General features: G+C 44.1%; 61 protein-coding genes, 4 pseudogenes and 1 other annotated feature. Of the genes and pseudogenes, 34 read left to right on the forward strand and 31 right to left on the reverse strand.

Annotated elements, in window-relative coordinates; translation table 11 throughout:
• Positions 1-226, forward strand: a pseudogene (locus N0824_RS21350) (RNA-guided endonuclease TnpB family protein); the annotation flags it as partial.
• Positions 227-272: 46 nt separating this feature from the next.
• Positions 273-566, forward strand: coding sequence for a ferredoxin (locus N0824_RS11565; RefSeq protein WP_108936868.1), 294 nt, complete (start codon positions 273-275; stop codon positions 564-566).
• A gap of 244 nt (positions 567-810) precedes the next feature.
• On the opposite strand, the gene N0824_RS11570 is transcribed toward N0824_RS11565, so the two are convergent.
• The 4 genes from N0824_RS11570 to N0824_RS11585 all read right to left on the reverse strand — a co-directional run bounded on the left by N0824_RS11570 (position 811) and on the right by N0824_RS11585 (position 5,721).
• On the reverse strand, positions 811-2,226 hold the full coding sequence (locus tag N0824_RS11570) for a cation:proton antiporter (protein ID WP_108936869.1): 1,416 nt from the start codon (positions 2,224-2,226) through the stop codon (positions 811-813).
• Between the two features lie 126 nt (positions 2,227-2,352).
• Positions 2,353-2,691: a P-II family nitrogen regulator gene (locus tag N0824_RS11575; RefSeq protein ID WP_002778928.1), complete on the reverse strand. Its 339-nt coding sequence runs from the start codon at positions 2,689-2,691 to the stop codon at positions 2,353-2,355.
• 85 nt (positions 2,692-2,776) lie between these two features.
• Complete coding sequence (locus N0824_RS11580) at positions 2,777-3,898, reverse strand: sodium-dependent bicarbonate transport family permease (protein ID WP_002797325.1); 1,122 nt, start codon at positions 3,896-3,898, stop codon at positions 2,777-2,779.
• A 122-nt stretch (positions 3,899-4,020) separates the two neighbouring features.
• On the reverse strand, positions 4,021-5,721 hold the full coding sequence (locus N0824_RS11585; RefSeq protein ID WP_108936870.1) for a SulP family inorganic anion transporter: 1,701 nt from the start codon (positions 5,719-5,721) through the stop codon (positions 4,021-4,023).
• 302 nt (positions 5,722-6,023) lie between these two features.
• On the opposite strand from N0824_RS11585, the gene N0824_RS11590 reads away from it, so the two are divergent.
• Positions 6,024-6,920: a LysR family transcriptional regulator gene (locus tag N0824_RS11590; protein WP_108936871.1), complete on the forward strand. Its 897-nt coding sequence runs from the start codon at positions 6,024-6,026 to the stop codon at positions 6,918-6,920.
• A 157-nt stretch (positions 6,921-7,077) separates the two neighbouring features.
• Here the strand turns inward: N0824_RS11590 and N0824_RS11595 are convergent, their stop codons facing one another.
• The 3 genes from N0824_RS11595 to trxA form a co-directional block, all read right to left on the reverse strand.
• Positions 7,078-7,695 (reverse strand): CP12 domain-containing protein, encoded by a 618-nt coding sequence (locus tag N0824_RS11595; protein ID WP_046660612.1) that lies wholly within the window; start codon positions 7,693-7,695, stop codon positions 7,078-7,080.
• A 53-nt stretch (positions 7,696-7,748) separates the two neighbouring features.
• Positions 7,749-8,075: a hypothetical protein gene (locus N0824_RS11600; RefSeq protein ID WP_108936872.1), complete on the reverse strand. Its 327-nt coding sequence runs from the start codon at positions 8,073-8,075 to the stop codon at positions 7,749-7,751.
• A gap of 81 nt (positions 8,076-8,156) precedes the next feature.
• Positions 8,157-8,480, reverse strand: coding sequence for a thioredoxin (trxA, locus tag N0824_RS11605; RefSeq protein ID WP_002778933.1), 324 nt, complete (start codon positions 8,478-8,480; stop codon positions 8,157-8,159).
• Between the two features lie 274 nt (positions 8,481-8,754).
• Here trxA and N0824_RS11615 point away from each other — a divergent pair, with 274 nt between their 5' ends.
• From N0824_RS11615 to N0824_RS11635, 5 genes are all read left to right on the forward strand, one after another.
• Positions 8,755-9,195: a recombinase family protein gene (locus tag N0824_RS11615; RefSeq protein ID WP_002779907.1), complete on the forward strand. Its 441-nt coding sequence runs from the start codon at positions 8,755-8,757 to the stop codon at positions 9,193-9,195.
• Between the two features lie 238 nt (positions 9,196-9,433).
• Positions 9,434-10,606 carry a CBS domain-containing protein gene (locus tag N0824_RS11620; protein ID WP_108936874.1) on the forward strand — a complete coding sequence of 391 codons (1,173 nt, stop codon included), beginning with the start codon at positions 9,434-9,436 and terminating at the stop codon, positions 10,604-10,606.
• 416 nt (positions 10,607-11,022) lie between these two features.
• Positions 11,023-12,387: a protein kinase gene (locus N0824_RS20720; protein ID WP_233256423.1), complete on the forward strand. Its 1,365-nt coding sequence runs from the start codon at positions 11,023-11,025 to the stop codon at positions 12,385-12,387.
• Positions 12,388-12,772: 385 nt separating this feature from the next.
• Entirely contained in the window at positions 12,773-13,066 is a 294-nt protein-coding gene (locus N0824_RS11630; RefSeq protein ID WP_002738918.1) for a nucleotidyltransferase family protein, read from the forward strand.
• A complete protein-coding gene (locus N0824_RS11635) occupies positions 13,063-13,398 on the forward strand; it encodes a DUF86 domain-containing protein (protein ID WP_108936875.1) in 336 nt (111 codons plus the stop codon). Before N0824_RS11630 ends, N0824_RS11635 begins: the two co-directional genes overlap by 4 nt.
• A gap of 139 nt (positions 13,399-13,537) precedes the next feature.
• Here N0824_RS11635 and N0824_RS11640 read toward each other — a convergent pair.
• Positions 13,538-14,101: pseudogene (locus N0824_RS11640) on the reverse strand (Rpn family recombination-promoting nuclease/putative transposase); the annotation flags it as partial.
• A gap of 42 nt (positions 14,102-14,143) precedes the next feature.
• Here N0824_RS11640 and N0824_RS11645 point away from each other — a divergent pair.
• Both N0824_RS11645 and N0824_RS11650 read left to right on the forward strand, forming a co-directional pair.
• Positions 14,144-14,341: a DNA-binding protein gene (locus N0824_RS11645; RefSeq protein ID WP_108936876.1), complete on the forward strand. Its 198-nt coding sequence runs from the start codon at positions 14,144-14,146 to the stop codon at positions 14,339-14,341.
• Complete coding sequence (locus tag N0824_RS11650; protein WP_108936877.1) at positions 14,338-14,724, forward strand: type II toxin-antitoxin system death-on-curing family toxin; 387 nt, start codon at positions 14,338-14,340, stop codon at positions 14,722-14,724. Before N0824_RS11645 ends, N0824_RS11650 begins: the two co-directional genes overlap by 4 nt.
• Before the next feature lie 197 nt (positions 14,725-14,921).
• On the opposite strand, the gene gatA is transcribed toward N0824_RS11650, so the two are convergent.
• Positions 14,922-16,373, reverse strand: coding sequence for an Asp-tRNA(Asn)/Glu-tRNA(Gln) amidotransferase subunit GatA (gene gatA, locus N0824_RS11655; RefSeq protein ID WP_108936878.1), 1,452 nt, complete (start codon positions 16,371-16,373; stop codon positions 14,922-14,924).
• A gap of 396 nt (positions 16,374-16,769) precedes the next feature.
• On the opposite strand from gatA, the gene N0824_RS11660 reads away from it, so the two are divergent.
• Positions 16,770-17,132 (forward strand): helix-turn-helix transcriptional regulator, encoded by a 363-nt coding sequence (locus N0824_RS11660; protein ID WP_002738764.1) that lies wholly within the window; start codon positions 16,770-16,772, stop codon positions 17,130-17,132.
• Positions 17,133-17,170: 38 nt separating this feature from the next.
• A complete protein-coding gene (gene hetL, locus N0824_RS11665; protein WP_108936879.1) occupies positions 17,171-17,848 on the forward strand; it encodes a heterocyst differentiation pentapeptide repeat protein HetL in 678 nt (225 codons plus the stop codon).
• Positions 17,849-18,015: 167 nt separating this feature from the next.
• On the opposite strand, the gene N0824_RS11670 is transcribed toward hetL, so the two are convergent.
• The 7 genes from N0824_RS11670 to remA form a co-directional block, all read right to left on the reverse strand.
• Positions 18,016-18,153, reverse strand: coding sequence for a photosystem II reaction center protein K (locus N0824_RS11670; RefSeq protein WP_002739211.1), 138 nt, complete (start codon positions 18,151-18,153; stop codon positions 18,016-18,018).
• Between the two features lie 50 nt (positions 18,154-18,203).
• Positions 18,204-19,328 (reverse strand): tRNA guanosine(34) transglycosylase Tgt, encoded by a 1,125-nt coding sequence (gene tgt / locus N0824_RS11675; RefSeq protein WP_108936880.1) that lies wholly within the window; start codon positions 19,326-19,328, stop codon positions 18,204-18,206.
• Positions 19,329-19,429: 101 nt separating this feature from the next.
• The gene (locus tag N0824_RS11680; RefSeq protein ID WP_108936969.1) at positions 19,430-19,891 is read right to left on the reverse strand and encodes a hypothetical protein; all 462 of its coding nucleotides are present in this window, start codon (positions 19,889-19,891) and stop codon (positions 19,430-19,432) included.
• Between the two features lie 210 nt (positions 19,892-20,101).
• Positions 20,102-20,743 (reverse strand): ATP-dependent Clp endopeptidase proteolytic subunit ClpP, encoded by a 642-nt coding sequence (gene clpP / locus N0824_RS11685; RefSeq protein ID WP_223212985.1) that lies wholly within the window; start codon positions 20,741-20,743, stop codon positions 20,102-20,104.
• Positions 20,744-20,761: 18 nt separating this feature from the next.
• Positions 20,762-22,096 (reverse strand): RNA-guided endonuclease TnpB family protein, encoded by a 1,335-nt coding sequence (locus tag N0824_RS11690; protein WP_108936881.1) that lies wholly within the window; start codon positions 22,094-22,096, stop codon positions 20,762-20,764.
• A 316-nt stretch (positions 22,097-22,412) separates the two neighbouring features.
• Positions 22,413-22,967 carry a guanylate kinase gene (gmk, locus tag N0824_RS11695; protein ID WP_108936882.1) on the reverse strand — a complete coding sequence of 185 codons (555 nt, stop codon included), beginning with the start codon at positions 22,965-22,967 and terminating at the stop codon, positions 22,413-22,415.
• Positions 22,968-22,979: 12 nt separating this feature from the next.
• On the reverse strand, positions 22,980-23,249 hold the full coding sequence (remA, locus tag N0824_RS11700; RefSeq protein WP_002737924.1) for an extracellular matrix/biofilm regulator RemA: 270 nt from the start codon (positions 23,247-23,249) through the stop codon (positions 22,980-22,982).
• Between the two features lie 1,234 nt (positions 23,250-24,483).
• Between remA and N0824_RS11710 the strand changes: the two genes are divergently transcribed.
• Positions 24,484-24,690 carry a hypothetical protein gene (locus tag N0824_RS11710; protein ID WP_002735525.1) on the forward strand — a complete coding sequence of 69 codons (207 nt, stop codon included), beginning with the start codon at positions 24,484-24,486 and terminating at the stop codon, positions 24,688-24,690.
• A 128-nt stretch (positions 24,691-24,818) separates the two neighbouring features.
• A complete protein-coding gene (gene psbV / locus N0824_RS11715) occupies positions 24,819-25,304 on the forward strand; it encodes a photosystem II cytochrome c-550 (RefSeq protein ID WP_002785283.1) in 486 nt (161 codons plus the stop codon).
• A gap of 52 nt (positions 25,305-25,356) precedes the next feature.
• Here the strand turns inward: psbV and N0824_RS11720 are convergent, their stop codons facing one another.
• On the reverse strand, positions 25,357-26,058 hold the full coding sequence (locus N0824_RS11720; RefSeq protein WP_002754645.1) for a DUF3226 domain-containing protein: 702 nt from the start codon (positions 26,056-26,058) through the stop codon (positions 25,357-25,359).
• The gene (locus N0824_RS11725) at positions 26,051-27,142 is read right to left on the reverse strand and encodes an ATP/GTP-binding protein (protein WP_108936883.1); all 1,092 of its coding nucleotides are present in this window, start codon (positions 27,140-27,142) and stop codon (positions 26,051-26,053) included. Before N0824_RS11725 ends, N0824_RS11720 begins: the two co-directional genes overlap by 8 nt.
• A gap of 180 nt (positions 27,143-27,322) precedes the next feature.
• Here N0824_RS11725 and N0824_RS11730 point away from each other — a divergent pair, with 180 nt between their 5' ends.
• The 6 genes from N0824_RS11730 to N0824_RS11755 all read left to right on the forward strand — a co-directional run bounded on the left by N0824_RS11730 (position 27,323) and on the right by N0824_RS11755 (position 32,621).
• Entirely contained in the window at positions 27,323-28,828 is a 1,506-nt protein-coding gene (locus tag N0824_RS11730) for a UbiD family decarboxylase (protein WP_108936884.1), read from the forward strand.
• A 525-nt stretch (positions 28,829-29,353) separates the two neighbouring features.
• Positions 29,354-29,470, forward strand: a sequence feature (ribosomal protein L10 leader region).
• A gap of 98 nt (positions 29,471-29,568) precedes the next feature.
• Positions 29,569-30,117, forward strand: a complete 549-nt coding sequence (rplJ, locus tag N0824_RS11735; protein WP_108936885.1) for a 50S ribosomal protein L10 — start codon at positions 29,569-29,571, stop codon at positions 30,115-30,117.
• A gap of 43 nt (positions 30,118-30,160) precedes the next feature.
• Positions 30,161-30,553, forward strand: coding sequence for a 50S ribosomal protein L7/L12 (gene rplL / locus N0824_RS11740; RefSeq protein WP_002781111.1), 393 nt, complete (start codon positions 30,161-30,163; stop codon positions 30,551-30,553).
• Between the two features lie 104 nt (positions 30,554-30,657).
• Entirely contained in the window at positions 30,658-30,753 is a 96-nt protein-coding gene (locus N0824_RS11745) for a photosystem II reaction center protein T (RefSeq protein WP_012267019.1), read from the forward strand.
• Positions 30,754-30,880: 127 nt separating this feature from the next.
• Positions 30,881-31,396 carry a transcriptional regulator NrdR gene (nrdR, locus tag N0824_RS11750; RefSeq protein WP_108936886.1) on the forward strand — a complete coding sequence of 172 codons (516 nt, stop codon included), beginning with the start codon at positions 30,881-30,883 and terminating at the stop codon, positions 31,394-31,396.
• A 232-nt stretch (positions 31,397-31,628) separates the two neighbouring features.
• Positions 31,629-32,621 (forward strand): 30S ribosomal protein S1, encoded by a 993-nt coding sequence (locus N0824_RS11755; protein ID WP_002757124.1) that lies wholly within the window; start codon positions 31,629-31,631, stop codon positions 32,619-32,621.
• A 143-nt stretch (positions 32,622-32,764) separates the two neighbouring features.
• Here N0824_RS11755 and N0824_RS11760 read toward each other — a convergent pair whose 3' ends face one another.
• On the reverse strand, positions 32,765-33,799 hold the full coding sequence (locus N0824_RS11760) for an adenylate/guanylate cyclase domain-containing protein (protein WP_108936887.1): 1,035 nt from the start codon (positions 33,797-33,799) through the stop codon (positions 32,765-32,767).
• A 51-nt stretch (positions 33,800-33,850) separates the two neighbouring features.
• A complete protein-coding gene (locus N0824_RS11765) occupies positions 33,851-34,552 on the reverse strand; it encodes a DUF3120 domain-containing protein (RefSeq protein WP_108936888.1) in 702 nt (233 codons plus the stop codon).
• Positions 34,553-34,723: 171 nt separating this feature from the next.
• Between N0824_RS11765 and N0824_RS11770 the strand changes: the two genes are divergently transcribed.
• On the forward strand, positions 34,724-35,392 hold the full coding sequence (locus N0824_RS11770) for a hypothetical protein (RefSeq protein ID WP_108936889.1): 669 nt from the start codon (positions 34,724-34,726) through the stop codon (positions 35,390-35,392).
• On the opposite strand, the gene N0824_RS11775 is transcribed toward N0824_RS11770, so the two are convergent.
• Together N0824_RS11775 and N0824_RS11780 are read right to left on the reverse strand one after the other, a co-directional pair.
• A complete protein-coding gene (locus N0824_RS11775) occupies positions 35,389-35,823 on the reverse strand; it encodes a VOC family protein (protein ID WP_108936890.1) in 435 nt (144 codons plus the stop codon). The genes N0824_RS11770 and N0824_RS11775 overlap by 4 nt on opposite strands.
• Before the next feature lie 152 nt (positions 35,824-35,975).
• A complete protein-coding gene (locus N0824_RS11780; protein ID WP_046661831.1) occupies positions 35,976-36,491 on the reverse strand; it encodes a TIGR02652 family protein in 516 nt (171 codons plus the stop codon).
• A 108-nt stretch (positions 36,492-36,599) separates the two neighbouring features.
• Here N0824_RS11780 and N0824_RS11785 point away from each other — a divergent pair, with 108 nt between their 5' ends.
• The 6 genes from N0824_RS11785 to N0824_RS11810 all read left to right on the forward strand — a co-directional run bounded on the left by N0824_RS11785 (position 36,600) and on the right by N0824_RS11810 (position 41,240).
• Positions 36,600-37,151 carry a gamma carbonic anhydrase family protein gene (locus tag N0824_RS11785; protein WP_108936891.1) on the forward strand — a complete coding sequence of 184 codons (552 nt, stop codon included), beginning with the start codon at positions 36,600-36,602 and terminating at the stop codon, positions 37,149-37,151.
• 65 nt (positions 37,152-37,216) lie between these two features.
• On the forward strand, positions 37,217-37,336 hold the full coding sequence (locus N0824_RS11790) for a photosystem II protein Y (protein WP_002747397.1): 120 nt from the start codon (positions 37,217-37,219) through the stop codon (positions 37,334-37,336).
• A 213-nt stretch (positions 37,337-37,549) separates the two neighbouring features.
• Entirely contained in the window at positions 37,550-38,884 is a 1,335-nt protein-coding gene (locus N0824_RS11795) for an FAD-binding oxidoreductase (protein ID WP_108936892.1), read from the forward strand.
• 345 nt (positions 38,885-39,229) lie between these two features.
• Entirely contained in the window at positions 39,230-40,525 is a 1,296-nt protein-coding gene (gene purB / locus N0824_RS11800) for an adenylosuccinate lyase (RefSeq protein ID WP_004268608.1), read from the forward strand.
• A 72-nt stretch (positions 40,526-40,597) separates the two neighbouring features.
• Positions 40,598-40,930, forward strand: a complete 333-nt coding sequence (locus N0824_RS11805) for a nucleotidyltransferase family protein (RefSeq protein ID WP_002781634.1) — start codon at positions 40,598-40,600, stop codon at positions 40,928-40,930.
• A 1-nt stretch (position 40,931) separates the two neighbouring features.
• Complete coding sequence (locus N0824_RS11810) at positions 40,932-41,240, forward strand: DUF86 domain-containing protein (protein ID WP_228020789.1); 309 nt, start codon at positions 40,932-40,934, stop codon at positions 41,238-41,240.
• Between the two features lie 191 nt (positions 41,241-41,431).
• Here N0824_RS11810 and N0824_RS11815 read toward each other — a convergent pair whose 3' ends face one another.
• Positions 41,432-42,133, reverse strand: a complete 702-nt coding sequence (locus tag N0824_RS11815; protein WP_108936893.1) for a DUF4276 family protein — start codon at positions 42,131-42,133, stop codon at positions 41,432-41,434.
• A 10-nt stretch (positions 42,134-42,143) separates the two neighbouring features.
• A complete protein-coding gene (locus N0824_RS11820; RefSeq protein ID WP_108936894.1) occupies positions 42,144-43,568 on the reverse strand; it encodes an AAA family ATPase in 1,425 nt (474 codons plus the stop codon).
• A 402-nt stretch (positions 43,569-43,970) separates the two neighbouring features.
• On the opposite strand from N0824_RS11820, the gene infC reads away from it, so the two are divergent.
• Positions 43,971-44,501, forward strand: coding sequence for a translation initiation factor IF-3 (infC, locus tag N0824_RS11825; protein WP_002757952.1), 531 nt, complete (start codon positions 43,971-43,973; stop codon positions 44,499-44,501).
• A 573-nt stretch (positions 44,502-45,074) separates the two neighbouring features.
• Entirely contained in the window at positions 45,075-45,374 is a 300-nt protein-coding gene (locus N0824_RS11830) for a transposase (protein WP_255420534.1), read from the forward strand.
• Positions 45,375-45,391: 17 nt separating this feature from the next.
• Here N0824_RS11830 and N0824_RS21355 read toward each other — a convergent pair whose 3' ends face one another.
• Positions 45,392-45,577 (reverse strand): hypothetical protein, encoded by a 186-nt coding sequence (locus tag N0824_RS21355; protein WP_108936970.1) that lies wholly within the window; start codon positions 45,575-45,577, stop codon positions 45,392-45,394.
• Between the two features lie 34 nt (positions 45,578-45,611).
• On the opposite strand from N0824_RS21355, the pseudogene N0824_RS11840 reads away from it, so the two are divergent.
• The 3 genes and pseudogenes from N0824_RS11840 to N0824_RS11850 form a co-directional block, all read left to right on the forward strand.
• Positions 45,612-45,806 (forward strand): annotated as a pseudogene (locus tag N0824_RS11840) (transposase); the annotation flags it as partial.
• 163 nt (positions 45,807-45,969) lie between these two features.
• Positions 45,970-46,677, forward strand: a complete 708-nt coding sequence (locus N0824_RS11845; protein WP_108936896.1) for a hypothetical protein — start codon at positions 45,970-45,972, stop codon at positions 46,675-46,677.
• Positions 46,678-46,788: 111 nt separating this feature from the next.
• Entirely contained in the window at positions 46,789-47,199 is a 411-nt protein-coding gene (locus N0824_RS11850) for a VOC family protein (RefSeq protein WP_108936897.1), read from the forward strand.
• Here the strand turns inward: N0824_RS11850 and N0824_RS11855 are convergent.
• Positions 47,166-48,350 (reverse strand): class I SAM-dependent rRNA methyltransferase, encoded by a 1,185-nt coding sequence (locus N0824_RS11855; RefSeq protein ID WP_108936898.1) that lies wholly within the window; start codon positions 48,348-48,350, stop codon positions 47,166-47,168. The two genes, N0824_RS11850 and N0824_RS11855, sit on opposite strands and share 34 nt — an antisense overlap.
• A gap of 186 nt (positions 48,351-48,536) precedes the next feature.
• Between N0824_RS11855 and N0824_RS11860 the strand changes: the two genes are divergently transcribed.
• A complete protein-coding gene (locus tag N0824_RS11860; protein ID WP_108936899.1) occupies positions 48,537-49,331 on the forward strand; it encodes an MlaE family lipid ABC transporter permease subunit in 795 nt (264 codons plus the stop codon).
• A gap of 74 nt (positions 49,332-49,405) precedes the next feature.
• Here the strand turns inward: N0824_RS11860 and N0824_RS11865 are convergent, their stop codons facing one another.
• The 5 genes from N0824_RS11865 to N0824_RS11885 all read right to left on the reverse strand — a co-directional run bounded on the left by N0824_RS11865 (position 49,406) and on the right by N0824_RS11885 (position 55,994).
• On the reverse strand, positions 49,406-50,758 hold the full coding sequence (locus N0824_RS11865) for a TIGR03279 family radical SAM protein (protein WP_108936900.1): 1,353 nt from the start codon (positions 50,756-50,758) through the stop codon (positions 49,406-49,408).
• 105 nt (positions 50,759-50,863) lie between these two features.
• Positions 50,864-51,196 carry a DUF4164 family protein gene (locus tag N0824_RS11870; protein ID WP_108936901.1) on the reverse strand — a complete coding sequence of 111 codons (333 nt, stop codon included), beginning with the start codon at positions 51,194-51,196 and terminating at the stop codon, positions 50,864-50,866.
• A 309-nt stretch (positions 51,197-51,505) separates the two neighbouring features.
• Positions 51,506-53,383, reverse strand: a complete 1,878-nt coding sequence (ftsH4, locus tag N0824_RS11875) for an ATP-dependent zinc metalloprotease FtsH4 (protein WP_002736707.1) — start codon at positions 53,381-53,383, stop codon at positions 51,506-51,508.
• A 77-nt stretch (positions 53,384-53,460) separates the two neighbouring features.
• Complete coding sequence (locus tag N0824_RS11880; protein WP_108936971.1) at positions 53,461-54,645, reverse strand: tetratricopeptide repeat protein; 1,185 nt, start codon at positions 54,643-54,645, stop codon at positions 53,461-53,463.
• Between the two features lie 134 nt (positions 54,646-54,779).
• Complete coding sequence (locus N0824_RS11885; RefSeq protein WP_108936972.1) at positions 54,780-55,994, reverse strand: RNA-guided endonuclease TnpB family protein; 1,215 nt, start codon at positions 55,992-55,994, stop codon at positions 54,780-54,782.
• Positions 55,995-56,072: 78 nt separating this feature from the next.
• Here N0824_RS11885 and N0824_RS11890 point away from each other — a divergent pair.
• Positions 56,073-56,279 (forward strand): annotated as a pseudogene (locus N0824_RS11890) (transposase); the annotation flags it as partial.
• Positions 56,280-56,425: the final 146 nt, after the last annotated feature.

Genomic DNA, 56,425 nt, shown 5'->3' on the forward strand with positions numbered 1-56,425 from the left:
TCAAAAGCAAAAAAGCTATTTAGGCAAGAGAATTAAAAGAGGACTATTCAGAAGCTCGTCGGGTTATTTCTATGGAGCAGATATTAATGGTTCCTTAAATATTGGAAGAAAGGTAGTCGGAGAGGCCGCCTTTAGCGGGAATCCGATAGAGAGGTTCGTAGTTAACCCAGTACGGGTCAAAGCGTACAAAGCTAATTCTAGATGCAATATTTGCGTACAGAATTAGTAACTATACCCAGGGAACTATCTAATTTTGCCACTTTTTAGGTAATATGTCTTATCCCCAAAAGCGATTTGTGATGGTTTGTCAGCATTCTTCCTGTTTATTCCAGGGTGCTTCCGAGCTTCTTTTAGCTTGGCAAACGGCAGCTCTCCCAGAAGATGTCATCGTTATGACCAGTGGTTGTCAAGGACAGTGTAGCACTAGCCCGACGGTGAGGATTATTCCTGAAGAAACTTGGTACTGTCGTGTTAAACCAGAGGATGTCAATCAGATTGTCGAAGAACATTTAAAAAACGGTCAACCGGTTGAGCGTTTACTCCATCCACGCATTCACGCTCAATAGCAGTAAACTCGATCATCAATTTTTAGGTTATGCTTCACAATAGTCTTTTGCTACTAGGTTAACCCTTTTAAGTAACCTCAGTTCGGGATAAGCTAAAACCCTGATGCTACCGTAGCCTGAAACTCCTATTCTTTCGTGGAAGCTATGGCAAAATTCCCTTAAACCGAACTGGCGTTAGCATAGATTTGTAAAAAGGCTGAAAATGCTTCAGCCTCGTCTAAAAAATCAGATTTTACCATCAAAATTAAGGAATAGGATTAGCCGAATCCTTGCTTTCTAGGGTTTCGGGAACAGCTTCCGTCTTACCAAAAGCGACTCTGAGGAAGGGAGGAGCGAGGAAAGTGGTCAGGATTACCATAATAATAATCGACACCTCCAAAGGCTTATCCAAAATTCCGCTGGCCGAACCAATCCCGGCAAAAACTAAACCCACCTCACCCCGGGGAATCATACCCACACCGATGGCGAGACGATTGATGCCGGATATGCCAAAAACTGCCCAGCCCGTCACCAGTTTACCGATAATCGCCACAACCATCAAAAAGACAGCGATCAAAAGTCCGGCCCGATTCTCCGGTACCGTTGGGTTTAAAACACCGAGATCGGCACGCGCTCCCACCGTCACAAAGAAAATCGGCACAAGCAAATCGGCGATCGGTTTAATTAACTCATCCAACTCGTTGCGGGTATCAGTTTCATCAAGCACCAAACCGGCGGCAAAGGCCCCTAAAATCGCTTCAAGATGAATAGCATTGCCTAAAAATGCCATAAAGAAAGCGAAGACAAATGCGGGAATAACAATATTTCCCCGAGTTTTCAGCCGCTCCACGATCGCCACAAAACTTTTGTTAAAAACACCTCCCAACAAAATTGATCCGATCAAAAAGGCCGTAGCGCTGACAATCAGATAAATAACATTGGTCACATCAATCTCACCGGTTTTGGCTAAACTAGCGACCACAGCCAGAACAATAATACCAAGGACATCATCGATCACCGCCGCACCGACAATAATTTGCCCTTCTTTGGATTTGAGTTGACCTAACTCGGACAACACCTTCGAGGTAATACCGATACTGGTTGCTGTCAAGGCAGCCCCTGCAAAAATCGCCGGGATAGCCGCCACATGAAAGACGAGCATTAACCCGGCCGTACCCGCCGCAAAAGGTGCCGCAACCCCCACACAGGCCACAACCGTGGCCTGAATTCCCACTTCCTTGAGTTGCCGCAGATCCGATTCCAGGCCAATTTCAAACAGCAGAATAATCACACCGATTTCAGCTAGAACCGAAATCACTTCACTTTGGGACTCAAAGATCCGGTCTACGGCAGCCGGGGCCAATTGATTCAAACCTTGCAGTACCGTCATAATCAGCGAGTCGGAGGCCGATAGCCCCCCTTCGGGAAAGATGACCAGATGCAGTGCCGAAACGCCGACGATCACACCGGCGACCAGTTCTCCCAGTACGGGCGGAAAATCCAATCGTCGGGCGACCTCTGCGCCGAGCTTGCTGGCCAGATAAATCACCACCAGTGTCAGCAATACGCCAGAGAGAATAATCGGTGAATCCTCGGCCACAACGGTGGCAAGCAAGGGGAGCGGAGCCATGGGGGCTGCTATCTCCCCGATCGAAGGAGGCAGAATATAGGACAAAATCATCAGTTTAAAGGGATGAGGGTTAAAGATTTCAGGTGGTCATAAAACTGGGGGATAGGAAAAAGGGCTACCGCTCCAGGACAGTCAGGCTGCAGATGGGGTGGTCCGGATCAAGACAAGCTTAGTTGTCTAGATTTCACAGCCCTCTGGTCCACAGAAACTCTGTCCGTACAGAACCTCCGCATCACAGATATAGATCATGCCCGCAAAATTGAGGAAAAACTGATCGGCAACCTGCTTGGCAATATTCTGGGCCATAATTCGATCGGGGGTGAGTACCTCGAACTTGACATTAGTGTCGGTTTCGGAAACGTGGGGTTGTCCCGAAGAGCGCACGTTGCGGCTGCCCTTACCGCCAGTATCCATCACCGTGTAACCGGTCGCCCCGCATTCTTCGATGATCTTGGCGACTTTTTTCAGCAAAATCTTTTCTGTGACAATGACGAGCTTTTTGGCTGGTTTGGCCATGTTGATTATCTCCTTAAAATATGTACATTTATTTGCTTGGTAGGCCCCGTCAAGAAAACGCCCACAGACCACAATCCTTCTGGGATTAGCCGCCGCTGAGGGCCTGGGCGAGACCAAGGAAGAACGGGATACATAAGCCGATCGCTACGGGTGTACCGATGGCCGTGGACGCGCCTATATAGGCGGAGGGATTAGCCGAGGGGATACCGGCCCGCAACGTGGGCGGCCCAGAGATGTCGGAACTAGAGGAAGCGATGACGGCCAGAACCACGACACCGCCCCAGCTGAACCCGGTGGCGTAGTGGGCAACCATGCCGAGACCGAAGGCGATTAGACCATGCACAAAGGGTGCTAGGACGCTATAGACGACATACCACTGGGCCACCTTACGCAGTTCACCCACCCTTGACCAAGCCTCCATCCCCATGACTAGCATCAAGATCGAAAGCAAGCCGCGAAAGAGGGGATCGTAGAAGCTTTTATAGACAGTTTCCGGCTGGGTGAAGATGCCCAAAGCCAGACCTAATAACATGGCCGATAGGGCAGGTCCGCGCAGGCTTTCTTCAATGATCGGCCAGATCTTGACCCGATTATCCGCAGGCTGCTGCTGACTGAGATACTCCTGCCGACTGCTGGGATAATCCTGCTGATCGGAATAATCCCCAGCCGCCACTGGCTGCTTGCTAAAAGACTCCTGGTCGTGGGCCGCTTCTTTCTGCTTCTTCTTGTTAAGATAAATGTTAGCCACCACGATCGCCGTTACCAGTGCCGGGATATCCATAAAAGGATAGAGTGCGCCGGCCCAGGCCTCGTAGGGGATCTTTTGTTCTTCTAGTACCGTCAGACCGGCGGCCATAGTCGAGCCACTCACGGCTCCAAATAATCCCCCAGTAGCGATCGCATCGACCACTTTCACCTTGGGCAGATTGGCTAAGGTATAGCGGGCGACGAAGACCACAATAATCCCTACTATGACGGCAAAGATCATTGGTAATACCATTTCCGTCAGGTTGGAATTGCGGATGGCAATCCCGCCGGTCAGACCGATTTTGGTCAGCAGCATGAAGACGATGATCGTACAAATCGACTCTGGAATGACCAATTCACTCCCGAGAGCAGCAATGATCATCCCACCAATCAAAAAGGCCAGTGTTGGGGACTGCAACTGCTGGATAAAGTCCATGACAAACAATGAGAAAAAATCCACGAATACCTCCTTAAGCCTCCCCTGATGAGGAGTATTAATACAAATGAACTTTCAAGAGTTAAAGAAAATAAGGGTCAGGTGCTTCACCCCAACAGCAGGCGTACTTCCCAAAGCGGTTAAATTTATGTCGGGTAAACCCCTTGATTAACCTCAAAATCCTCTGGTTCTTGGTGAGGATGGGTCTTGACAAAAGTTACCGCTTGTTGTAGGGCGATGGTTCTGTCCATTAGCACATGATCGGGAGGAAGTTGGGCTAAAATGCCGAGACGTTCCAAACGATGCTGGATTTTGCTGGTGGCACCAACGATAAAGACTTGTAAACCTTTATCGATCGCATCTTTAATCGCATTTTCGATCGCTAAAGAAGCTGTCACCCCTAACAAAGGCACATCACTCAAGTCCAAGATTAAAACATCCGCTTCCTTCATGGCTGTGTGTTCTCTGGCGATCGCTTTCGAGACTCCAAAGATCATCGGACCACTGAGATAAAATAGGATGATGCGACCGTTAGCTTGGTTGAGTAACCGTTTTTCTTCTGGACTTAGGAGAATCTCGTCATCGTTATCGGTGATCGTTTTCACTTCCTGCGCTTGCAGTTCACTGAGGCGATCGATGGTGAGAATATTAGCAATAAAGACCCCCACACCGACAGCAACGATCAGATCGACGAATACTGTTAATAACAGTACACCGTACATGATTAGCGTCCCTTTCAGAGAAATCTTGTGAGAGCGTTTCAGGAAACTCCAGTCGAGAATATCGATCCCCACTTTTAGGGCAATCCCCGCTAATACCGCCATGGGGATACTCTTAGTTAAACCTGCGGCCCAGAGAACGACGACTAATAAAATTAAAGCGCGAGTAATGCCAGAAAGAGCAGTGGTCGCACCGGTTTGAATATTGACGACAGTTCCCATCGTGGCCCCGGCACCGGGTAAACCGCCACAGATTCCTGATACTAAGTTACCAATACCTTGACCAATCAATTCTTTATTCGATTTGTGTTCGGTACGGGTCAAACTATCGGCAATTACCGCCGTTAATAGGGTATCAATACAACCCAACATCCCTAAAACTGCCCCATCCACCAACATTGTGATCATTTGGGCAGCACTAAAGGTGGGCATTTGCAGGGTGGGTAAACCCACGGGAATATCCCCAATCCGGCGAATTTCAACACCTTGGAAGAAAAACAGCGAAATCAGAGTTCCTATCACCAAAGCTAATAACTGAGGGGGGACAAAACGCTTGAATTTCGAGGGCATCAGGAAGATGATCGCCAAGGTGATCGCCCCCAGAATGGCTTCAGGGGGATTGATATTAGAGAGTAGTTCCGGGATTTTCTGCACTGTGCCTAAAACCCCTCCTTTGGGGGCGGCTTGCCCTAAAAAGGGCGGAATTTGCAGAATAATCAGGATTACCCCGATCCCAGACATAAAGCCGGAAATAACGCTATAGGGCATCAGGGTAATGTATTTACCCATTTTGAAGATACCGAACAGAATCTGGAAAATGCCCGCTAACATGACTACCGTAAAGGCCATGGGTAGGCCTAATTCGGGATTTTTGGCGGTTAAACTGGCCACGATCGCCGTCATTACTACCGTCATCGGCCCCGTTGGTTCCGAAATTAACGTGGGTGTGCCACCAAAAAGGGCAGCAAAAAAACCCACACAGACAGCACCGTACAAACCAGAGATCGCTCCAGCCCCAGAAGCTACACCGAAAGCGAGAGCTAGAGGGAGAGAAACGATGGCAGCTGTTAGACCACCGAATATGTCGCCCCGCAAATTGTCAAAATGAATACGATTGGTTATTTCCATGAGAATCCAACTGAGCAAAGGATTTTTGTCCAGAACAAAGCTGGCGGTTGACAGACCAGCCTTGATAGACAAAAGTTTATGGTTTTTAAAGATCGATTGTTATAAATCTATACTAGAACGGATATCTTGACAAGCAAATTTTATAAATTGAGTTTGAATCGATATATCTTTACAAAAGTATTGATTTAAACCTATGATATAAGCGGTGTGGGGAGGTTTTCACTCGTTCCCCTCCATTCCTGCTTCTGTTTAGCAAAGCTCCTCAAGGCAGTAACAGAAGTGTAGCTCTCTAGAGGCCTCTCTTGATTCACGCCACTTTACATCAACTGATTGTCTTTGAAGCAACCGCTCGTCATGGCAGTTTCACCAGGGCTGCTGAAGAACTATTGATCACCCAACCCACCGTTTCCACCCAGATGAAACAACTGACTAAAGCAGTGGGTCTGCCCTTATTTGAACAGATAGGCAAACGTTTGTATTTAACCGAGGCCGGACGCAGTTTATTAGTAACCTGTCAGGCAGTCCTCAAGGATCTTGATAACTTTGAGATGGCGATCGCTGATATCAAGGGCATTAAACAGGGTAAACTGCGTTTAGCGGCGGTATCCACAGCCCAATATTTAATCCCTCAGATCCTAGGTCCTTTTTGTCAACAGTACCAAGGGGTAGATGTGTCCCTAGAATTGACCAATCACCAAGACCTAGAAGCAAGGATTATCAATAATGTCGATGACCTATATATTTTAAGCGAACCTCCCCAAGATCTAAACCTGGAGATTCAACCGTTTCTGGAAAATCCCCTTGTGGTTATTGCTCGCAAAGATCACCCCCTAGCGGGACAGAAAAAAATTCCAATTAAACGACTGCAAGGGGAACCTTTTATTATGCGGGAAATGGGATCGGGAATTAGACGGGCAGTACAGCAAATTTTTCTCGACCATGGCATCACTGTGTCTCTGCGTTTGGAAATCGGCAATAATGAAGCCATTAAACAAGCAGTCGCCGGTGGTTTAGGAATTTCGGTTCTGTCTCAGCACGTCTTAAATTTAGATCCTCCCAATGGGGAATTTACCATCCTTGACGTGGAAGATTTTCCCATCCAACGCCATTGGTATGTGGTTTATCCCAAGGATAAAAAACTATCCGTGATCGCCAAGACTTTTCTTGATTATCTCCTCTCAGGGGAATTAGGATCATAAGTACCCACAGACCCCCGATCAAGTTGAGTTCGGTAAGCGCAAGCGATCGATCTATCTCCGATCCGAAAAGGTGGAGAATGTTCGAGAACTCGATCGCCTGGGGAAATCGATCGGCAATATCCTCAAGGCGATCGATTCTCCCAAAACCCGCCAGGATTTAATCCTCATAAATGCGGCACTCTAAGGCATCGGGATTGGCTTCGCAGTAGGACTGAAGTGAGTTAGTCCCCTGTTTTTTAGCCCGTTGATGGGAGGCTTCGGCTTGGAGTTCCTCCACCACATCCCAGGCTGCGGCGCAATCGGGAGAGGTTTCACCCTTGGCCGCACAAATTGCCCGTGCGTCTTCCCGGGCTGCTTCAATTTCATCTTCAATGAACAACCGCTTGGGCTTTTCAACAAAATCGCTCTTGAAGAGAATATCACTGACAGAAATAATGCCCAGCAAAGTTTTGCCCTGAATCACTGGTGCGCGGCGAATGCGGGTTTGAGCAAATAACCGGGCTACATATTCCACCCCCAGTTCGGGATTGACGACCACACAGGGCTTGGCCATAATTTCATAGACCCGCATAGTTTTAGGATCGTGGCCAAAGGCCGCCACTTTGTAAACGATGTCGGTTTCGGTGACAATTCCATAAGGATCCTGTTCATGGCGCGGTTCGACAATCAAACCCCGCAGTTGTTTTTCTTTCATCAATTTCACGGCATCGGCAACCGTTGCCGAACCACGAATGGTGACAACGTTTTGGGTCATAATTTCTTGAGCTTGCAGCATAGGAGTTGGATGGTGTTGTTAAATTAAAGAACTGGTATAAATGCAAAAGTTGACTAGGGTTGTCCCGATAGCAATTTCCTAGACTCTTGTGGGCTGAGGGCCACTTTGAACACAGATGACAAAGACCAATGGGCGATCGCTGGTTGGGCTTGGGGCGGCACGGCCGCAGCTGTGTTCCCCTGAGTGCCTGGAGCATAGGCCTCCAGCACAGCGCCATTTTGCCAACACATGGCGATGAAATAATCACACACTGGGCATTCCGTCTGAGCAACTTGCCGGGCCGGACACTTATATCCTGCGGGCAGGCGATCGCTCAAGAGCCGTTGAGCTACGCTGCCACAGTTGGGACACCGGATTTCTATAAGCTTGTTCATCGCCATACCTCAAAATTAAATAGTGGTGTGAGAAGGAAAGGGTCAACGTCGGACGTTTGCCCAGAGTGTTTGTTCACGGTGGAAGACTTATAATTGTCGTTCTACGGCTGCCGTAAATTCTTCATAGGGTTTAACCCCAACTAATGTTTCTATCAATTTCCCCTGTTTAAACACCATGACCGCCGGAATACTTTTAATTCCAAAGCGTTTGGCCACGGGTTTGTTACTGTCTAGGTCAAGTTTGAAGACTTTGGCGCGATCGCGATAGTCATCGGCCAATCGATCGATCAACGGTGCCACCAGTTTGCAAGGTCCACACCAGGTTGCCGTGCAATCTACCACCAACAGGGATTCACTCTTTAAGAGGGAATCAAATTCAGTTTCATCTTGAATAAATGTAGCCGTACCCATGTTTATATCTCCAGATTGATGCTGTGTAACTTAGTACAAATTCTCTGATCGCTGCGTTTTACAAGATAAATTCAGCTTTGAACCGCTCCTCATCTAAAAATGCTTGGCCTTTGACCCTTTAACTTTGTCCGCCTCCCGGGGGTATCGTCTATAGTTTGGTTGTCCCAGACATCGATGGTGACATCTAGTCCCTGCTCATGCGAGGGTTTTAATTTGTAAGTCGTCATCGGCTGCCCCCAATCAAAACAAATTTGCGACGTTAAGTTGCGATAATATGGTTTTGCAAGTTGTTGCATTTAGATACCCTATGACAGCGACCCCTTCCAACGATTTATCTGCCTGGGAGCGGCTAGAACAAGGCAGACAAGCAAAAGCAAGCAACGGTGGTTATGCGGGCTACGGCTCCCCTGCCTTTGGACAACGATCGATCGACGGGGAATTAGTGGATGATCCGGAAGAGTGCCGGGTCATTGAACTGATTCGCCGTCATCACAAATCGGGGAAATCCTTGCAGAAGATCGCCGATTGGCTTAATGAACAGGGCTACACCACCAAACGTGGTCAACCATGGCAGCGTATTTCCGTAAAGCGGGTGCTGGATCGACTTTATGGAAAGGTGTCCAGAATTTCCGGAGTAACCCTTCAGGCCGACCAGAACCCGGAAGTACTCACCCCAGCGTCTGGTGATGCCGCTCCTGAAACCATTAGAGGCTGAATAACCCCTAAATAAAAAGTTTCAGGCTTTAACCTGTTACATCCCTCTATGATACACCGAAGTGGGTCTAAAATCTTTACGAGTTTAATAAAAATTGTAACAAAACGTTACATCTTTTAGGAAAAAGTTAAATGACGCTACACTTTGAGATAGTTTTAGAACGGGTTTTGGCAACTCTGAGAGTCTGGGTTCTTTGCCCAGTGGCTGTTCTGTCTATCTTGGCCTTTGCGATTGCAGGATGGCGCTGATGTCCTTTGATACACCTCTGAGTTGGGCCCCCGATCTGGAAAAAGCGATCAATCGCCACCCCTTGACGGTGCGGCCAACCACTTCCCTGGCAGATGCGATCGCCATGATCGGTCAGGCCCATAGTCGTCTGTGTTTGCTCACCGATGACCTATCCCCTCTAGCTCCTCCGGCCGGAGAAGCGCGTGTTAGCTGTCTGCTGGTGGTGCAGGGGCAAGAGTTATTAGGAATTTTGACAGAACGGGATGTGGTGCGACTCACCGCCCAAGGGATTAACCTGACCGAGACAACCGTTGCCGATGTGATGGTGCATCCCCTGATCACGTTGCCCCAGCAATCTGCTCAAGACATTTTTGCTGCCCTGTTTTTGTTTCGGCGCTACCGCATTCGCCATTTGCCGATTGTCGATGACCAAGGACACTTAATCGGGGTGATTTCCCATGAAAGTATTCGCCAGATATTGCGTCCGGCCAATCTGTTGCGGTTTCGTCGCGTATCCGATGTGATGACCAGTCAAGTGGTACAGGCCCCACTCACCGCCACAGTCTTGCAATTGGCCCAGTTAATGGCGGAACATCGTGTCAGTTGTGTGGTGATCACCCAACGAGATTCAGAGGACAATGACTGCCCGGTGGGTATTGTGACAGAGCGAGATCTTGTCCAGTTTCAAGCAGTTCAAATTGATCTGCACAAAACTAGGGCCCAGACGGTGATGAGTACGCCCTTATTTCTCCTCAGCCCCGAGGATTCCCTGTGGACGGCCCATCAGGAAATGCAAAAACGGCGGGTGGGGCGTTTGGTGGTTTCTTGGAACTGGGGTCGGGGGTTGGGCATTGTTACACAAACCAGTCTGTTAAGGGTTTTTGACCCGATGGAAATGTATGGGGTGATTGAAAATTTACAACAAACCATTCAACAGCTAGAGTCCGAGCGATCGCCCTCCCCTCCTTCTCCACCGGCGGACTTATTACCCCAACGGACCCGCACCCCATCAGAAAAAGAGAGCGCTGGCGATCGCGAATTATTACTGGCCTTGTTAGACAATGCCTACAAAGACGTAAAGTATATGTTGGCTAACTTAGATATTGTCGTCGAGCAGCGGCGATCTTTGCTTCAATCTGTTCTAGATAAGCTTGCCCACCTCGGTCGTGAAATTAGCTCTTAGTAAGCTGTTCGGATCTCTTAGGTTTGGTGGGTAAAATGTATTCTAAGATACATTCCTCCTAGCGAGGGAGTGGAAGGAACCACAAAGACACAAAGGACACAAAGATTGATCGATCATAGAGTAAGTTAAACTTATCACACAGAACCTAGAAGCTCCTTGGATTGAGTGATAAAACCGAAAGTAACGCCCAATTTTAGGAGAAAGTTTCCCCTGAAAAATCCCAAATTAGTAGATTTACAAAAATGAGATGCACCCAATCAAAGGCACATCTATCTTATACTTTAATAAGTACCTAAGCAAAATTAATTACACATTTCGATAAAGCTTTTGCCTCTTGCCCTTTGCCTTCGTTAAAACCATTCACTTAATAGGATAGTTACAGAACGTAAAAATTGGCTAATTCAGGAGTTATTATTATGCTAGACCAAATGATGAAGATGTTAGAAGGGCAACAAATAGGCCCCTATCGTCTTAATAAGTTTATCGGTGCGGGTGGTTTTGGTGGTGTATTTCATGCTAGTGAAATGGTCAGAAATACATCAGTCCAAGAAGTTGCCATTAAAGTTATCCCCGAAAGTAGCGATGATAAATTAATTGAATTAACAAATGCCAGAAAGTTAGAACATTCTAATTTAATTAAGGCTTATTCGGTGGGGGAATTTACTTTTTTCAATACGGAGATGCTTTATTTAGTGATGGAATTGGCACAGGGTAGCCTAGAAAATCACATTGCCAAAGGCGGTTTGTCAGCGGATGAGATTAAAAATATTACTGCTCAAGTCGCCCAGGGTTTAAATTATCTTCATGGACAAAATAAAGTCCATCGAGATTTAAAACCGGGTAATATCCTCAAGGTTAATCAACAATACAAGTTAGCAGATTTTGGCTTAATTAGAACTTTAAATAACAAAAGCCACACTCAAACAGTCCACAATAGCGGTACAATTATTTATATGCCTCCCGAAGCCTTTAGGGGGGATATTTCCTCAGCTTGGGATTTGTGGTCATTAGGTATTATGTTAATCGAAATGACGACTAATCAACTTCCCTATAAGTTTAATAATGATATTAATCAATTAATGGCAAAGGTGATGAATTGTGAGCTACAAATCCCTAGTTTACCGAAAGAGTTTAAACCGATTATTGAAGGGTGTTTGCAAAAAGATAGAAAACAAAGATGGACAGCACAACAGGTTTTAAATGCCTTACAACCACAAACTACTGGCAAGATGCCTGTTTCACAAATACCACTAAAAACGGCTAATGCTGATTTTACCCAATTAGATCAGTATTTAAAAAATGGACAATGGCGAGAAGCAGATGAAGAAACTGGTAAATTAATGTGTCCTGGCTCCTTTTCTGAAGTTTTAGGAAAAAATGGTTGTAGAGATTTTCCTTCTGAAGAATTAAGAATTATTGATAGTTTATGGGTAAAATACAGCAACGGTAAATTTGGCTTTTCTGTACAGAAACAAATATGGATTGAATCTGGCGGAAAAGTGGGCGTTTATAATCGGGATATTTATAAAAAATTTGCCACTAAGATTGGCTGGAAAAAGACAGTAGTAGGATGGATTGAATACTCTGATTTGATTTTTAATATAAATGCACCAAGGGGGCAACTACCAGTTAAGGGTATTAGTGCGGGATACCAATACCGTGAGTCATTGTTCTCTTTCATGCCAGGCATTAGTGGTCTTAATGTATTGACTGTGGGGAATTGGGGAAGCGTCTTCCGTGATGAAGGAGTTGGTCTCTGTTTTCTTTTTTCTAAGCTATAACAGACAAAGGATTTAGACTATTTAAAAATATTTTTCGGAAAAAGTGCGATCTTTTTTTTTATTGTATAGTTTGATCGCCCTCTTGTCAGTTTGGTTAAAGGCAAGAAACCCAACACTATCGGAAGCAAGATTAAATAGGGTATGATGGACGTTGGATAGAAGGGTTTAATGAAAGTGCAAGGGTTTTAAGTCCCTCAGATCGATTCCTCAACCTTTGTTTCTTGCACTTTTTTTAAAAAAAAAAGCACATAACCCTTTTCTAGTAAAGCTTTTACCAATATTCAGCAAGCCCTAAATAAAGAGTGAAAAACAAACTAAATCCCTACCCCAAGAATCGGTACAAGGAAGCTTTTTTCAACAAAATTTATTGCAAACTAAGTAGATCATGAAAATTGACGAATTACTCAAGAACAAACGAGAAAAAATCCTTGCTATTGCTGCTAAACACGGCGCAAATAACGTGCGAATCTTTGGTTCTGTCGCACGGGGAGAAGCTGACGAAAAAAGCGATATTGATTTATTAATTGATTATTGTAGCGAACGTCGGAGTCCCTGGTTTCCTTTGCCGTTAATTCGAGAACTGGAAGACTTGTTAGGCTGCAAAGTTGATATTGTTACCGAACAGGGACTTAAAGATAGAATCAGAGAGCGCGTACTTAAAGAAGCAATACCACTATGAGAGATGATAGCGAACGCTTGCGGGATATTTTAGAAGCAATTGAGCGTTTAGAAAAGTATGCTCGCCAGGGAAAAACCGTGTTTGAACAACAAGAATTAATTCAAACTTGGATTGTCTATCATTTACAAATTATTGGTGAAGCAGCTAGAGCAACTTCTCAAGAATTTAAAGCAAGATATCCCGAAGTTCCTTGGCGAGATGCCAGCGATCTAAGAAACTTAACTATTCATGAATATTTTCGTATTAATCTAGAGATTATTTGGGATATTGTTGAAAATGATATTCCTCCTCTAAAAGGACAAATCGAAGCTATTTTACAGGAATTTATTTGACTAAACCCAACCCAATTACTTAAGTGTTGGGTTTCACTATCGTTCGGCCCAACCTACTTTATTCTTCGATTTACTTGATGGCTACCGGGAAAAGATAGCCACCAGCAATTATATTAATTTATCAAAGTTTGAACTTTTCCTATTCCCCTTGAGTCGCTTGTCTAACTTGTTCGATATCTAATTCTAAAGCTTGTGCTATCTGTTCAAAGTTTAATCCTAAGGCCAATAAACGAGGAATAGAGGCTAATTTTGCCGCTAATTCGCCTTCTTGTCGGCCTTCCTCTCTACCTTCCTCTAAAGCTTCCTGATACACTTTAGTTTGTTTTAAATCACTTAAACTAAACATCGCTTCTATCTCCTTTCTACTGACTTGGGGTAACTTATAAACCAAAATTGTCTCTATCAATTCTAAAAGTTCTTGCTGTTGTTTGACCTTAGGGAATTCTTGTCTAATCCGTGGAATTAATTGTTTTCCCTGCTCGATCGCTCTGGCGGTTGGTGCTATAATTAACTGTAACATCGATATTCCCAGGGATTCCCCCTCCCTTAATTCCTCGAGATAAAAACGTAAAATCCTGCCTGAGTTGATTAACTCCCCATAACGAGACGTCTCTACGCTTTCCACTGAACGCTGAGGATAAATAACTACTCCCTGCCAGTTGTTGCTTAAGTCCGTTTGGTGGAGATAGAGGAAGATTTCACTGAGGTTATAATGTTAAATATTTAGACTATTGAGAGGTTTTTGATGGCTTCCATTACTGTTAATATCTCAGATGAGCAGTTTCGACGATTACAACAGTTAGCTCAGAACAGTCAAGTTTCCCCTGAAGACTTAATTAGTGCCAGCATAGAAGATTGGTTAGCTTGTCCTGAAAACGAATTTACTCAAGCATCAAGCTATGTACTCAAGAAAAACGCTGAACTTTATCGTCGTTTAGCATGATACGCTATCTAACATTAGTGGAAGTCCTCGATTTACATCATCAAATTATTCAACAGTCCCAAGGAGCTATGGGTATTCGTGACCTAGGTTCTTTAGAGTCTGCTATTGCTCAACCACGCATGACATTTGGCGGGCAGGATCTTTATCCGACAATTGTTGATAAAGCTTCAGCTTTGGGATTTTCAATTGTGATGAATCACCCATTTCTTGATGGCAACAAGCGCACTGGTCATGGGGCAATGGAAACATTTCTTGTGTTGAATGGACTAGAGATTAATGCTTTTGTAGATGAGCAAGAACGAGTCATTTTAGCTTTAGCCTCTGGGGAATTAGAACGTGATATCTTTACCAATTGGTTACGGCAAAACGTTGGAGCAAGCTAACACCGTGTTGGATTCGACCTTACCAAAGTGATTTATAAAAGCCAAAGTTTGGCGGCTGCCGCTCAACTTAGAATGGGATGACGAAATAAAAGCTTTTTCGGTAACTTATCCCCAATTAAAAGAAAGCTTGAGACATTTTCAGGGTTGCCGATTTTTACTTGATGGCTACCGGCAAAAGATAGCCACCGGCAATTGTATCAATTTGTAAAAGATGGTTGACGTTTATGCCAATCGGTGGCCTGTTCGTAGGCGTGGGCGACGTGAAATAACTGATCTTCGCGCAGCACATTACCGACTAATTGTAAACCGATCGGCAAACCTTGCCCATCAAAACCGCAGGGAAGACTTAACCCGGGTAAACCGGCTAAATTGACGGGAATAGTCATTAAATCCGATAAATACATACTCAGAGGGTCCGCCGTTTTTTCCCCAGCTTTAAAAGCTGTGGTCGGTGAAGTGGGAGAAACTAACACATCTACCGATTGAAAAGCTTGATCGAAATCCTCTTTGATCAAAGTCCTGACTTTTTGTGCTTTCAGGTAATAAGCATCATAATAACCCGCCGAGAGGGTATAGGTTCCCAACATAATCCGGCGCTTAACTTCCGCACCAAAACCCTTGGCGCGAGTCTTGGTGTACATATCAATCAAACTATCGGCATCTTCCCGAATACCGTATTTAACCCCATCGTAGCGGGCTAAATTCGCCGATGCTTCCGAGGGAGCGATAATGTAGTAGGTGGGCAATCCGTAACGGAAACGGGGACAGGAAATCTCTTTAATCGTAGCACCGAGAGCCTTTAACTGCTCTAAAGCTTGATTAACTGCCTCAGCAACCACCTGATCCAAACCTTCCCCGAAAGTTTCCTTAATTACGCCAATTTTTAACCCTTTTAAACTGGTTTTCAGGAATTGGCTATAGTCAGGAATCGGCAGATTGAGACTGGTAGAATCTTGGGGATCGTAACCTGCGATCGCTTGTAATAAAATCGCCGCATCTTCTACGGTACGACCAAAGGGACCGATCTGATCGAGAGAAGAAGCGTAAGCCACTAAACCAAAGCGAGAAACTAAGCCATAGGTCGGTTTTAGCCCGACAACTCCACAAAATGAAGCTGGTTGACGAATTGAGCCACCGGTATCCGATCCTAGGGCCACCACGCATTCTTGAGCGGCCACAGCCGCAGCCGACCCCCCCGAAGATCCCCCCGGCACCCGGGATAAGTCCCAAGGATTAGCAGTAACGTGATAACCGGAGTTTTCGGTGGAACTCCCCATGGCAAACTCGTCTAAATTGGTTTTACCGACGATAACTGCCCCTAAATCCCGTAATTTTTGGGTAACGGTGGACTCGTAGGGGGGGACAAAATTCTCTAAAATCCGAGAAGCGCAGGTGGTGGGGATACCCTTGGTGCAGAGATTATCTTTTATTGCGATGGGAATACCTGCCAAGGGATGCAGAGATTCACCTCTGGCGATTTTCTCGTCCACTTTTTGGGCTTGTGCGAGGGCTAAATCTGGGGTTAAATGGAGAAAGCTTTTTACTTGTGGTTCGAGCGCTTGAATACGAGCGAGAAATTCTGTGGCGATTTCGACGGCCGTTTTTTCTTTATTGACGAGTTGTTGATGCAGTTGACGAATCGAAGTCATGTTCAGTTACCGGTTACAACTACCGTCAGGAGCAAGCAACAACCCCAGACAGCAAAGACTATTTTAGCGTCAGTTTGGCTGTCGGTCAGCTAATCTCCTAAAATTAAGGGAAAGCCTGGGAGGAAAACTAGAGTTATGACTTTTAAGCTCTGGCAATTGGATAATTTAGACTACACACCTTGATCGAGTTTGGCTATCTCTATCAAGGTTATACCCTTACTACCATGACTAAGGCAGATGTGCAAATCTTCATGGAAAAGATTTTACCGCTCTCGATCGAGTTTGCCGACTAGACTCTAGTGACCTCTCCAGTTAAACTATAGTAGTCAATAGTTATAAAGTTTTAAACGATCACCTATTGTCAGCCTTTTTAACTGGTCACTTTATTACCTACCTATGTTAGACAGTTTCTCCCCCCAAACCTCTAGCGTCGTCCTCGCTTCGGTGGCGGACTATTTCAAAGTCCTGTCGGAAGTCAGTCGCCTACAGATTCTCAGTTGCTTGCAATTAGGCGCGATGAATGGTAAAGAAATCGCTGAAGCTACCGGACTAGGCCAGGCTAATCTCTCCAAACACCTGAAAGCTTTAACCCAAGCGGGAATTATCTCGCGGCAACCCCAAGGAGTCAGCGTTTACTATCAAATTACCGACCCTGTGATCTATGATCTCTGTCAGGTGGTTTGCGATCGCATTAGTCAGCAAATGCGTCAACGGGCCCGAGAATTCGAGAGTCTGCCGGCTTTCCATCTCCCTAAATAAAAATTACTAAACCCTTGACATTTTGCGTCAATTATGATATGGAAAAAATTTCTAGGCTCCTAGAAGAACTTTGTCAACGCTATCGGGAGGGAGAAAGAGATTTTCAGGGAATTAATTTGCGGGAAGGCGACTTAACCAATATTTCCCTCCCAGGAGTCGATTTTTGCCGTGCAGATCTGCGACAGGCCCGGTTAGGAAAAATACGCCTCGCGCGATCGCTGCTGAGAGAAGCGGATTTAAGTGAGGCGATTCTCTGGGGAGCAGATTTAAGTCAGGTGGACTTTTATCGAGCTTGTTTACGCGATGCAGACTTAAGCGGGGCTAATCTCATCGAAGCCAATTTAGAAGCCGCTTATTTAACCAAAGCCGTCTTAAACGGGGTTAATCTCAACAGTGCTAATCTCCAGCAGGCCCTATTAATCGATGCGGATTTTCGCTCCACCTCCGACCAACGCACGGACTTAGGCAAAACTAACTTTTGCGGAGCCGATCTCAACTATGCTAATCTGAGCGGTTCCCTGTTATATCGAGCTAATTTCGCCGATTGCCGACTTTGCCGGGTTAATTTTCGTGCTAGTCCCGAAAGAGACGGATTTATTACCGATCTTACCGGGGCCAGTTTCCGGGGTGCAGATCTCAGTTATGCTGATTTGCGCGGGGCAATTTTAGAAGATGTGGACTTGACTGATGCTGATTTAACTGGGACTTTGTTTTAATCTGGGAAGCTTTTTCAGTGGTCAGTAAACAGTGATCAGTAAACAGTGAAAAGACAGCAGTGTTAATGTCATTTCGTACTCCTCACTTAATACCACTCACTTAAAACTCAAATCTGATAACTGATCACTGATAACTGATCACTGATAACTGATAATTGAGGGTCGATTTATTTAAAACCGACGGATGCTTGCCAAACAAAGGCCAGCAAGAGGAAAAATAGGGGAATCAGGGGCAAGACATCGACTAAGGGGTCGAAAATTTGGTATGCTTCCGGCAATTTGGCGAACAAAAGTGCAGTTTCCATCTCTCTATCTACCTTGACAAGAAAATTTTAAAACGTTTCCTGAAATTCTATCACGTTGGGGTAACATCTGCGGCATCCTCAAGCCAAGGGGCAAAATCTTGGGCAAAAGTCCCCCCTAGGATAGATTGACGAATTTCACGGGTAAATCTGATTAATTCGGCGATATTGTGCAGAGATAAGAGAATATAACCCAACATTTCCCCCGATTTAATTAAATGATTCAGATAGGCACGGCTAAAGTGTTGACAGGTGTAACAGGGACAAGTCTCGTCTAAAGGGGCGAAATCCTCCTTAAAACGGGCATTTTTGAGGTTCCAACGCTCTCCCCGTACTAAAGCCGTGCCATGGCGACCAAAACGGGTGGGAATAACGCAATCAAACAGATCTATGCCACTAGCGATCGCCTTGGCCATTTCTCGGTAGGTTCCCACTCCCATCAGGTAACGGGGTTTATTTTCGGGGAGTAAAGGGGCAGTTATCTGGACAATGCGATGAATTAGGGTCGTTTCTTCCCCCACACTCACACCCCCGATAGCATAACCGGGTAAATCGAGTTTTACTAAAGATTCCGCCGCTGCTGCCCGTAAATCCTCATAAATTCCCCCTTGCACTATGGCGAATAAAGCCTGTTCTTGAGGTCGTTGATGGGCCGTCAGACAGCGCTCTAACCAGCGATAGGTGCGTTCTATGGATGCTTTCATGGTCTCATGACTGACTCCCGTGGGGGGACATTCATCGAAGGCCATAATCACATCAGCACCGAGGGCATTTTGAATCTGAATCGATTTTTCCGGCGTGATTTCGATTATTCTACCGTCCCGGGGCGATCGAAAGGTGACTCCCGACTCTTTAATTTGCCGCAGTTGACTGAGGCTAAATACCTGAAATCCACCCGAATCAGTTAATATTGGCTGATTCCATGCCATAAAATCGTGTAAACCTCCCGCTTTCTCGATAATACTTTCTCCTGGCTGCAGATGCAGGTGATAGGTATTAGCGAGAATCATTTGCGCCCCCGTGCTGGCGATTTGAGCGGGGGTCAAACCTTTCACCGTGGCCAAAGTTCCCACGGGCATAAAACGGGGTGTTTCTACCAGTCCGTGGGGAGTATGCCAAACCCCAACCCGCGCACCAGTTTGGGGACACTGGGCGATTAATTCAAAGGAAAATCCCACTGTTTCAGTTATCAGTTATCAGTTATCAGTTATCAGTTATCAGTTATCAGTAACCAGTTATCAGTAACCAGTTATCAGTTATCAGTATTTTTGCTCGCCGCCTAAAAGGGGCAATCGTTGTCGTCTTCGTCTTCAAACTGCACATCCCACTTAGCGGAGAGTACCTGAGTAACCATGGCTTCGAGGGTATCAGCATTGAGACGGGCTTTCATCTCGGGGTCTTGCAGTGGATTACTCAGGGGAATCAGCCGTAATTGCCGATTGTCTTGGAGCAGATCAAAATAGGTTTCACCGTCGGGAGAGCGGGTTAAACGCAGATAATCGAAGCTATAGGTATTCAGATAAAGACTGTAGTTAGCAACTAGGGTGCTTTGCTGATAATCGGCGAAAACTTCCACTATCCATCCCTCCCCTTCACTCTGAATCACCCCTTCGAGGCTGTGGATGTAGCGAACTCGTCCGAGATCATCGAGGAGACGACGCATATCTTCTTTAGCGATGACCACGCCAGAATCAATAATACAGGGGGCGGGCAGGGGCTGTGAGGGCGGATGATAGTTCATAGGGATTGCCAGTAAAAAAATTTCCGTTAATAACCCACCGGGTGTTTCTACCGATTCCTGTTGCAATTTTTTTCGGGTTACGTCTCGATCTTAACCCAATCCGCTAGAACTTTTCACTGTTACTTAGGATTAATAACGATGATCGATGATTAATTTCTGTTTACTAAATATTTACAAAAATCTGGGTAGACAGGGCCTACCCGATCATGATTATTTACTGGGAGGGTTAGAAGCGGAAGGACTGCGATCGATGACTTGATCGATTAAACCATAGTCCAAGGCCTCTTCGGCGGACATAAAGAAATCCCTTTCCGTATCCTCGGCGATGAGGTCGAGAGGTTTACCTGTATGACTAGCTAGGTGTTGATTGAGTAATTGTTTGAGATAGAGAATTTCTTTGGCCTGAATTTCGATATCGGTGGCCTGACCTTGGGCGCCGCCCAGGGGTTGGTGAATCATGATCCGCGAGTTGGGTAGGCTCATTCTTTTGCCCGGTTTGCCGGCACTGAGGAGAAAAGCCCCCATACTGGCGGCTAAACCAATACAAATGGTGCTGACATCGGGACGGATTTGATTCATGGTGTCAAAAATCCCTAATCCGGCCGAAACGGAACCACCGGGGGAGTTGATATACAAGTAAATATCTTTTTCGGGGTCTTCTGCTTCTAGAAATAGTAATTGGGCGACGATTAGGTTAGCTAGGTCGCTGGTTACTTCTTGTCCCAAAAAGACGATTCTTTCCCGGAGTAGTCGGGAATAGATATCGAAGGCGCGTTCGCCCCGGCCTGTGGTTTCAATAACGGTAGGAATCATTGCGCTTTCTTGTCTTGCTGCTGCGGTTGGTTTTTTGATTTTGACATACTCCCACCGTCAAGCTACGCTGTGACGGGGGATTCTTTCCATATCACTATCGGAAATTCCTTGTTCAACGAGACAACTTAGATTCTCAATGTCTCCATTCAAAATCCAGAGGTCGGACTCTCCCAAGGCGTTTGGGTCGGTTTCTGTTTGCCCAACAGTACCGTTGACACTTCGACTTCGCTCAGTGTCAATGCCGAGCAAAGTCGAGGCGTTGAGATGTTTTCCCAAATATTTCAACCCTTTTTTAAGAATATTTATTGCTGCATTATGATCCCTATCTATGACTGTTTGACAGTTAGGACATTGATGAGTTCTAGTGCTTAATGATTTCTGAACTCTTGTTCCACAAAATGAACAATCTTGAGAAGTAAAATGCGGTGGTACAGCAACACAAACAATCTGATAAATCTTGGCAAAAAATTCAAACCATTCAGTGAATTGATACCAAGAAGCATCGGAAATCGACTTGGCGAGCTTACGGTTTTTTACTAAGTTTCTTACCTTTAAAGTTTCATAGACTACCAGATCATTAGACTGGACTAACGCCAAAGCGTCTTTAATTGCTTTGTCTTTACGTTGTCTTGATACTTTAAGATGAAGTTTAGCTACTTTTATCCGTTGCTTGTGATAGTTTTTAGACTGTTTCTTTCCTTGACGAAACTTTTTTGATAATCTCCTTTGTGCTTTTTTCAGTCGTTTTTCTGACTTTCTTAAATAACGTAGATTTTCTACAGTATTGTCTTGGGCATCGGTATAAAACTCTTTTAACCCTAAGTCAATTCCTGTTATTTGTCCCGTTGGTTTATGGTATTCTTGCCGTTCTACGTCAATCAAAAACTGACAATAATAACCGTCAGCACGTCTAACAACTCTTACCCGTCTAATCTGTTGCTCTGAATAATAAACTAAAGTTTTTTGACTACACCATAAATCAAATTCTCCTGCTTTAAAACCATCAGTAAATCTGATTTTACGTCGCTCATCAGATAGTTTGTAGCCTGTTAGTTTGTATTCAACCGAACGACTATGCTTTTTGAACCGAGGAAAACCCTTTTTCTCTGGTATATTAGCATGACAATTCTGATAAAACTTACTAATTGATTGCCAGGCTCTATCAGCAGCCGATTGACGAGCTTGAGAGTTTAATTTATTAACCCAAGGTGTCTCTTTATTGTTAGCTAGTACCGAGCAAAGTTTTTGGAGGTCATTCCGGGTTGTACCCTTATGATCCATCCAATGACGAACACAAGAGTTACGCACAAACTGAGAAGTTTTGATAGCTTCATCAAGCCGGTGATATTGCTCTGGTGTCCCGTTTTTTAGCTTCGCTTCTACGACTAACATCTAATAATTCTCGACCATTGGTTAGGTGGATTATAACACAGTTTGTCCACAGATGGTGGAATTAAACCGATGCTCCGTTGCTGACCCTTCGACTTCGCTCAGGGTCATTGATATTCTGGTCGGATTTCATCCCCCGCTAATTTTTGTGAGTATCTTATCGAAAAATGTAGCGGGGGTATTCATCCGATATTTTAGGTAACTTAGAGAATGGGAAGTGGGGAAGTGGGGAAGTGGGGAAGTGGGGAAGTGGGGAAGTGGGGAAGTGGGTAATTTCAACTAAAACCCTAAAACCCCTAAAACCCCAACACCCTAACACCTAACGGCTAAAAATAATCTTCTCGATGGCATCTAGGGCGGTTTCTAGGTCATCGTTGACGATTTGATCGGGGAATTCCTCACTGGCGGCTAATTCTTCTCGGGCGCGTTCCAGACGACGGGCGATCGCTGTTTCGGCATCTTTGCCCCGGTCGCGCAAACGACGTTCTAATTCCTCGAAACTGGGGGGTAGGATAAAGATTCTCTTCGCTTCGGGGAAGCTTTTACACACCTGTCTTGCTCCCTCCAATTCGATTTCTAGAATTACGGTCTGGCCTGCCGCTAATTGAGCAGCGATCGCTGATTGGGGTGTTCCATAGTAGTTGCCCGCGTATTCGGCCGATTCGAGAAATTCTCCGGCTGCCATTTTCTCCTCGAAACTGGGACGGTCGAGAAAGTAGTAATCTTCCCCCTCAATTTCACCCGGTCGAGGTGGGCGCGTAGTAGCGGATACTGACAGGTAGAGGTTAGGGAAACGAGTTAGTAAATGCCGTACTAGCGTACCCTTGCCCACACCGCTAGGGCCAGTAATGACGATTAATTGACCGGGTTGCATGGGGTTAATAAATTAGTTGCTACTATTAACAGGGGCTTCCTTGTTGACCACGAAACGGTGAGCCACGGTTTCCGGTTGAATGGCCGACAGCACCACATGACTAGAATCGGTGATGATCACCGCACGAGTCCGTCTTCCATAGGTAGCATCGATTAAACAGCCTTTATCCCGAGCATCACTGATGATGCGTTTGATGGGAGCAGATTCTGGGCTAACGATGGCGATAACCCGATTAGCGGAAACTATATTACCGAAGCCAATGTTGATCAGTTGTATATCCATAAGTTAACAAAGGTGTAGTCCTTTGTACAAAAGAGTGTGGAGGTATGATTACAATGTTATCGAGAAAGATTTAGCCTTACAAGGCTAAAAATAACATTCTTAATCACATTTTAGTATTTTTTCAGGTTTTTTGCGATTTTAATTAAATTTGTTTACACGAGTCTCTATCTTAGGGAGTAAATAGTCCAAAAGTCGAGAAAATTCGGGAATTTTGGGGGTTTGGGGTGATGGGGTGATGGGGTGTAGGGTGTGGTGCGATTCGTTGGCTAGAAACTAGACAGTAAGACGTTTAGAGGATTAGCCGCTTGGTAAATGTAGTACCTTGATAACTTTATAACCTTACAGGTGCGGGTTAGTAATAACCTTAGTCCTGTCCTCTAGATGCCTAGAGTGACGGCATTTCCTGCTGCTTTAGACTTGGTACATCTGAGGTAGTGAGCGAGGAAAAAAAGCGGTATCTGATAGCCTAAATCAGAAACCCGTTGAGCCAGAACCTATGGATAGCCCTGGGGCGAAGATACGAATTAACCATCGTCAACACCCACGAGCCAAAAGGCTGACAGGCTCGAAACAAAAGTTAACAGAGTTGGGGCTGATAGCTCATACCACTATCAGTAAGGCATTCCCGTTACTCTCGGTGGACAGTATCATCAAATACGGTTCAACCAATGGTTATAGGGAACGAAGTAACCCTGATTGACTCTGCCCGTTCGGGGCAGTAGGAAACCATCCGCAAGTCAATAGAGGGAGAGGATGTCCTTAAAAGCCAAGGCTTTGAGTAATATCAAAGATATGCTAACAAAGGGCGGGTAACTAGGAAGTCTAAGCAACAATCAACGGTCATATACGCCCTAAAACCAACAATCTTGTCTGGTGGGGATACAGCCAAGAGAGTTGAATAGACAAGGAAATAATAATTCCCATTATTATTCTACTAATGACAGTAGCCTAGTTACTCAGGAGCCGGATACGGCGAAAGTCGTAAGTCCGGTTTTGAAGCAGGGGGTGGGAAGGCGACTTCCTGCTCTACTGTAACGGGTGATGGGAGCTTTTTTCAGTGATCAGTAAACAGTAATCAGTGAACTGAAAACTCACATCTGATCACTGATAACTGATAACTGATCACTGATAACTGATCACTGATAACTGATCACTGTTAAGAATGTCCCCGGCAATGGCATGATAATTATGGTAACTAATAAGTATTCTCTATCCTTGGTGGGTGCGTTAGACTATGGGGTTTGCTGATCTATCGATCGCTGATATTGCGGCAGAGTACGATCTGGCCGATGAATCTGTGTTGTCACTTTGCGACCAATTAGGCATCTCCTATAAAGATCGGCAGACTAATCTCGCCCTAGAAGATGCTAAAGCAATTATCTCACTGATTTTATCCCAACGCTCAGGAGTAACCGCCTCGAAAACGGAAACGTCCCCTTGACTTTATTCCCCACTGCGATCTTCTCGGTGTCCGTGATCACTTAGAATCGATCGACACCCTCCCATAGGAGAAAATTTTTTAGTCACCTTAAAATCCCCCCTCTTGGAACAATTGCGAGTAGGAGAACAATGATCAAACGTTTGATTGTGGCAGCGATCGCTGTAGTCTTTTTTGTATTACAATTCAATCTTAACGGCGCTAGTGCCTTAGAACTCAATGAAAAAACCCTCACCATCACCCTCAATGATGCAGGGGAATCGGTGACTTTGACTTCTGAACAAGCGACGGAAGGACAGAAACTTTTTGTCGCCAATTGTACTAAGTGTCACCTGCAAGGTAAAACCAAAACTAATAATAACGTCAGTTTGGGTCTGGGTGATCTGGCCAAAGCGGAACCTCCCAGAGATAATCTGTTAGCATTGATTGATTATCTAGAACATCCCACCAGTTACGATGGTGAAGATGATCTCAGCGAATTTCATCCCAATGTTAGCCGTCCCGATATCTTCCCAGAATTACGCAATCTGACCGAAGATGATGTGTATAACGTCGCCGCTTATATGTTGGTTGCTCCCCGTCTAGACGAGCGCTGGGGTGGTACAATTTACTTCTAAATTGCCCTCCATATATCCCTCTATCCCTCTAGATTTCTAGGGGGATTTTTGATTAGACAGCAAATAGTTGTAAAAATTCTTTGAGTTCATTTAATACTTCATGCTCAAAGTTCCAAATATGACGTTTGTTTTTCATAACATAATCAAATCCATTCATACTGCATTTCCTGCCAGCTTGTTTTTTGTCTTCTGTGGAACAGGTATCAAATCGTAAATAGTTACTAATCCAAAACTTATCAAAATCTTTGTCTTTAATCGATTTTTCTTGCTTGTTTAAACAATTTCTCCAGTCTTCTAAACAATCCGCATAGGTGGAATCTTGACTTTTAATCTTCTTGAGAACTGTTTCTAGTTCTCCTTGTCCTTCCACATTGGTAAAATAACAAGCAAATTCTGTGATTTGATCTTCTATTGTTGTCAATCTATAAAGCTGACTGGTTTCCCTAATATCTTCCGCTTCTGGATACACCTTTTTCAGACAATCGTTAAGCCAATTTAGTCGCTCTGTCTTAGTATCAGAATCTTGATCGATAATAATACCAACTTTAGGGATAGCTTTTTTACCAAGAGTCGCCTTAATTTCATCGAAAGTGCTGGTTAATTTAGCTTGATCTAAACCCTGTAAACATTTATAGTCATCTTCCTCAAAGCAAATCGGTTTATCTAACTGAATTTTGTTAATATTTAAGTATTTTACTAGGGCTTCGATAAAAATTTTATCATTCTTGCTCTCGACGATTAATAAGTTACTCACCTCTCACCTCATTGCCATGTTTTAAGGCGTACTCTAAAGTGCTTAATTGTCTTTTAATACCAATAATTTTATCAGTTCTGGGACTCCTTGCTAGTTCAAAATAGGCCCCCTGTTCTGGATAATATTCTAACCCCACATCGGCAAAAGCTTGGATCATCTCTAAACTATGGGTTGTGGCAAAAATTTGGCTATCTAGTTCGATAGCTAATCGGAATAAAGTTTTCCAAATATCTGGGTAAGCAGTATAGTGAAGACCATTTTCTATTTCATCGATAAAAATAATTTTTTGCGGATTAAGCAGCAGAGCAAAAATCATCTCTATCAGACGATTAATAGCTTCACCAAACAGAAATATGGGTAGGCGTTTTGTCTCTTTTCTTTTCAGATATAAATTTGGTTCGCCCAGAAAAAAACTTTCTATTTTCTCAATAGAAGGATCGAGAATTTGTAGAGCTTTTAGCACTTCTTCTTCCTGTTCATTAAAAACTATTTTAGTATAGGACTCGCTCAATTCTTCCAAAGATTTACTGACAGATGCGGCAATGATTACTGGTTCCTCATCACCTGGATCAGGTAAAGCGAGTATTCCCTCAGAACTAGCAATTAAAAAATAGTTCAGTTGACCATCATTTGAGTCATTCTTGAGGTGAAAACTTGTGTGAATATTTAAGATAGAAATAACGGATTTATTTTTAGCGATAAAATCGTATAATTTTTGTAAGTCTTCAGAGATTCCTAAAACGCTATCTTTAAGAGAATCGGAAATCGATATTTTTACCAATTTATCTCCTTGGTTAGATTGGGAGCCTTTTAACTCAATAATATTTTTTCTATCAAGATTGAATAACAAATCATCCCAAGCATTTTTAGGAACAGCCCGAACAACTGCTAAAGATTGCCTACGAATGATTCCTCTGATGTGATTAATAGTATTTGGATAGGGGTAACTATACAAAAATATTGCCTCTAACAATGCAGTTTTCCCTGAATTGTTTTTACCGCCAATTAAATTAACTCGCTCAAAGCCTTCAATTTTGGTATGCTCAAAACATCTAAAATTACTAATTTCAATATCCTTAATCATGTTGACCTCCGGGCTGAATAAGCATAAATTTAGGGTTAGGAATGAAGCTGGCGAGATGGGGATTTTTTTCCTTAATTCTAGACGAGAATCGCCTCCAACTCTCAAAAAGGTGACTATCCCCCACCGAAACTGCCGCCCTAAGAGATAATAGAGAGAGGGATTTATTTACATTTCTTCATCATGGCTAGAGACTTACGAGGATTTATTAAGCTTTTAGAAGATCGTGGCCAATTACGCCGCATTAGTGCATCGGTCTCTGCCGATTTAGAAATTGCCGAGATCGCTAATCGGATGCTACAGGTAGGAGGACCGGCCCTACTGTTTGAAAACGTGCAAGGGGCCGAGTTTCCCGTCGCTATTAACCTGATGGGAACGGTAGAACGCATCTGTTGGGCGATGAACCTGAATAAACCCGAAGAATTGGAAGATTTAGGCAAAAAACTCGCCCTCTTGCAACAACCGAAACCGCCGAAAAAACTCTCCCAAGCGATCGATTTTGGTAAAGTGTTGTTTGATGTCCTGAAAGCCAAACCCAACCGTAACTTTTTCCCTGCCTGTCAACAGGTGATTTTAGAAGGGGATGAGGTAGATTTAAAGAAAATTCCGATGATTCGCCCCTATTCTGGCGATGCAGGCCAGATTATCACCCTAGGGCTAGTAATTACTAAAGATTGCGAAACGGGAACCCCTAACGTCGGTGTCTATCGCTTACAGCTACAGTCTCACAATACCATGACCGTCCACTGGTTATCCGTGCGCGGTGGGGCGCGTCACCTGCGAAAAGCGGCACAAATGGGCAAAAAATTAGAAATAGCCATTGCTTTAGGGGTCGATCCTTTAATTATCATGGCCGCCGCCACTCCTATCCCCGTAGATCTCTCAGAATGGCTGTTTGCTGGATTGTACGGCGGTTCTGGGGTACAGTTAGCCAAGTGTAAAACCCTCGATTTAGAAGTGCCGGCCGACTCAGAAATCGTCCTCGAAGGAACAATTACCCCCGGAGAGGTATTGCCAGATGGCCCCTTTGGTGATCACATGGGTTACTATGGCGGTGTGGAAGATTCACCCCTGATTCATTTCCACTGTATGACCCATCGTCGCGACCCTATTTATTTAACCACTTTTAGCGGTCGTCCTCCCAAGGAAGAGGCGATGATGGCTATCGCTCTTAATCGTATTTATACGCCGATTTTACGGCAACAGGTGTCGGAAATAAGAGATTTTTTCCTGCCCATGGAAGCTTTAAGCTATAAAGCGGCGATTATCTCCATTGATAAAGCTTATCCCGGACAAGCGCGGCGAGCGGCCTTAGCTTTTTGGAGTGCCTTACCCCAGTTCACCTATACTAAATTTGTCATCGTCGTCGATAAGGAGATTAATATTCGCGACCCCCGGCAAGTGGTTTGGGCAATTAGTTCTAAAGTGGATCCGGTTCGGGATGTGTTTATTCTCCCAGAAACCCCCTTTGATAGCCTCGATTTTGCCAGCGAAAAGGTCGGTTTGGGGGGGAGAATGGGAATTGATGCCACTACTAAAATGTATCCCGAAACTGACCACCAGTGGGGGGAACCTTTGGAGTCGGATCCGTCCATGGCGGTCAAGGTTTCCCAACGCTGGTCAGAATACGGTTTAATCGATATTAATTTACAAGAAGTGGATGCCAATAAGTTTGGCTACGAAATGTAGATTTAACCGACTAAGCTGTGAGCGCGGTCTCTTCAAAGATTTTAGGCAGTTTAACCCTTATTGCTGCCGTTTTTGAATCCTCAAAAATTAACTATGCAAGAGGTTTAATTAGGGTTTGCTGAAAAAGTAGGGGCGAAGCATTCGGATAGAAGCTCTAAGGTTTCACCGATAGGTTATTGCCCTAATGCTTCGCCCCTACAGGACGCGGGCCGATGAAGACACAAGGTGTTGAACCACGATTCTCTCAAAATCTTGCGCCTGTGGGAGCGAAACAGAACCCTAAAACCCTTACCTCGTCTATATTTCACATTTATTCAGCAAACCCTAATTAATTGAGTAGTTATATCAGTAGTCTGCCAAGTAATACTCAAAAATTAGGCTTTCTTCTTCTTTGTGTGTTCAGTATATAGGAGCGATCGATCTTTGTGTCCTTTGTGTCTTTGTGGTTCGTTCCACCCACTCGCCAGCAGCACTGTGTCTTAGAAGACATATCGTGCTTGACATAAATCCCGCAATAGTGCTACAATGAAAAGCTGGCTTAAGCCAAAGACAGCAGGTGCCAAACAGCTTAAATACCCTGCCGAGGTCAAAGCGAGAAAACAGCAGCCAAAAAGACCAAAGAGAGATTTTTTCTGTCTCGGTCGTGACTGAACTGATTCTCTCCACTCAACCCCGGCGCTACAAGGGGTTATTTTTGTGCCTGTGGAACCGGTCCCCCGCATACAGGAGGTGAACAAGGGATGGGGAGAAGCAGAGAAAGCAAGGGAGTAATTCTAGAAGAATTAAAAACCTCCCTTAGCGAAGCTCAATTAACGATGGTCATCGACTATCAAGGTTTAACCGTCGCCGAAATCAGCAATCTACGCCGCAAATTGCGCCCCACGGGAACGATTTGTAAAGTCACCAAAAATACTTTGATGGGATTGGCGATCGCTGAAGATAGTGGCTGGGAACCGATGAAAAGCCTTTTATCGGGAACATCCGCCTTTCTGCTCGTAAAAGAGGATATCGGTGGAGCTTTCAAGGCCTATCAAGAGTTCAAAAAAGAAAGCAAAAAAACCGAATTGCGCGGCGGTGTCCTCAAAGAAGGGACAAAAGGTCAACTGTTGACAGAAGATCAGCTAAAAGCGATCGCTGATTTACCGTCGAAAGAACAGTTAATCGCTCAGGCTGCCGGAGCAATCAACGCCATTGCCACCAAACTGGCCCGCAGCATCAACGAAGTTCCCGCATCTTTGGCCCGTGCCGTCGATGCCGTGGCCCGTCAAGAAGAAAAAGAAGCGGCTTAATACCGCGCCAATCGATCACTTAAAAAAATTAGGAGTCTAACCCATGTCTGCTGTAGCTGAAATCTTAGAAAAACTCAAAACCCTGACCCTCTTAGAGGCTGCGGAATTAGTCAAAGGTATCGAAGAAACCTTCGGAGTTAGTGCCGCCGCTCCAACTGGTGGCATAATTATGGCTGCCCCCGGGGCTGCTCCGGCTGCCGCCGCTGAAGCTGTGGAAGAACAAACCGAATTTAACGTCGTTCTCGAAGAAGTTCCCGCCGACAAGAAAATTGCTATCCTCAAGGTAGTGCGCGAATTGACCGGTTTAGGACTCAAAGAAGCGAAAGACCTAGTAGAAGCCGCTCCCAAAGCGGTTAAAGAAGGTACTAACAAAGATGATGCCGCCGCCGTCAAGAAAAAACTGGAAGATGCTGGGGCAAAAGTTAGCGTTAAATAGATCGCCACTGATTCTGGGGATATAATCTACATCCCCAGACAAGCCGAAAAACTCATTTCCTGATACTATAGGATTGTTATAGCAGTCTTGTAGGATGTCCAACCATGGAAAGCGTCGCTTACATTTTGGTTTTAACTATGGCTTTGTCGGTAATTTTCTTCGCCATCGCCTTCCGGGAACCTCCCCGGATTCAAAAGTAAATTTCTTAACTCCGTTTAGGTTAATAATTTTCTTCCCCGAGCCGCCCGCTTGTCAAAAGCAGGTTAGCGGCTCTGGTTTTCGTATTTAAAGGCTTAAATTAAAGGTTCCCCTCACCGAGCGCCTCCTATGCAATGCCCTAATTGTCAGCATACCGATAGTCGCGTTTTAGAGTCCCGTTCCTCCGAAAACGGTCAGAGCATTCGTCGTCGTCGTGAATGCTTACAATGTAAACATCGCTTCACCACCTACGAGCGCATCGAATTCGTGCCGATCACGGTGATTAAAAAAGATGGTAAACGGGAATCTTTTGATCGCTGCAAACTGCTGCGGGGTATCGTTCGCGCCTGCGAAAAAACCGGCATTCCCCACTCAAGATTAGAGGCGATCGTCAATGATATCGAATCCCGTTTGCAGCAAGACTCAAAACGGGAGGTAACAAGTCAGGAGATCGGTCAATTAGTCCTGGAATATCTCCGGCGAGAATCGGAAGTGGCCTATGTGCGCTTTGCTTCGGTTTACGGCAATTTTCAGGGAATTAGAGACTTTATCGCCGCTTTAGCGCTGCTGCAATCCTCCGAAATCGAACGCGCCTATCCTTCTTGGTCTCCAGTGGAAGAAGCCAGCGCGATCACCTCGTCTTAAATAGTTCCCGATTCAGTTATAATGAGGATCCCTTGTGCTATTTCAAGCCCAAGCTCTGGTTAGATTCTTAAAAGTCATTCTTGAGGCGGATTGCCTTCAAGAAAGCAGGATGCGGCAGTTCATCCCCTAGGCCCTGCCTAGAAACTAAATTGGGAGGCATCTCCTTTATTTAGAAACTGTACATCACATAGGAGGAAAAACCTACGGAACTTCCGAGGCCCAAACAACGTACATGACCACCCAAAAAACCGCAAACAAAAACATAGGCTTTACCCATGAAGATTTTGCCGCCCTTCTAGACAAATACGATTATCATTTCAGTCCGGGAGATGTTGTCGCTGGGACTGTTTTCAGCATGGAACCCCGGGGAGCGCTCATCGATATCGGTGCTAAAACCGCCGCTTTTATCCCCGTGCAGGAGATGTCGATCAACCGCGTCGATAATCCCGAAGAAGTTTTACAACCCAACGAAACCAGGGAATTTTTCATTCTTACCGACGAGAATGAAGATGGACAGCTAACCCTGTCGATCCGTCGCATCGAATATATGCGCGCTTGGGAACGGGTGCGTCAATTGCAAAAAGAAGATGCTACCGTGCGCTCGAATGTTTTCGCCACTAACCGTGGTGGGGCATTAGTCAGAATTGAAGGTCTCCGCGGCTTTATCCCCGGTTCTCACATTAGCACCAGAGAAGCGAAAGAGGATTTAGTCGGTCAGGAATTGCCCTTAAAGTTTTTAGAAGTGGACGAAGATCGCAACCGTCTGGTTTTAAGTCATCGTCGCGCTTTAGTGGAACGCAAGATGAACGGTTTAGCCGTGGGACAGGTGGTAATCGGTTCCGTGCGCGGAATCAAGCCCTACGGTGCTTTCATCGATATCGGTGGAGTCAGTGGTTTACTGCATATTTCCGAAATTTCTCACGATCACATTGACACCCCCCACACGGTTTTCAATGTCAATGATGAGTTGAAAGTGATGATTATCGATCTCGATGCCGAAAGAGGTCGCATTTCCCTCTCGACTAAACAATTAGAACCCGAACCGGGAGATATGCTAAAAAATCGCCCGTTAGTGTTTGAAAAAGCCGAAGAAATGGCGATTAAATACCGAGAAAAACGTCTAGCGGAAGCGGAAGGCCGGACCGTTTCGGAAGTAGTCGCAGAAATCGAAGTTCCCCCCGCCTTGGAGGAGGAAGATTTAGTTCTCGCCGCCGCCGAGGAGTAGGTCAGCTATCAGTTATCAGTTATCAGTCATCAGATTTGAGTTTTTAGTGGACAGTATTAAATAAAAGTTTCCTACTGTCTTTTCACTGATTACTGTTTACTGATCACTGATCACTGAAACGTCTCCCAACCCCTCGTTTAATTTCAATCTTCAAAACCGACACTGCCGACAACTCCTGTAATTCCGGTCATCTCCTCACTACTGTTGGCATCGAGGAAACGATCCAAGTCATCAAAAGTGGTTCCGTAGGTAATAGTGCTATCGTGGTATCCTTTCAGACTGACGGTATGTTGAGCAAAAACTTGCTGGAGATGGGGTAAACCGATGAGATAACCGTAGGTAGTAGCTCCGATGGCTAAATCCTTGCCCATTTCTTTAGTAGCCGACTCCAAACGAAAAGCGGCGTTGACTGTATCCCCGATCGCCGTATAATCTGGATGTTCACCGCTGCCAGTATTGCCGACCATGGCATAACCAGTATTCACCCCCGCACCGATGCGTAATTGGAAGGGTAAGGGATATTGTTCACTTAAAGTGCAAGTCATGTTATGTAGTTGCGTAATTGCTCGGAAAATTTGCAGGATATCGTCTTGATTGACTTCCTGTTGGCCGTGAAACCAGATGGCCATGATCGCATCACCAATATATTTATCTACCCAACTGCCGGAACTGCGGATAATATTCCCCGCATGGCGAAACCAACTGCCAATCAGAGAAGAAAGCACTTTTTCGTCTAATTGCCTGGTTAAAGCCGTAAAATTCCGCATATCTACCACCATCACCGATGTTAAGCGCCGTTCATGGAGGACGGAGGTGAGGGTATCCCATTCTGAATTGTGCGGTTGCTTGCCTACATTGGTGGGAGCAGGACGATAGAACTGCACCTCGGTTTTGCCAAAGGTGATCTGCTCTTTGCTATGGATAGTCACTGGAATGCCTACCCTTCTGCCATTGACAAAAGTTCCATTGCGACTACCGAGATCGATCAGATAAAAATCCCCTGTTTCCGTGGATTGTAAAATAGCGTGATTACGAGAGATACAGTGATCTTTAATCACGATATCGTTATCTTTGCTCCGTCCGATTGTCCAGTAAGATTTCCCCACGAGAGGGAAAAAACGCTGGCCCTTCTCGGTATGGAGTAGTAAATAGGGATTTTGTCCTAGTAGTATATCCACGGGTGCATAAGCGGCAATAGATAGACTGCACTAATTATATAGCTTATTCTATTAAGCCAGAGAAGCGGTAATCCAAAATAAACCATCGACTAAAATTGTACTCAATACGGCCCCGCTAAATGCCCACCAATGACATACCCTTTTTTGCAAAGGATAAATACCGATCGCTAAGAGCAGGTTGAGCAGCACGATCGCCCAACTGATGCCCCAGGGGGTCTCAATTTGGGCCAAGGCGTTATGAAATATCGGCGATACTAGGTTGGGATCTAGTTCCACGGTCATTAATTGTCGCCAGTAGGGGATTAGTCCCGTTAGATAGAAATATACATCGGTGATGGCCGTTCCTAACAAAGAACCCAGATAGAAAAGATTGCCCACTTTGCCGCGACCTTTGTATAATCCCCAGAGAACAAAGGGCAGCCCGATCGCTTCCATGGGAATATGGATCAACGGTTCCCAACGCCACCACCCCCAGTACAGAGAACCTGCTAACCAACTCCAACTAAAGCCCAAAAGTAAATCCCCCCAAAGACTGATTTTTTCTTGTTTGAGCAGCCAAATCCCTAACCCCACCCAGAAAAAGGTTAAAACTAGGCTAACTTCGGGATAGTAGCGCACTAGGGGTGCTTGTATGAATACGGGGACTGATACCAGAAATGCTGCTGTCCAAAAGACGGATTGACATTTTTCCCAGTTAGGGACTAGGGGTTTCAGGCGATCGGGATTGCTGGAAACTAGGGTAGAGTTGAGCAAAGGATTTCAGAATTGTTACGAAACTTTACTTACATTAATATACATCATTCTCTGTCCACTATATCCCCTCTAGAAGATTTTAATCAGTTAAAAAGGAAAATTGAGGGAGAATAACTGAGTGCTATCCTGTTAGAATCGAAACAACAGCAGCGATCGAGGAGTGAAACAAATATGCCGGCGGGCTATGAAGAAAATCCCAGAATGCCCCTAGATAAAGTTATTTTTGTTACTGCTTGCATCTATCTAGGTTGGGTGGTGGCATGGCTCATCAGTCAGAAAAATGCCCCTATCTCTCAAAATAGCACGACTTCCCAAGAAGATAAAAAATTTATTGCCTATCTGCAATCATCCCTTGCTATTATCGATCGCCAAAGTCAAACTTCATCCCCCGATCCCAATCCTGCTGCCAAAAATAACCCTTCTCCAGTAGTGCCAGTTCCACCAGCACCACCCGCTAATTTACCAGTTAATAATACTCCCCAGATCATAGAAAGAATTTACGTTCCCGTTTATCCCCAAACCCCTGAAACTACTGCCAAACTTGTCCCAGTTACACCCTCAAATACCGACATTTCTGCACCACCATTACCAGCTGCTCCCCAAGGGAATCGACCAGTAGCAGCGGTTATTCCTACCAATAATCAGGTGAAAAATACCCTGGTGGGGGTAATGGATTTAGGCGATCAATCTTCAGCTTTATTTGATAATAAGGGCATAACTACTCGTATTTCTCCGGGGGAATTTATCAATGGTTGGACTTTAGTGGAAGTTGGTAGTCAACAGGTTATTTTGTCTCGCAACGGTCAAACAAAAGTCTTAGAAGTGGGACAATCTTTTTAGGTTAAACGACGGATAAATTCTAGGGGTAAACCGTCTGTATCGGCAATAAAGGTGACTTCATAGACATGATCGCCGATCATCTGTTGTTGAGGTGGCAAAAGAATTTTTAAAGGTTGATATAAATCGGCATCCTCTTGATGGGATTGCTGAAAGTTATTTGTTAATTTTTCTAACCATTCTGGTAAATTGCTGACATTTTCTGTTAGGTCAAAAGACAAGTGGTAATAACCGACATAATGCTGATCACTAAAGGCATCGGGGGCGGGTTTCGGTTCAGGAATTTGGATTAATTCGATGCGTCCGTTCAACCCCGTTAACCAACAGGCCAAAGTATAACCAGTAGTGAATCTTTCCTCTAGGGTAAAACCGAGAAGTTGGTAAAAAGCGATCGCCCGATGGATATTGGCGGTACGAATAGAAGCATGGTGCATTTTCAGGAGAAAGAATTATGAATTATGAATTATGAATTATGAAGTGGGGAGATGGGGAAGTGGGGAGATGGGGAAGTGGGGAGATGGGGATAATAAATAAAAGCAATCTTCTATCTCCTATCTCCTGACGACTGGCTCCTAATGGCTAATGATTAATCAAAAAGACGAAAATAGGGGTAACGTTTGGGAACCCCCGGTTCTTTTTCCAGATCAAAGTTAATTACATCCCAACAGGGTTCATCGGGGGCATCGGGACTAAATTCTACCGGTAAACCGTAGAGACGGGGAATAGTGGCTTCACCCGGTTCATTACCGCGCCAAGTGGTGTTACGTTCTAGGTAGGAACTAACTAAATCGCGATAACGGTTGGCAATAATTACTTTAGTCGCTTTAAATCCTTGGGTATAGAGGCGATCGAGTGCTTCGTGAATCTCAAAACGAATACCATCCGGGTGAGTGTGTTGACGATACCACTCACCATTCCAGAGTCGCCAATGCCGTCCTGACTGCAAGTGAACCAACTCACCCGTTTTGGGATCGGCTTCAAAAGCTCCATGGCGCGGACACAAATAGGTATCCGTCAAAGTGAGGGCGGGGATTAGCTGCCGACAGTGAGGACAATGGATATCGGGGCCAAAAACAGGGTATTGTAAACTTGCATTGATCATGGAAGAACCTAAACTAAAAATTGCTATCTTTGTACCAATAATCCTATCCATATTATACCCAACCAAATTGGACGGGTATTCTCTTTCGACTTTAGTGCAGATCCTCCCATGTCTTTAGATAACTTAAGATCAACTTCTAATTTCTGGCCGATTGTCGATGTCAGTCAAGCGGCTTTTATCGCCCCTAATGCCACGGTAATAGGCGATATTTCCCTAGCTGTGGGGGTGAGTGTTTGGTATGGGGCGGTATTGCGTGCCGACGTGGAACGCATCGAAATTGGGGCCTATACTAATATCCAAGATGGGGCGATCCTACACGGAGATCCAGGCAAAATTACTATCCTTGAAGATTACGTTACCATCGGGCATCGGGCGGTAATTCACGCGGCCCATATTGAACGCGGTTGTTTAATCGGCATTGGGGCAGTGATTCTCGATGGTGTGCGCGTCGGGGCGGGTAGTATTGTCGGGGCGGGTAGTATTGTGACAAAAGATATACCACCGCGATCTTTAGTGGTGGGTATTCCCGCTAAACGCGTCCGGGAAGTATCGCCACAGGAGGCTCAAGAGTTGATTGAACACGCCGAGCGCTATGCTAAACTTGCCCTCGTTCATGGGGGAAAAGGTACTGATACCGGATTCCCAAAAGGGGCGGTTTAGGGTATAAATATAAAATGAGAATCAAGTAACAATCTTTTAAGCACTGACCGAGGAGAAGGAAATCTATGGACTGGAGAGTGTTAATCGTTTTAACCCCTTTGCTTATTGCTGGTGGCTGGGCTGTCTTCAATATCGGCGCTGCCGCTATTAGACAAGCTCAACAGTTTCTCAGCAAACAAAGTTAATAAAAGTTTATAATTTTTAGTAAAACCGATCCCCTAGGCGATCGGTTTTTAATTTTTCCTTTTTGAATTATGAATTATGAATTATGAATTGGGGTATGGGGAGAACAAATAAAAATAATCTCCTGTCTCCTGAATCCTGTCTCCTGACTCCTGTCTCCTGTCTCCTGAATCCTAACCCCACCAATACACTTTTTCAGCAATCTCTACCTAACCATGAAATCTAACTATCAAAATCTCATTGAAGAACTTGCCCATCTGGAAATTATCACCGATCCGGGACAAGTGGCGAAACTTTCCTTAGATTATTATCATTTTAGTCCCATTTTAGAAGCACAACTGCAAGATAAACGGGCTGATTTAGTCATTCGTCCCCACAATAGCCAAGAGGTTATTGACATCGCTAAAACCTGCGTTAAATACCAAATTCCTTTAACAGTTAGAGGTGCGGGTACAGGTAATTATGGTCAATGTGTTCCCTTGCAGGGCGGAGTAATTTTAGACACAACCAAACTAACAAAAATTATCTCGATCGAACCGGGTACAGCACGGGTAGAAGCGGGGGTAAAAATGGCATTTTTTGATAAACAAGCTCGCGCAATTGGTTGGGAATTAAGAATGGCTCCCTCTACCTATCGGACGGCGACAATTGGCGGTTTTATCGGGGGTGGCAGTGTGGGCATGGGTTCAATTAATTATGGACAATTGAAGGATAGAGGCAATCTGCAAGCAGTGCAATTAGTCACCCTAGAAACAGAACCCAAAATTATCGAATTACGGGGGGATGAAGTAGAAAAAGTCAATCATGCCTACGGAACCAATGGCATTATTACCGAGTTAGAAATAGCCCTCGCTCCCTGTTATCCTTGGGCAGAATTTATCGTTACTTTTGCCGATTTTCTCACCGCCGCTAAATTCGGTCAAGCTCTCAGTGATAGTGATGGCATTGTCAAGAAAATGGTTAGTGTTCACTCCTGTCCAATTCCCGCTTATTTTATCGCTCTTAAGGATTATTTACCCACAGGAAAAGCGGCAGTTTTGTTAATAGTATCGGACAGCGATCGAGTTGCCCTAGAATCTTTAATTAAAGAATATAATGGTGAACTTACTTACTATAAAACGCCAGAAGAAACCCAAAAAGGCAACAGTATCTTAGAATTTACTTGGAATCATACCACTCTCCATGCGCGTAGTTTTAACCCCAAAATAACTTATCTACAAGCTTTTTATTTTAATCTAGCCACGGTGGAGAAACTCTATAACTATTTTGGTGAGGAAATCATGATGCACCTAGAATTTTTGAGATTTCAAGGTAAAGTTATTCCCGCCGGTCTTCCCTTGCTAGAATTTACCACAGAAACTCGATTAAATGAGATTATTGCTATCTATGAACAACAGGGGGCAGCTATTGCCAATCCTCACACTTATATCATGGAAGATGGCGGCAGCAGACAGATTAATCCGCTACAACTAGAATTTAAACAACTCGTCGATCCCTACGGATTGAACAATCCGGGTAAAATGCGAGCATGGATTGAAGCAAGGGGGTAGGGGTTAGATTGAGGCTAAATTAAGCAAGATAGTTCACCGCTAAGTAGTTGGACAAAAGTAAAGTTAACTGTGGGGTAAGGAGTCAGGAGTCAGAAGTCAGGAGTCAGAAGTCAGAAGTCAGGAGTCAGGAGTCAGAAGTCAGGAGTCAGGAGTCGGTCGTCAGTAAGAATTGCGGCAATTTACATTTCTTAAGATAGACAACAGAATTTATGTCCGACTACTTACCAACGAATCACTAACCGCTAAAAAGGGAGTGGGGAAAACAAAACTCCCCGCTGCCTCCTGCCTATTCCCGGACTTGCCCCGATCCGATACAATTAAACGGTTGTCTTGGAATAATTAATAGTGATCGAGCGTTATACTCTCCCTGCGATGGGGAATTTGTGGACGGATAGATATAAATATCAAACATGGCTAGAGGTAGAGATAGCCGTCTGTGAAGCGCAGGCAGAATTAGGCTATATTCCCGGGGATGCAGTGGAAGAAATTAAGGCAAAAGCTAATTTTGATCCCGATCGCATTTTAGAAATAGAAGCAGAAGTGCGCCACGATGTCATCGCCTTTTTAACAAATGTTAACGAATATGTGGGCGAGCCGGGGCGTTATATTCATTTGGGTTTAACCAGTTCTGATGTATTAGATACCGCCCTATCCTTACAATTAGTCGCCAGTTTAAACCTGATTCTAGAACAATTAGAAGATTTTATCCAAGCCCTGCGCTATCGCGCCCAAGAACACCGTTATACAGTCATGGTGGGACGTTCCCACGGCATTCACGCCGAACCGATCACCTTTGGCTTTAAACTAGCGGGATGGTTAGCGGAAGTGCTGCGGGGACGCGATCGTTTAATTCGCTTGCGCCAAGACATCGCCATCGGTAAAATATCTGGTGCAGTGGGAACCTATGCCAATATTGACCCGAAAATTGAGGCGTTAACCTGTCAGAAGTTAGGATTAGAACCGGATACCGCTTCCACTCAAGTGATATCGCGCGATCGACACGCCGATTATGTGCAACAATTAGCCTTATTAGCGGCTTCGATCGAACGTTTTGCCGTGGAGATTCGCAACCTGCAAAGAACCGATGTCCTAGAAGTGGAAGAATACTTTTCCAAAGGACAAAAAGGCTCCTCCGCTATGCCCCATAAACGTAATCCCATCCGTTCAGAACGCTTAACGGGAATGGCGAGAATTATCCGTAGTCATAGCGTTTCCGCCTTAGAAAATATCGCCCTCTGGCACGAAAGAGATATTTCCCATAGTTCCGTAGAACGGGTGATGCTGCCGGATGTTTGCATTTTGACCCACTTTATGCTGAAGGAAATCACCGATTTAGTCAAAAATCTGCTGGTGTATCCCGAAAACATGAAGCGAAATATGAATGTCTATGGTGGTGTGATTTTCAGTCAAAGAGTTCTTTTAACTTTGGTGAGTAAGGGAATTAGCCGGGAATCTGCCTATAAAATCGTCCAAGAAAACGCCCATCGCGCTTGGAACACCGATAACGGCAATTTTAAAGCTTTTATCAGCCAAGATGAGCGAGTTACCGGTATTTTATCCCCCGACGAGATCGAAAGTTGCTTTGATCCCCAGCAGCACCTAAATCATCTTAATAGCATCTACCAAAGGTTAGATATTTAAGGAGCTTTCAGTGATCAGCTATCGGCCACGTTTTTGAGATCGGCAATTTGAAACCTTGGGAGTAACAATGTCATGACCATTACTGCGAGCGACCTACCGATGGAAAAAATTGCCCAGTTTTGCGATCGCTGGCAAGTGACCGAATTCGCTCTATTCGGCTCCGTCCTGCGCGAAGACTTCCGCCCCGACAGCGACATTGATGTTATGGTGGAATTTCATCCAGAAGCTCATCCCACATTCAGCACCCTAGACCAAATGGAAGCAGAGCTAAAAACCATTTTCCATCGAGATGTTGACCTGATTACCCGCCAAGGCATTGCCACCAGTCGCAACTACCTACGCCGTAATCAAATCCTTTCTTCGGCTCAAGTGATTTATGCAACGGGATCCCCAATTCCTGCTTGATATGCTGCAATCCGCAGAACTGGTCATGATCTACACGGCTCAATGCTCGAAAGCTGAGTTCGTCGCTAATGTGCAGCTTCAAGATTCAGTGATTCGACGGCTCTTGGTGATTGCCGAAGCCGCCGGACGAGTTTCCCAAACAACCCGACAGAACTTGCCCAACATTGCTTGGCAAGAAATCAAGGGAATGCGAAATCGGTTGGTACATGAGTATGATGATGTCAACCTCAACATCGTTTGGGATGTGGTTCAATCGCAGCTCCCATCACTAATTGAGGAGTTAAAGGGGCAAATTCCTCCTGAACGTTGAGGGTTGTTAGGCGGAAGTAGCGATCGCATAGGGAGAACTAAATCGACGACAGGGAACGCACCTTATGCCATTTTTCTTTATTCGTGGCAGACATCTTACTCCCCTCTACCTTTCTAGAATAGGGTTTGAGGTTGGAGGCAATTAACCATCTCTGCCATTACTTTAGAAAAATGGTATTAGCAAGGTCCTATTCACGTTTGATCAGGATTATCCTCTATATTGTTGACTTTCGTTAATTGTGGAAAAATATCTCGTACTGCCTCTTCAAATTTTTTGTAGGAAGACAAGGATTCTAATTTCGACAATTCGATTTTTGTACCAAGCGGTGAATATAAATCGTCAATTTTTAGTTTATTTCGATACCGTTTAGTTATACCTTCTCTGGCTTTATTGATTGCATTTTTAATCGTTTCTTTCGGATTGCTAAAAGATTCTGGCTCTTTATCGATTGCTAACTCACTATCACTTTTATTTGTAGACAATTCTTTTTTTAGTAATTCTTTGTCTGCTAATATCCAGGCTTCAGTCATTTGTATTGGAACGATAGCAACTAAATTTTTGCATAAGTCTCGCTCGTCTGATTTAATAGCATTAAAAGCCGGATTAATTCTTTCCTTAAATGCGTTTTCATCTGTTTTATCATCTGCGTCTGCATGGAAGCACAAAACCATTGCTCCCTTCTCCACCGCTTGAATTGCGTATTTTTTAGCTTTTTCTTGGATATTTTCGCCAGAGATTTGTGGAAGACAAATTGGGTCAAAAATTTCTATTTTTTGTTGACCGTCAAAGGCAACTCTCTCGAAAGTGCGCTGAATAATATTCGTTAAAAATTTATGATCAGAACTGCCTTCTGTAGCTAAGGCAATAATTATTTGTTTGATTTTTTTTGCCATCTTAATTGATTTACGTTAATTGGTTTTGTTGGTTTTTAATATTTTTAATCGCACTTTCAGCATCAGCAGTTTTTAGATATTCGACAACTTCCGAGAGAGTTAGCTTGGCCTCATTTTCGGAGAAAAATAAGGTTAATTGCTTTTTATTCTCTTTGATAACAGGGTGAAAATTACTGCTTTTCATCTTAATTCGCTTCCCTTCAATAGTGGATATTATAGTGGTAAGTTGAGAAAGCCAAATGCTGACATTTTTATCATCTTGCCAATTAATTAATTGACTAACCAGAACTGGAGAATGAGTGTTCACTATTACTTGGCGTAAAGGCATTTCAGTATCTTCAAAATCGACAGTTAGCTCTTTTAATAATTTTGCCATTGCTTCAATACGAAAAGGATGGATGCCATTTTCTGGCTCTTCAAAACACAGTAATCCTGTGTGTTGTCGGTCGTATTGCAGGACACATAATGTTAATAAACGTAGGGTTCCTTCGGAAAGCACTCTCGAAGAAAACTCCCGACCATCATCACCTTTTACCTTGATAATAAATTGTCGATTTGCTTTGTCATCATAAACATTAACTTCTGTAAAATTCGGTAGCAGATTATTGAGATCACGGGAAATTGCTGTGAGGGTATATTCATCATCTTGTTTGATGCGAAATAAAGCAGCGGCTAAATTCTTTCCGCTTGCTGTTATTGTATCTCTGATGCCCATATCTTGACGCGTAGGTTCTCGCAGATCTTCGGGATTAAGCTGCATAAACTTCCAACTCAGCATTTCTTGTTTGGCGGCTAATATATGTTTAAAATCTATAGTATTAATGCTGCTTAAAACAGTTTGTGATGCGTTTTTTGCGGGAAATACTTTTTTATTCCCTTGTTGACCGTCTTGAGGTACAACAATGGTAGCAATACCACTAATATCTTCAGTCTTAATATAAGGAATGGCTCTCCTACCCTTTACTTTTGGTCGCCAAGTTTCCAATACTGTCTTAGGAATATAATTTTTTACCCAATTATCTTCATTGTGCTTTAAATTTTCTAAACTTTCATAAACAATATACAAGTTTTCAAAGCCACTTATATTAGACTCTCGTTTAATTTTTAATTGATAGCGTAATCTTGTATATTTAAGATCGACTTCCCCACCCCAATTATCTTTTACCTTGCGATTGACTAACATTTCAACTATAAATTCCATTTCCGTGGCGTAGTCGTCCTCATCATATTGGGTAAAAAGTTCGCTAGGATGTCCTCGCTGCTCGCTAAAAGCCGTCTTCATATCCACTTCTGCCAACCGCGTCAACAATTGCAAAGCATCAAATAAATTACTCTTACCAGAAGCATTAACCCCAGCAACTACAGTAAGCGGCGTGAATACCATTTCAAAATTATGAAAGGATTTAAAGCCATGAATTTTAATATAAGTAATCATAGTTTTAGGCGATAGGTAATATTAAAACATCAGCGCAATATTTAACCATACTGGAAAATCTTATCAACTTTCGCCCGATACTGTCCTACTATAATCTAGACATTGGCTTACAGGGGTAGTGCGATTACGCCGATTTTGTCGAGTGCGTTCCCTGCTGCAACGAGGGAGAACGCACCTTACCGATCGATTCCTGAGAGTATAGGGTCTTAGTCTAACAAAACCCATAGACAACAGCTTATCTGGCTGACGGCCGGGGGCTGACGACCGGCGGCTAAAAATTAACATTGCAAGAAAACTTAACAATTGGCCAAGAAACTCGATCGAGTAGGTAGAATAGCAAGTAAACCATTTTGTAAACTCCACCCGATTAACTAACTAGAATAGAGATAACCCAGAACGCCTGTGATAGATAAAAGACGCACTACTCGCGATCTCCCCCAAATTAACGAAAGAATCCGCTTTCCCGAAATCCGCGTTATCGATAGCGACGGCTCTCAACTGGGAATTATTACTCCTGCCGAAGCTTTGCGCGTGGCCGAAGAAAAGGAACTTGATCTCGTCCTCGTCAGTGAAACGGCAAATCCTCCCGTTTGCCGGATTATGGACTATGGCAAGTACAAGTTTGAACAGGAGAAAAAAGCGCGTGAAGCCAAGAAAAAACAGCATACAGCCGATATAAAAGAAGTTAAAATGCGCTATAAAATCGATGAGCATGACTACAACGTGCGAGTCAACCAAGCGCAACGTTTTTTAAAAGCGGGAGATAAGGTAAAAGCGACGATTACCTTCCGAGGTCGCGAAATTCAACACTCTAACCTAGCGGAAGAATTACTGGCTCGCATGGCCAAAGACTTACAGGATGTGGCTGAGGTACAGCAAGCACCAAAAAAAGAAGGTCGTAACATGATGATGATGTTATCGCCGAAAAAATAACTAACTAATCCAGAAAAAGGGGCTAAGTCCCCTTTTTTGTTTTTCAGAAATCCCGAAAAGAACCCGATCATTTACAGCCTTTCTCAAAAATATGAAGTATAATGTTGTCGATAGCTAAATTGTCCAAAATATGAAATACTATCCAGTAGAGTTCCGTCAGAAAATCCTAGACTGTTATTATAACGAACCCATTTCTCAAAGGCAATTAGCGAAAAGATTCTGCGTAGCCTTAAGTTTCGGACAAAAGCTTTTGAAGTAATCTCGATAAACGGGAGATATTCGACCGAAAACTTATCGATGTGGCCGTCATTTAAAACTCACTCAAGAACAGATGATCGCCCTAGGTGAGTTAATTGAAGAAAATAATGACGCAACTCTAAACGAACTATCAGAACTGTTCCTAGAAAGAACCGGTATAGTGCTAAGTGTTGCGACAGTGGCAAGAATATCCGAACGATTGAGAATGACTCGCAAAAAAAACTCTACACCCCCCAGAAAAAGAGACAGAAAGAGTACAACAACTTAGACAAGAATACAAAGGATAAAATTAGGGACGTAGACGAGGAAAACCTTATCTCGCTTGACGAAGCTGGTTCAAATCTATCTATGACCAGAACCCACGCTCGCTCACTTAAAGGAACTAGAGCGCACGGGACTCGACCCATTAAAAAAGGACAAAATGTTTCTACTATTACAGCAATTACTAAAAAAGAAGTTCTGGCTACAGCCAATTGTTTAGGAGCGATAACTGGGATTTTATTTGAAGCGTTTATTATCCGAATATTAGTTCCTAAGCTCTGGGAAGGTGCGGTAATCAATATCGATAACTGTAAAATTCATTTCAGGGAAGAGGTCAATAAAGCGGTTGCATAAAAAGGAGCTAAACTAATTTATTTAGGGTTGGCTGAATAAATATAAAAACCTTGTTGGATAAGACTTTTAGACTTTTTTCCCATCAAAAAGTGCCAATCATTGGGGTGATCGGGGGAAAATCCCTGGACTTTTTCCCTGAAAATTAGGTAGTTGACCCCCTGAAAATCGGTAAAACCCCACACCCCACACCCCACACCCCACACCCTGCCCCCAGGAAAAACTTTTTGCCGCAAACCCTATTTACCTCCTTACTCTCCCGATTTTGCCCCGATTGAAAATTTTTGGTCAAAAATCAAGTCAATCTTGAGAAAATTAAAACCGAGAACTTATCGAGAGCTAGATGAAGCTTTAGAAGAGGCTTTTAAGCAAGTCTCGGAACAAGACCTTCGTAATTGGTTCACACACTGTTGCTATTGTACCTCATCTATCTGATAAAGGCTGTATAATCAACACTACCACTATTAAAGCTTAAAATTCCTTAGAGGAAAAAACTAGACCAAAATGCTTTAAAATCGGGTAAAATAGTTCATAACTGAACTTCTCATAAATATGGTGGCTAGGGAGATAATTAGTTTAGTATTAGTGAAAACTTGGAATGGTCATGATGATGATGAAATTATTAGGATGTGTAGTCATTTTTGCAAGTTTAGTGAATGTTACACCAGGGATAGCAAATCATCCCCCCCGACAAATTGCCCAAGCGTCTAGCACTTCTTCGATTCAAGGTTATTGTTTTTCAGTCGCTAATGATAATCTGGATTCTACCGCAAGGATTTATATTCAGGGAAATCAAGTCACGGGTCGGGTACAAGCTACAATTCATAATGAACAAGCAGCTTATTATACTTCCTATACTCAAACCTTACAAGGAACAAAAAAGGGGAATCAGTTAAACTTAAATATCACGACAAAAATTGAGTTAGACACCCAAAAAACTCAAGAAATCTGGACATTAACCGCAGATTCTTTGAATACGGGACGAGAAGTTTATCAAAAACAACCTTGTTTATTGTCTCAAATCCAGTTTGCACCAGGGACTAATAGCGCCACCGTTAATCAATCGGTTGTGCGAGGGAGTCGAAATATTTATCTCTTAAGAGTAAATCGAGGACAGAGAATGGATCTTAAAATTACATCCTTAGAAAATAATGCCGTATTTGATGTGATTGCACCGAATGGGGAAATATTGAAAACAGAAGCTACCCAATCTAGTCTAAAATTACCTGCTACTGGAAATTATGAAATAATTGTAGGGGGAACTCGCGGCAATGCCACCTATAAATTAAATGTTAAAATTCAATAAATAGGGTTGGCTGAAAAAGTTTGTTGGTGGGGTTAGGCTTCGGCAGATTATTTTACTTATTCTCCCTTTTCCCCACTTCATAATTCATAATTGATAATTCCCCCAACCCCGATGAATAACCCCCCCCATAGTCCATTCAATTACACAGAGGCTTTTATTGCTCTAGGAACGAGTAATTTTGATCGCTCGGTGCAGTTTTATCGTCAACTGTTGCAGCAGGAACCAAGCCCCTACCTTGCCGCCGTTTATGCGGAATTTAGGCTGATTAACCTTAAATTAGGTCTTTTTTGCCCTAAAGAGTCCCACAGAGAGGAATTTGGCGATTCTCGGGGCAGTGGCATGAGCATTTGTTTCGAGGTGGAGAGTCTCGAAAAAGCGATCGAGCATTGGAGCGAAATCGGCTATGGTGCTAGGGGAGAAATTAGCCAAGCTTCCCACGGTTCGGAAATCTACATCTATGATCCCGATGGTAATCGTTTAATTTTCCATCAATCCACCGCTAAAACCAATCCTTTCAGGTAGGAACCTTCCGAGTGATAGATACTGGTGGGATGGTCCGCCGGTTGGCTTAAACGTGCTAAAATTCGCACTGGGCGGGCTGATTCAATAGCGGCAGCCATGACAGCCCCCTGAAAATGTTCTTCGTTAACCACTTGGGAACAGGAAAAGGTGAAAATAATACCTTGGGGGCGAATTTTCTGGAAAGCTTGGTGATTTAATCTTTTATAAGCCATAACCGCCTGATGACGGGATTGGATGCTTTTGGCAAAAGCGGGGGGATCGAGGACAATCAAATCGTAATCCTCCTGACAGTCGCGCAGGAAGTTAAAAACATCGGCACTGTAGGATTGATGGGGAACTTCGCTGAGATTATTCAGGGCGATATTTTTTTCGGTAAGATCGATCGCACCGTGGGAACTATCAACGGAATCGACTAGGGCAGCCCCCGCTTGCATAGCATAGACAGAAAAGCCGCCAGAATAAGAAAAAGTGTTTAAAACCCGTTTATTATGGCAATATTGGGCTAATAAAGCTCTATTTTCTCTTTGATCGAGGAAAAATCCCGTTTTTTGTCCTTTTTCCCAATCAATAATAAAGCGATGGCCGGATTCTAACACCTCATCGCTGGTTTTTTGACCAAATAAGTATTTATTCTCGGAGATATGGGCGCTTTTCGCCAAAACTGCGGCACTTTTATCGTAAACTGCCCGTAAATTGTCGCCGTAGATAGTTTTTAGGCAATCGACAATCAGATCAAGACGTTGGTATAAAGCTAAGGAATAAGCTTGAATAACCGCCGTGCCATTGTACCAATCGACGATTAAACTGGGTAAACCGTCTCCTTCAGCGTTAATTAAACGATAACAGTTAGTTTTCGGGTTATCCACTAAACCGATTTGTTGCCGCAGCCGATAGGCATTCTGGAATTTTTCGAGAAATAATTGAGCAATATCGCTGACTTTTTGGAAAGAAAGAATTTTAACGGCAATATTGCTAGGATTATACAGTCCAGTGGCTAGATATTCGCCTCGATCGCTATAAACCTCAACGATAGCACCCTCTTTGACTTCTCCCTCCATCTCTTTAATCGCCCCGGAAAATATCCAAGGATGGAATCGTTTAACAGCATCAATTTTATGGTTTTTCAGGATAATTTTCGCTAAATCTGGCATGGATAAAGAATCAGGGTTGATAGCTGACGGCTACTAGATAATTCTATTATCCCCTGCCGGCAGCACAAAACCATGGTTTGTTATCCCTCGATCGAGTGGCATCAAAGCAAGTCCCCACAATCGAGGGATAATCAGAGGGAATTCTCGCCTATAATAAGTTAGATTTTAGCGATAGTCCCTCGACAAATGCCAAGAAAAAGTGATGCTGCCGGTGGTTTAGGTTTATGGTTTCAGCGTTTGGGGGCTGCCAGTTTGTTAGCGGGACAAACTTTTTTACATATTCTTAATGGCAAAATCCACCGGCGTAATACTCTGGAACAAATGAGTATTGTTGGACCCGAATCCTTGACAATTGCCCTAATTACTGCTGCTTTTGTGGGTATGGTTTTCACTATTCAGGTAGCCAGAGAATTTATTTTTTTTGGGGCGGGTAGTTTTGTTGGGGGAGTCCTTTCCTTGGCTTTAACAAGAGAATTAGCCCCAGTTTTAACCGCAGTGGTGGTGGCGGGAAGAGTTGGCTCGGCTTTTGCCGCCGAAATTGGTACAATGCGAGTAACAGAACAAATTGACGCTTTATATATTTTAAAAACCGATCCGATCGATTATTTGGTCATTCCCCGGGTGATTGCCTGTAGTTTAATGTTACCCCTGCTCACTATTATCTCTTTAGTCACAGGGCTACTCGGTGGTTTATTTATTTCCGATAGTCTTTACGGTATTTCCTATTCCCTATTCTTACAATCAGCCCAAAATTTTCTGGAAACATGGGATTTAATTAGTTCTATGTTAAAGTCCCTAATTTTTGGGGTTTTAATTGCTATTATCGGTTGCAGTTGGGGTTTAACCACCACCGGCGGTGCTAAAGGAGTTGGTCAATCTACTACCACGGCTGTGGTAACTTCTTTATTAGCGATTTTTGTGGCTAATTTTTTCCTCTCTTGGCTGATGTTTCAAGGTACAGGTAATGCGGAAATCGGCTAAGACATTTATCAGTAATCAGCTTCTAAAGGCAAGAGGCAAAAGGCAACAGGCAACAGTAAAGGGATTGGGGGAGATTAGGATTTGTTGAAGGGATTGAGAGCAAGACAAGTTTTAATTAATTCCTCCACTCCCAGGACTGGATAAATAGGGACTCCTAACTGATTAATAACAGTTTCTAGGGTGAGATCATCTAAAAATACCGCTTCCCCATGCTTGAGCATGAGGGAGGGTAATAAAACCCCATCCCCAAGATTTTTACCTTGTAATCCTTTGAGAATATCTTGCCCAGTTAATAAACCCGTAACCGTGATTTCCTGCCCCCAATAATCACTATTTAAAGCCACTAATTCCACGGTTAAACCTCGCACCTTATTTAACTGTTTAACTAGGGGTTGAAAAGCTTGTTCTACGGCATTTCCCACTACCCATACCAACCGTCTAGAGGGACTAATTTGAGCAGGTAATAACTTCTTAGCTGTCTTCTGGAAATCCCTAATAAATTGACGAATCGAGCCGACACCGTTACCGATTTGGGGATAGTCTTCGTAGTGAGATTGAGGGGGTAAATCGACTCGGGCAATTAAAAACCATTCATCGGCTAACCATACCACATTACTGCCAAATTCTTGACGAAATTTTTTCTGTAAAGTTTGGACTTGTTCGATCACTTCTCGCGCTTTTTCTTGACTAACGGGAATTAATTCATCTTCTTGGGGACGAAAGCGGGTTAATCCCACCGGAACTACAGCAATCGACTCCACACAGGGAATATCTCCCCGATGAAAAGAAACCAGATCTAACAGGGTTCTTTCGAGATGAATTCCATCATTAATATTGGGACAAACTACCACTTGTGCATGAATTTGTAATTGTCTGGCTTGTAGCCATTTTAAATGGTCTAAAATTTGACCAGCGCGGGGATTTTTTAAGAGACGAATTCTCAGATCGGGTTCCGTGGCATGAACGGACACAAAAAGCGGTGAGATTCGCATCTTTTCGATCCGCTGCCATTCTTTTGAGGTGAGATTAGTTAAGGTTAAATAACTGCCATAGAGAAAACTTAAGCGATAGTCATCATCTTTATAGTATAAAGTCTCTCTTTTGCCCTCTGGTTGTTGATCGATAAAGCAAAAAGGACATTTATTATTACACTGAATTAAGCCATCAAAAAGGGCAGTTTCAAACTCTAAACCTAAGTCTTCATGATAATCTTTTTCGATTTTTACTTGGTGAGTTTTGCCCTGACTATCAAGCACTTCTAGGGTTAAAAATTCATCGGCACATAAAAATTGATAATCGATTAAGTCCCGGGGACGATTACCATTAATAGAGACGAGCGCATCCCCGATTTCAAAACCCACCTCGGCGGCGATCGAATCTAGGACGACACCAGTAATTTTAGCTGGACGAATAGTTAATTCACTCATATTTTTAGGTCGCCATCCAATTATTTAACTGCATTTCCCAGAGAGTCTTTGGCTGCGTTTTAATATTTGTCAAGTTAATTCTACAGCATTTTAGGGCGATCGCTGTTAGGGATTGGGGAAAAAACCAAAAAGTTTAGCAGCCCCTCCTAAAATGGCTACAACCAGAGCGATGAGAATCCCCCGATTGGTAAATTCCTGATAGGCGACTCTTGCAGTTAACCCTTTAATTTCTGTGGTTAGTCGGTCATCCAAGGCTTTAATCTCCCCTTTGAGTTCGACTTGTCCTATTTCCACTTTCGTCAACCGTTCTTCTATCTTATCAAATCTCTCATCTACCTTATCAAATCTCTCATCGATCCGTTTTTCCAGAGAGTCGATTTTCCCCTCAATCCTTGTCAAAACAGCTTCTAGGGAATAAGTGACGGTTTCGTTAGCCATTTTCTGTCTCCTTTAGCTCTTCTGGATTCACCATCGTGATCTCAATATCAGTATCGCTGATTTTTGCCTCCCAGTTTCAATCTCTAATAGGGGTTAAGATTAATGGGAACGCTGTAGGGTTGATTCATGAATCAACCCTACAAAGTATTAATCTCTAATAGGGGTTAAGATTAATGGGAACTTTTGGGGTTCTGGGACTGCGGAGAGGCAAAAGGAGGAATAAATAATCAATTTTTAATAACCAGATTTGGCATAATAGAAAAAAACCCATCTTTGTTCAAGATGGGGTAAGGCAAAAATCAAATCAATCTAAACAGTAACAGGTTCTCGATCGAGGGGTTTAACGCGCTCGAGCAGGGCTTGCAATTGTTCCCCTTCAATCACCTCTTTACTGAGGATTTCTTGGGCAATTTCTTCGAGTAAATCGCGATTTTGAGCAAGGATATCCAGGGCCTGCTGATGACCATTTTCGACAATCTCTTTCACTTCATTGTCGATCGCTTTGGCCGTATCATCGCTCACCAAGCGCCGGGGATTCATCATACCATCTCCCAGAAAACTATTCTGTTGACCTTTTTCGTAGGCTAGGGGACCAAGGGTCTTACTCATACCATAGGTCGTCACCATGCGTTCGGCCAAGTCTGTCGCCCGCTGCAGGTCATTAGCGGCCCCAGTAGTAATACTACCGAAGATAATTTCTTCGGCGGCCCGACCGCCTAAAAGAGTAGCAATTTGGTCGCGTAATTCCGTATCATCCATAAGGAAACGGTCTTCCGTGGGCATTTGCAGGGTATAACCGAGGGCTGCCATGCCGCGAGGCACGATCGAAATCTTAGCAACTTTACCACCCCCCGGCATAACTGCACCGACGAGAGCGTGACCAACTTCGTGATAAGCGACGATTTTCTTCTCTTTTTCCGAGAGAACCCGGCTTTTCTTCTCTAAACCGGCCACTACCCGCTCGATTGCCTCATTAAAGTCCTCTTGGGCGACGGTGCTGCGTTGATTGCGGGCTGCCAATAAAGCGGCCTCATTGACTAGATTAGCTAAGTCAGCACCAGCAAAACCGGGGGTGCGGGTAGCAATCTGTTTTAAATCTGCATCCGAGCCTAATTTTACCTTACCTGCGTAGATTTCGAGGATTTTTAAGCGTCCAGCCAGATCGGGGCGATCAACTAACACTTGGCGATCAAAACGGCCGGGGCGTAAAAGGGCGGGATCAAGAGTTTCGGGGCGATTAGTGGCGGCCAGCACGATCACCGTCGCATCACCAGCGTTAAAACCGTCCATTTCCGTCAATAATTGGTTTAAAGTCTGTTCCCGTTCATCGTTACCCCCCATAAAATTACCGTTAGCGCGAGATTTACCGATCGCGTCTAATTCATCGATAAAAATAATACAGGGGGCTTTTTTCTTGGCCTGTTCAAACAGATCTCGCACTCGGGCCGCACCTGCACCGACAAAGAGTTCCACGAATTCCGAACCTGAGATACTAAAGAAAGGAACTCCCGCTTCTCCCGCGACTGCTTTTGCCAGCAGGGTTTTTCCTGTCCCCGGCGGACCGACTAGGAGGACACCCTTGGGAATCCGCGCCCCGATTTGAATGTAACGTTGGGGATATTTGAGAAATTCGACGATTTCGGCCAATTCGGTTTTCGCTTCTTCCACACCGGCCACATCTTCAAAAGTGGTTTTGGTGGTGTCTCCTTCCACATAGACTTTAGCGCGACTTTTGGTAATCGAGAGGGCCCCGGCTGGACCACCGCCACCGCTGCGAGCTAGGAAAAATTGCCAAATACCAACAAAAATCAGGGGAGGAATCACCCAACTAAGGACGCTACCAATCCAGCCATTTTTTGGTGGTGGTGCGGCGGCGAACTCTACGCCCTTGGCTTCTAGACGTTTGGGCAATTCTAGGTCAAAAATCGGTGTAGTGCTGAAAATTCGTCCGTAATTGCCCTCTTGGTCGTTTTTAAGCTGATAACGAATCTCATTCTGTCCCACGGATACCCTAGCGACGTTGCCATCTTCCACTTGGTCGATAAAAAGACTATAGGGAACTTTGGGGACGCTAGGGCCAAATAATTGCGGAAAAAGGAGGTTAACAATCAGAAATAAGCCGCCCACGGCTAATAAAACATTACCGATCAGGCGGGATTGTGAAGGAGGTTTGCTTTTTATACTCATTGCTGGGCCTGATTCATTAAAATTAGTCTCTAACCTTTTTCTATTGTAGGCTGTTGACCGCTCAAGTTCAGATTGAATCAGGCGGGGGGATTACCGTCGTCTTCGGGCGGTTTTTGCCCTAGTAAAGCCTCTAGACGAGTTTGGGCAAGCTCAAAATCCGGCGCAATCCCTAAAGCTTTTTGGTAACAGGCGATCGCTGCTTGGGTTTCGCCTAAATTTTCTAGGGTACTGCCGCGATTGTACCAAGCTTGATAAAAATTATCGTCCGCTTCTAGCACCTGTTGCCAACATTCTAAGGCTTCTTGCCAACGTTGCAGTCCGTATAGGGCGCTGCCTCTAGCGTTAATGATTTGGTGATCGTTGGGGGTAATTTCTAGGGCGCGATCATAACTATTTAACGCCTCTTCGTAGTTACCGATCATGGCTAAGGCACCACCACGATTATGCCAGGCCGAAGCTAATTGGGGATCGATCTTCAGGGCCTGTTCCCAATCGGCGATCGCATTTGACCAATTGCCTAAATTTGCCTGTTCTAAGCCCTGATTAAACCAATCTGCGGCAGTTTCAGGGTTTTTATCTTCCTGGGGGGAAAATTGAGCGATGAGACTATCAATAATGCTTTCTGCGTCCTTATTTTCGATGCCCAATTGTTCGGCCATTTGGCCCGCTAGGGTAGAATCGTTTTGCAGACGGTTAAATAATTCATCAAGAGTCAGGGTTTCTAATTGGGGATTTTCCGAGTCATTACCGTTAAAATCGCTAGTTTCACCGGAATATAAGAGATTTTCTGGGGTTTGCGGCAGGGAATAACTACCCGGGGTCTCATCTTCGCCGGCGTATTCCCAAATTAAAGTGGCAGTTTCTTTGGTGTAGAGTTGATAACCGATCTCGTAGGAAGCTTCACCAATACGTTCAATACCGGGGAAAGCGCGAGCTAATTCTCCTAAACGGATCATTCTGGTGGCGAGAATTTGGTTAAGAGAAGCGGAGGATTGCAGACGGGTTCCAAAACGCTCTAACCATTCTACCCAATCTTTTTGCCGACCTCGATCGCCCAATTGCTCAAAAAATCTCAGAATTCTGCCTTCGTGCCAACCGTGGGCCACTCCATCGAGTAACTGCATATAGAGAAACTCGTAATCCGTATCGGTTAGGGGAACAGATTCGATCGCTTGTACTCTCCCCTTTACCCCTTGTCCCCCCAAAAGTCGGGTAAAAAAGTTTTCGATCGCACGCCAAAGTTTTCTTAAAAGTCCCTGCATTCTAATCTCGACACTGGTTTTATTAATCTTGCAAGCATCACCCAATTAGTCTAGCAGTTATCAGTTATTGGGGATTGACTCTCCCCCGCTAACCGCTCGCGCGGTGTAGCGGGGGATTCTCGGTTCTTAGGCTTTTAACTAGATCGACCGAGTTTAACCCAGTCGATCCCCGTCAAATCGCCTCCGCGAGCGTTTTCTAACACGGTCAGTCCGACCGCGTTTTTTCCTCGGTTCTTAATTACCTTTGCTGATGCCGTATCTCTCGGTTCAATGTGGCCGCAAGAATCACACCGGTGAACTCTTTCCGATAACGACTTTTTGCCAGTAATCGCGCCACAATTCGGACACTCTTGCGAGGTTCCGTTTTTATCAACCTTAAGATAATATTTTCCCCGTTTCCAAGCGACAAACGGTAATATCTCGTTAATAAAACTACCGATACCTGAATCCAGAGATTGTTTTCTAACGATCCCTCTAGACCAGGAAACGAAGTTAATATCTTCAACAAAGATATTATCAGCGAGATCGCAAAGGTAATGAGCTAACTTAAAGTGCCAATCTCTACGAGTATTAGACACTTTTTCGTGTAATATTGCTATCTTCTCTTGGAGTTTCAACCAATTGCTAGAGCCTTTAGTTTTCCGTTTCAAGCGTCTTTGTAGCAATTTAAGCTTACTCTGTACTTTCAACAAAAATCGAGGGGCTTTGATTAAATCTCCCCGTGAAGTAGCGACAAAACTCTCAATTCCCGCATCGATTCCTAAACAGGTCTTCCCCACTGTCATATCGGGAACTAATTCCGTAGATTGGAAAGAAACCGAAACGTAAAATCCCGACGCTTTGCCGATAATTCGAGCTTGTTTAGGCTCAAACCCAGACGGGTACTCCCTAGATTTCCTAATCCGAATTTTTCCCAATTGTGGAAAATTTAAGTATTCGTCACCTAGAAAATTTTTCGAGAGCGCGGGGAAAACAAAACTCCGCATCTTTTTTTTGAATCTAGGAAAGCCGAAGCCTTTCGATTTCATGTGGTCAAACGCTTTATCTACAGTTTTTAAAACTTGCTGTAAGACTTGAGCGTTAACCGTCTTTAATATCGGGTAAACTTTTTTAGCTTCCGTTAGATTTTTAGCTTGAACGAAGTAATTTGGATAGGGTTGATCCGCAGGAATTATGTACTCAGAAACTAGCGAACAGCGATCCGCAAGACACTTTCGAGAGTTTAACCAATCTTTCCGTTCCGAGAGCGCGTAATTATAAACGCTCTTACAAACATCAAGAATGTGGACAATCTCTCGTTCCTGTTTCTTGTTTACCTTTAGTTTGTACTGGTAGGTAAGCGTTATCACTGTCGTTAGTTTCGTGATGTGATGTATAATTAAATTATAACACTTACCGCCCAATATTTCAACTGATTACAATCATGGACTAAACTAATCGCTAACCTTAAAACAGTTAGTAGTCGCTTAATTAGACAAGAATTTCCGGATTTGGCGGCAAAGTATTTCGACAACAAACCCTATTTTTGGGCGGGAGCTTATTTCGTGGCTAGTTGTGGCGACGTTACTGTCGAACAACTAAAAAAATACGTCGAGAACCAAAACTCCCCGAAAGTGGAAACGCTACCGCGTTAGTTTTATTCTGGTCGCGATTCATCTCCCCTTAACCGCTACGCGGTTTAACGGGAGTCCTCTCGCGACCTTGAGATAGGGGTTAGGGGTAAGGGAGATTTGGCTCTTCTGGTTTCTGTGTGAAAACGAGGTCTATACTGATAGAATAT

This window comes from Microcystis sp. 0824 (assembly GCF_003112475.1).
GTDB classification, from domain to species: Bacteria; Cyanobacteriota; Cyanobacteriia; order Cyanobacteriales; family Microcystaceae; genus Microcystis; species Microcystis aeruginosa_C.

Bases quoted from the DNA above. Each gene is read 5' to 3' on its own strand.
- N0824_RS11730 (WP_108936884.1), top strand. From the start codon at position 27,323: ATGGCTAGAGACTTACGAGGATTTATTAAGCTTTTAGAAGATCGTGGC.
- N0824_RS11865 (WP_108936900.1), bottom strand. From the start codon at position 50,758: ATGAGTGAATTAACTATTCGTCCAGCTAAAATTACTGGTGTCGTCCTA.
- N0824_RS11630 (WP_002738918.1), top strand. From the start codon at position 12,773: ATGAAAATTGACGAATTACTCAAGAACAAACGAGAAAAAATCCTTGCT.
- N0824_RS11565 (WP_108936868.1), top strand. From the start codon at position 273: ATGTCTTATCCCCAAAAGCGATTTGTGATGGTTTGTCAGCATTCTTCC.
- N0824_RS11585 (WP_108936870.1), bottom strand. From the start codon at position 5,721: ATGGAAATAACCAATCGTATTCATTTTGACAATTTGCGGGGCGACATA.
- N0824_RS11660 (WP_002738764.1), top strand. From the start codon at position 16,770: ATGTTAGACAGTTTCTCCCCCCAAACCTCTAGCGTCGTCCTCGCTTCG.
- N0824_RS11680 (WP_108936969.1), bottom strand. From the start codon at position 19,891: ATGAACTATCATCCGCCCTCACAGCCCCTGCCCGCCCCCTGTATTATT.
- N0824_RS20720 (WP_233256423.1), top strand. From the start codon at position 11,023: ATGCTAGACCAAATGATGAAGATGTTAGAAGGGCAACAAATAGGCCCC.
- ftsH4 (WP_002736707.1), bottom strand. From the start codon at position 53,383: ATGAGTATAAAAAGCAAACCTCCTTCACAATCCCGCCTGATCGGTAAT.
- N0824_RS11850 (WP_108936897.1), top strand. From the start codon at position 46,789: ATGAATAACCCCCCCCATAGTCCATTCAATTACACAGAGGCTTTTATT.
- N0824_RS11620 (WP_108936874.1), top strand. From the start codon at position 9,434: ATGGCGCTGATGTCCTTTGATACACCTCTGAGTTGGGCCCCCGATCTG.
- hetL (WP_108936879.1), top strand. From the start codon at position 17,171: ATGGAAAAAATTTCTAGGCTCCTAGAAGAACTTTGTCAACGCTATCGG.
- N0824_RS11855 (WP_108936898.1), bottom strand. From the start codon at position 48,350: ATGCCAGATTTAGCGAAAATTATCCTGAAAAACCATAAAATTGATGCT.
- N0824_RS11815 (WP_108936893.1), bottom strand. From the start codon at position 42,133: ATGGCAAAAAAAATCAAACAAATAATTATTGCCTTAGCTACAGAAGGC.
- N0824_RS11650 (WP_108936877.1), top strand. From the start codon at position 14,338: ATGATACGCTATCTAACATTAGTGGAAGTCCTCGATTTACATCATCAA.
- remA (WP_002737924.1), bottom strand. From the start codon at position 23,249: ATGGATATACAACTGATCAACATTGGCTTCGGTAATATAGTTTCCGCT.
- N0824_RS11725 (WP_108936883.1), bottom strand. From the start codon at position 27,142: ATGATTAAGGATATTGAAATTAGTAATTTTAGATGTTTTGAGCATACC.
- N0824_RS11770 (WP_108936889.1), top strand. From the start codon at position 34,724: ATGCCGGCGGGCTATGAAGAAAATCCCAGAATGCCCCTAGATAAAGTT.
- psbV (WP_002785283.1), top strand. From the start codon at position 24,819: ATGATCAAACGTTTGATTGTGGCAGCGATCGCTGTAGTCTTTTTTGTA.
- rplJ (WP_108936885.1), top strand. From the start codon at position 29,569: ATGGGGAGAAGCAGAGAAAGCAAGGGAGTAATTCTAGAAGAATTAAAA.
- N0824_RS11860 (WP_108936899.1), top strand. From the start codon at position 48,537: ATGCCAAGAAAAAGTGATGCTGCCGGTGGTTTAGGTTTATGGTTTCAG.
- N0824_RS11795 (WP_108936892.1), top strand. From the start codon at position 37,550: ATGAAATCTAACTATCAAAATCTCATTGAAGAACTTGCCCATCTGGAA.
- N0824_RS11690 (WP_108936881.1), bottom strand. From the start codon at position 22,096: ATGTTAGTCGTAGAAGCGAAGCTAAAAAACGGGACACCAGAGCAATAT.
- trxA (WP_002778933.1), bottom strand. From the start codon at position 8,480: ATGGGTACGGCTACATTTATTCAAGATGAAACTGAATTTGATTCCCTC.
- N0824_RS11570 (WP_108936869.1), bottom strand. From the start codon at position 2,226: ATGATTTTGTCCTATATTCTGCCTCCTTCGATCGGGGAGATAGCAGCC.
- N0824_RS11600 (WP_108936872.1), bottom strand. From the start codon at position 8,075: ATGGCGATGAACAAGCTTATAGAAATCCGGTGTCCCAACTGTGGCAGC.
- N0824_RS11745 (WP_012267019.1), top strand. From the start codon at position 30,658: ATGGAAAGCGTCGCTTACATTTTGGTTTTAACTATGGCTTTGTCGGTA.
- N0824_RS11880 (WP_108936971.1), bottom strand. From the start codon at position 54,645: ATGCAGGGACTTTTAAGAAAACTTTGGCGTGCGATCGAAAACTTTTTT.
- N0824_RS11810 (WP_228020789.1), top strand. From the start codon at position 40,932: ATGCTGCAATCCGCAGAACTGGTCATGATCTACACGGCTCAATGCTCG.
- N0824_RS11845 (WP_108936896.1), top strand. From the start codon at position 45,970: ATGGTCATGATGATGATGAAATTATTAGGATGTGTAGTCATTTTTGCA.
- gmk (WP_108936882.1), bottom strand. From the start codon at position 22,967: ATGCAACCCGGTCAATTAATCGTCATTACTGGCCCTAGCGGTGTGGGC.
- N0824_RS11775 (WP_108936890.1), bottom strand. From the start codon at position 35,823: ATGCACCATGCTTCTATTCGTACCGCCAATATCCATCGGGCGATCGCT.
- N0824_RS11575 (WP_002778928.1), bottom strand. From the start codon at position 2,691: ATGGCCAAACCAGCCAAAAAGCTCGTCATTGTCACAGAAAAGATTTTG.
- nrdR (WP_108936886.1), top strand. From the start codon at position 30,881: ATGCAATGCCCTAATTGTCAGCATACCGATAGTCGCGTTTTAGAGTCC.
- N0824_RS11670 (WP_002739211.1), bottom strand. From the start codon at position 18,153: ATGGAAACTGCACTTTTGTTCGCCAAATTGCCGGAAGCATACCAAATT.
- N0824_RS11615 (WP_002779907.1), top strand. From the start codon at position 8,755: ATGGTTTTGCAAGTTGTTGCATTTAGATACCCTATGACAGCGACCCCT.
- N0824_RS11805 (WP_002781634.1), top strand. From the start codon at position 40,598: ATGACCATTACTGCGAGCGACCTACCGATGGAAAAAATTGCCCAGTTT.
- rplL (WP_002781111.1), top strand. From the start codon at position 30,161: ATGTCTGCTGTAGCTGAAATCTTAGAAAAACTCAAAACCCTGACCCTC.
- N0824_RS11780 (WP_046661831.1), bottom strand. From the start codon at position 36,491: ATGATCAATGCAAGTTTACAATACCCTGTTTTTGGCCCCGATATCCAT.
- N0824_RS11635 (WP_108936875.1), top strand. From the start codon at position 13,063: ATGAGAGATGATAGCGAACGCTTGCGGGATATTTTAGAAGCAATTGAG.
- N0824_RS11645 (WP_108936876.1), top strand. From the start codon at position 14,144: ATGGCTTCCATTACTGTTAATATCTCAGATGAGCAGTTTCGACGATTA.
- N0824_RS11755 (WP_002757124.1), top strand. From the start codon at position 31,629: ATGACCACCCAAAAAACCGCAAACAAAAACATAGGCTTTACCCATGAA.
- N0824_RS11785 (WP_108936891.1), top strand. From the start codon at position 36,600: ATGTCTTTAGATAACTTAAGATCAACTTCTAATTTCTGGCCGATTGTC.
- N0824_RS11710 (WP_002735525.1), top strand. From the start codon at position 24,484: ATGGGGTTTGCTGATCTATCGATCGCTGATATTGCGGCAGAGTACGAT.
- N0824_RS11870 (WP_108936901.1), bottom strand. From the start codon at position 51,196: ATGGCTAACGAAACCGTCACTTATTCCCTAGAAGCTGTTTTGACAAGG.
- N0824_RS11820 (WP_108936894.1), bottom strand. From the start codon at position 43,568: ATGATTACTTATATTAAAATTCATGGCTTTAAATCCTTTCATAATTTT.
- N0824_RS11790 (WP_002747397.1), top strand. From the start codon at position 37,217: ATGGACTGGAGAGTGTTAATCGTTTTAACCCCTTTGCTTATTGCTGGT.
- N0824_RS11595 (WP_046660612.1), bottom strand. From the start codon at position 7,695: ATGCTGCAAGCTCAAGAAATTATGACCCAAAACGTTGTCACCATTCGT.
- gatA (WP_108936878.1), bottom strand. From the start codon at position 16,373: ATGACTTCGATTCGTCAACTGCATCAACAACTCGTCAATAAAGAAAAA.